Raw genomic sequence first — 57,671 nt, 5'->3', positions numbered from 1 at the left:
GGTGTAGGGGGCGGCGGCGTGCCCGCGCAGGGGCGCGTGGTGGGAGGGCCCGACCAGGACGACCCGCTTGACGCGGCCCCGGTGGGCGGCGAGCCGCGCGTACACCTGGGCCGCCACGGGCCCGGAGTAGCGGTATCCGGCGTGGGGCACGATGTAGGCTGCCGCGAGCGGTTCGCTCACGGGGCCGACCTCGTCGATGAGGCGCTGGACGTCGCGGCGCAGCCGGCCGGGGTCGGCCGGGTAGAAGCGGCCGGCGACGGCCGGGGGCCGCACGGTTTCGGATTTCGTCGAAGGCATCGCTGGTCTTCCGGTGGTGGGTCTGATGCTGAACTGGCTGCCGGTGGTGGTGGGTCAGGGCTGTCTGTGTGACGGTGCGGCGATGCGGATCGGTTGCCGCCTGGGACCCCAGTCTCCCGCCGGTCCCTCGAAAACTCCGGGAACGCGCGCACCGCAACGCACGCACTGTCCGCTATCCGACACCGCATACCGGTCAATCCGGTACCAATCACGCACTATGAGGGCTTCGCCACAGCCCTGGCAGGTCGTGGTCTGGCCTTCGGGGTCGTGCACGTTCCCGGTGTACACGAACCGCAGTCCCGCGTCGAGCGCGATCCGCCGCGCGCGCCGCAGGGTTGACGGGGGCGTGGGCGGCACGTCCCGCATCTTGAAGTCCGGGTGGAAGGCCGTGAAGTGCAGGGGCACTTCAGGACCCAGGTGCTCGGCGATCCACGCCGACTCGGCCGCGATCTCCGCGTCCGAGTCGTTGCAGCCCGGGATCAGCAGCGTCGTGATCTCGGTCCACACGTCGGTCCCGTGCACCAGGTATTCGAGTGTGTCGAGGACCGTCCTCAGTGAAGCGAGCGCGGTCTTCTCGTAGAACGTCTCGGTGAACGCCTTCAGGTCGATGTTCGCGGCGTCCATATGGGAGTACAGCTCCCGGCGGGCGGGGGCGGTGATGTACCCGGCCGACACCGCGACCGCCTTCAACCCCGCCGCTCGGGCGGCGTCGGCGCAGTCGGCCGCGTACTCCAGGAACACCGTCGGGTCATTGTAGGTGAACGCTATGGAGTTGCACCCCAGGCGCTTCGCGGTGGCGGCGAGCGTCACGGCATCCGCTTGCGAAGCGAGGGTGTCGATCTCACGCGACGTCGAGATGTCCCAGTTCTGGCAGAACCGGCACCCCAGGTTGCAGCCGGCCGTGCCGAACGACAGCACCGGCGTCCCCGGCAGGAAGTGGTTGAGCGGCTTCTTCTCGATCGGGTCGACGCAGAACCCGGAGGAGCGGCCGTAGGAGGTGAGGACGACCTGGTCGCCGTGCCGGGCCCGCACGAAGCAAAACCCGCGCTGGCCGTCGCGCAGGCGGCAGGCCCGCGGGCAGACCGTGCACTCGATCCGCCCGTCGTCCAGGGCGCGGTGGAACTCGGTGCCGACGGTGAACTCGTCGGCGCCTGCCACGCGCGGCCTACTGGGGGTGAGGGCGGCCATACGACAACCGTAGCTCTCGCTGAGTTGCCTTCGTGTTACGGGCAGAGAAAAGGGCCGCGCAGCCAGTGCGCGGCCCTCCGTTCGTCCGAACTAGTTCAGGCGCTCGCCGGTCGCGGCGTGGAACACGTGCTCGTGGCCCGGCTCGGGCACCACGTACACGGTCTCGGCCAGACGCGGCACGTTCGCCGACTCGGTGCGCACGACGAACCGCTCCGAGGAGCCGTTGTACGCGGCGTGGCCGTAGACGTAGGCCTCCGAGCCCAGCTCCTCGACGAGGTCGACCTCGATCGGGATGCCGCCGGAGCCCTCGGTGCCGAGCTTGCAGTGCTCGGGGCGGATGCCGATGGTGACCTGCTGGTCGCCGCCCTGCTGGGTGGCGGCGTCGCGGATCTCGCGCGAGAGCGGGAGGGTCACGTCGCCGAACAGGCCGCCGGCCTCGGTCAGGGACACGGTCTTGAGGTTCATCGACGGGGAGCCGATGAAGCCCGCGACGAAGGTGTTGTTCGGGCGCTCGTAGAGCTCGCGCGGGGTGTCGCACTGCTGGAGCAGGCCGTCCTTCATGACCGCGATGCGGTGGCCCATCGTCAGCGCCTCGACCTGGTCGTGGGTGACGTACACCGTCGTGATGCCCAGGCGCTTCTGGAGCGAGGCGATCTGCGAACGGGTCTGGACGCGGAGCTTGGCGTCGAGGTTCGACAGCGGCTCGTCCATGAGGAACACCTGGGGCTCGCGCACGATCGCGCGGCCCATGGCGACGCGCTGGCGCTGGCCGCCGGAGAGGGCCTTCGGCTTGCGGCCGAGGTAGTCCTGGAGGTCGAGGAGCTTGGCGGCGTCCTCCACGCGCTGCTTGATCTCGGCCTTCGGCATGCGGCGCAGCTTGAGGGCGAACGCCATGTTGTCGAAGACGGACATGTGCGGGTAGAGCGCGTAGTTCTGGAAGACCATCGCGATGTCGCGGGACTTCGGGGGGAGGTTCGACACGTCGGTGTCGTTGATGAAGATCGAGCCCTCGTCGACCTCTTCGAGGCCGGCGAGCATCCGGAGGGAGGTGGACTTCCCGCAACCGGAGGGACCGACGAGGACGAGGAACTCGCCGTCGTGGATCTCGATGTTCAGCTTGTCCACCGCGGGCTTCTCGGTGCCCGGGTAGATGCGGGTGGCGCCCGCGTACGTCACTGTGGCCATGATGTTCCCTTTCACTGGCAGGCACGTGCCAGACGATCCGTGGTAAAAGGCGGTTGTCCGTCGCGGCCCGGGAGCACCATGGGGGTCCCCGCGCCGGGACGTGCGCCGCGCGGTGCGAGCACCGCGGAGCGCAGTGTGAGCCTAGCCTCGCGGGGAAGCCTTTGCCAAGTGGCCCCCGAACGTTTGTCCGCTTTCACCGGGGGCTTTACCGAACCGTTACTCGACGCGCAGCGCCTGGAGCAGCCGCTCGTCCCCCACGACGTCGCAGATCCCGAACGGCAGCCGCCCCCACAGCGCCAGCGCGATGTCCGAGGCCGAGCCGGCCGCGCGGGCCTGGAGCTCGGTGCGCGAGTCGGGCTGGTCCAGGAGCGCGACCCGGCCGTCGCGCAGGCGCACGAACCAGGTCGAGTCCGCGTCCTGTGCGAACAGCTGCACGAGCCCGTTGGCGTCCGGGTGGGCGCCGCGGCGGGCCCCGACCGGGATGAACGCCTCGAACGCCTCCGTCACCGCCTCGGCGGCCAGCGCGACCGGGACGGGCGCGGTGGCGCCGACGGCCATCTGGAGGTCCCAGCGGGCGAGCCCGGTGGCGACCGCGACCCGGCGGTGCCAGAACTCGGCGCGCCACTCCACGGGCGCCCACGTCCACGCGGGCGATTCGGGCCCGCGGGCCTCGACGGCGTCGAGGATGGCGGCGAGCGTCTGGTCGTAGACGTCGAGGACGGCCCGGCCGGTGGCGGCGACGGGCGGGGGCTCGGGGACGTCGCGGTCCTCCGAGGGCGGGGTGAACAGGGCGTCGACGGCCCATCGGTACAGGCGGGCGAGTTCGAGGAGGATCCCGGCGACGGTGGTGTCCGGGCGCGACGGGGCCACGCGGTCGAGCGCCTCGGGCTCGCAGACCGAGCGCAGGCCCGCGGCCTCCGTCTTCAGTTCGGTGAGGTAGTCGGTGATGCGCAGCTTAGCCATGGTGACCGCCGTTCCTCGATGCCTCCGAAAAGTCTAGGCTTTCGGGCGTGACAGACGCCAGTCCAACGGCCAGCGGGACCGATCGGAATCTCCTCAGCGCGTACACGACGCTGCGCCTGGGCGGGCCCGCCCGGGAGCTCGTGGAGGCGGCCTCCTCGGAGGAGGCGGTCGCGGTGCTGCGCGCGGCGGAGGGCCCGACGCTGGTGCTCGCGGGCGGCTCGAACGTGGTGGTCGGCGACGCGGGCTTCGACGGGACGGTCGTGGTGCTGCGCGGCGGCGGCGTGGAGGATCTCGGCGCGGGGGTCGTGCGGGTGCAGGCCGGCCACGTGTGGGACGAGTTCGCGGCGTGGACCGTGGCGAACGGGCGCTCCGGGGTGGAGTGCCTCAGCGGCATCCCGGGTTCGGCGGGGGCGACCCCGATCCAGAACGTGGGGGCGTACGGCCAGGAGGTCGCGCAGACGATCGCGGCGGTGCGGGTCTGGGACCGCGAGCGGGACGAGATCCGCGACTGGACTCCGGCCGAGTGCGGGTTCGCTTACCGCCACAGCGTGTTCAAGCATTCGGACCGGTACCTGGTGATGAGCGTGGACTTCGCGCTGGAGGCGTCGGGGCTGTCGCGGCCGGTCGCGTACGCGGAGCTGGCGAAGCGCCTGGGGGTCGACGTGGGCGGCCGCGCGCCGCTCGCCGAGGTGCGCGAGGCGGTGATCGGGCTGCGCCGCGGGAAGGGCATGGTCTTGGACGAGGGCGACCACGACACGTGGAGCGCGGGCTCGTTCTTCACCAACCCGGTCGTCGATCGGGCGGTCTTTCACGAGGTGGCCGAGCGCGCGGGCGGCGAGCCGCCGCACTGGGAGACCGACGGGGGCGTGAAGGTCTCCGCGGCCTGGCTCATCGGCGCCGCGGGCTTCGAGAAGGGCTACCGCAAGGGCGGTGTCGGCCTCTCGACCAAGCACACCCTGGCCCTGACCAACCGTGGCGGCGCCACGACCGCCGAACTCCTCTCCCTCGCGGCCGAGGTCGCCGACAAGGTCGAGGCGGACTTCGGCATCCGCCTCCACCCCGAACCGGTCACGGTCAACACCGCGACCTGACAGATCATGAGCACCTTACACAAGCTGAACGCATTTCGCATTCAGTCTTGTTACAATGCACTCATGACCGATCTCAGTGTTCGCAATGTCTCCGAAGATGCGCTCGCTCGGCTCCGGGTCCGCGCTGCCGCGAAGCGGCAGTCGCTTCAGGCTTATGTTCGCGACCTGATCGAGCGAGACGCGTACACGCTCACCATCGAAGAGGCCGCACTCAAGGCCGAGCGAGTCGCGATGCGAAACAACGTCACCACCGATGACATCCTCGAAGCGATCGAAGCGGCCCGGCAGGCCCGCCAGTGATCGTCGCCGACACCTCGGCCGTCGTCGAGTTCCTCCTGGCGCGAGATGAGCTTGGCTTCCGCGCTCGCAATGTGCTTGGCGGCAAGACTGTGGCCGTCCCCATGGCCATCGACCTGGAATGCGTCGCAGTGCTCCGCGGGCTGGTCCTGGGCCGCAAGGTCACCGTAGTCGACGCGGAGGAATCACTGGAGACGCTGGGCCAGATGGACCTTCGCCGCATGGACCACTCGCTGTTCATGCCCCGCGTGTGGGAGCTCAGAGACAACATGTGGCCCTATGACGCGATATTCGTCGCCATGGCCGAGATCCTCGACGCACCACTGGTCACCACCGACAAGAAGTTCGCCGGGACCCCCGGTATCCGATGCGAGGTCCGCAACCTCCGGGACTAGCGAAGCAGCGCCGCCGCCTCCAGGGCCGTGTACGTCGCGATGATCCCGGCTCCGGCGCGCTTGATGCTCGTCAGGGACTCCAGGACGGCGGCGTCCTTGTCGATCCAGCCGCGTTCGGCGGCGGCCATGAGCTGCGCGTACTCCCCCGAGATGTGGTAGGCCGCGACGGGTACGGGCGAGCGCTCGGCGGCGGCGCGGACCACGTCGAGGTACGGGAGCGCGGGTTTGACCATGACGATGTCGGCGCCCTGCTCGATGTCGAGGTCGATCTCCAGGAGCGCCTCGGTGGCGTTCGCGGTGTCCTGCTGGTAGGTGCGGCGGTCGCCCTGGAGCTGGGACTCGACGGCGTCGCGGAAGGGCCCGTAGAAGGCGCTGGCGTACTTGGCGGCGTAGGCGAGCAGGCCGGTGTCGGTGCGGCCGGCGCGGTCGAGGGCGGCGCGGACGAAGCCGATCTGGCCGTCCATCATCCCGGAGGCGCCGAGGAGGTCGGCGCCCGATTCGGCGAGGGCGAGGCCCATCTCGGCGTAGCGGTCGAGGGTGGCGTCGTTGTCGACGGTGCCGTCGGGGCGCAGGACGCCGCAGTGGCCGTGGTCGGTGAACTCGTCGAGGCACAGGTCGGGGATGACCACGAGGTCGTCGCCGATCTCCTCGCGGATCGCGCGGGTGGTGCGGTTGAGGATGCCGTCGGGGTCGGTGGCGGCGGAGCCGACGGCGTCGCGCACGGCGGGGACGGCGAAGGGCATGAGCCCGCCGAGCCCGGCGCGGGCGGCCTCGACGGCGAGCTTGCGCGCGGAGTCGACGGTGTGCTGGTAGACGCCCGGCATGGTGGCGATCTCGACGGGCTCGTGCAGGTCCTCCTTGACGAAGAACGGGAGCACGAGGTCGCTGGGGTGCACGCGGGTCTCGGCGACCAGGCGGCGAAGGGCCGCAGTGCGGCGCAGCCTCCGGGGGCGGATGACGGGGTATTCGGAGCTGCTCGGCACTGCGGCCACTTCCCTTCGGGCTTACTGCTTTCTAGCGGAACCGGAGCGCGGTCGGGCCCTGGACCTTCTGTCCGCGGCGGGTCTTGATCGGACCCTCGGCCAGGCGCTGCTTCAGCTCCGTGGCGTACTCGGCGAGCGCTTCGATGAGGTCGGGCACCGAGGCGTTCTCGGGCTTGGCGTCCACGCGGAGGCCGAACTCGGTCGCGGTGTCCGAGGTCGCCGGGCCGATGCACGCGACGACGGTGCGCTGGTGCGGCTTGCCGGCGATGCCGACGAGGTTGCGCACGGTGGAGGAGGAGGTGAACAGGACCGCGTCGAAGCCGCCGGACTTGATGGCGTCGCGGATGTCCGCGGCGGGCGGCGAGGCGCGCACGGTGCGGTAGGCGGTGACGTCGTCGACCTCCCAGCCGCGCTCGGAGAGGCCCTGGACCAGGGTCTCGGTGGCGATGTCGGCGCGGGGCAGGAGCACGCGGCCGACCATGTCGAGGATCGGGTCGTGCGGCGGGAAGACCTCCAGGAGGCCCTCCGAGGACTGCTGCCCGGTGGGGAGGAGCTCGGGCTCGATGCCGAACTCGCGCACCGCGTTCGCGGTGGCCTCGCCGATGCAGGCGATGCGCAGGCCGCCGAAGGCGCGGGCGTCGAGGCCGTGCTCCTTGAACTTCTCCCAGATGGCCTTCACGGAGTTCTGGCTGGTGAAGACGATCCAGGCGTAGCGGCCGTCGACGAGGCCCTTGATGGCCCGCTCCATCTGGGCGGGCGTGCGGGGCGGCTCGACGGCGATGGTCGGGACCTCGCACGGGATGGCGCCGTAGGCGCGCAGGCGCTCGGACATGATGCCGGCCTGCTCCTTGGTGCGCGGGATGAGGACCTTCCAGCCGTACAGCGGGCGCCCCTCCCACCAGGCGAGCTCGTGGCGGTCGTCGACGCCGGGGCCGATCGTGAGGACGACCTGCCCGGCGTAGCCGAGCGCGGCCTCCACGAACGTGTCGACCGAGGAGGTCGTCGTGTACTCGGTCTCGCCGGTGGCGTCGCCGGTGACGGCGACGGCGGTCTCGCCGGAGACGCCGCCCGAGAGGAGGATGTCGCGCAGGCTCGAGAGGTCGGACACGTCGGCGGTGACGGTCAGGGAGCCGCGCTTGATCGCGTCGGCGATGACCAGCGGCTCGACCGAGGCGATGTCGTCGATCTCGATGACCGTGCGGATCTCCCCGGGGGGCATGCCGGCGTAAACCGCGACGGCCTGCGCGTGGCTCATGCCGGGGATGACCTCGAAGCGGGCCTGCTCGGCGGAGGCGGCCCGGATCTCGGCCCTGGCGAGGCGGTTCGGGTAGGCGTCGCCGACGATGAGGCGGACCAGGTTCTCGCCCTCGCGCGCGGCGGCGGCCATGAGCTTGCCCTGGTCGCTCGGGGACGACTCGATGAGCTTGAGCTTCGTGTCGTCGCCGTTGATCTCCTTCGCGGCCTCGATGAGCGACTGCGGGAGCGACCGGTCGTAGTAGACCCGGTCGGCCTCGCGGATCGCGTCGAGGGCGCGCTTGGTCAGCAGTCCCGGGTCGCCTGGGCCGGTCCCGACGAAACGCACGCGGCCCACGGGCTTACGGGCACTGGTCATGTTCTCTCCATCAACAATCGTCTGAGTTGGCGTCTACTTCAACAGTTGCTCGGCACCCGCGTCGAGCAGCGCCTCGGCGAGCGACCTCCCCGCGGCCGCGGCCTGCTCGGCCAGCTCGTCGCCGCCCGCATCGGAGAGCGTGGCGGTGGTCGAGAGCCGTTCGGTGACGGAACCGTCGACGGAGCCGACGGCTCCGCGCAGATACAGGTCGACTTCCCCGGGGTCGGCGCCTTCCGCGATGTCGGCGAGTGCGGCGACGGGAGCGCTGCACCCGGCTTCGAGTCGTTGCAGAAGTGCGCGTTCGGCGGCGACGGCGGCCTGCGAGTACCGGTCGTTGAGCTTACTTGAGATCAGCGCAGATGTCATGTCGGCTTTGCGGCATTCGACCGCCAATGCCCCTTGTGCCGGAGCGGGAAGCATCACCAAAGGGTCCAGGTACTCCGTCACCTCGGCCTCCCGGCCGACCCGCTTGAGGCCGGCCGCCGCGAGGATCACCCCGTCGAGGTCGGCGCCGACCCGGGCGATGCGGGTGTCGACGTTGCCGCGGATCGGCACGCACTCGAAGCCGCGCCCGAGGGCGTTCAGCTGGGCGATGCGCCGGGGCGACCCGGTGCCGATGCGGGCGCCCGGCCCCAGGTCGGCGAGGGTGCGGCCGCCCGCGGCGACCAGGACGTCGCGCGGGTCCTCGCGCGGCGGGACGCCGATCACGAGGTGCTCGGGCTGCGCCGTCGGCAGGTCCTTGTACGAGTGGACCGCGATGTCGATCTCCTCGCGGTCGAGGGCTTCGCGGAGCTGGTTGACGAAGACGCCGACCCCGAGCTCCGCCACCGGGACGGTCGTCCCGTCCCCTGTGGTCTTGATCTCCACGAGTTCGACGTGCTCCCCCGTCAGGCGTGCGATCGCGTCCGCGATCATGCCGCTCTGCGCGAGGGCGAGCTTCGATCCCCTGGTCCCGACTCGGATCACGGGCTTCGTTCCCTTCTCGAGACTGCTGTCGCGCAGTCGCTGGTAACTCGGACGGGGCGGAGGGGATCGTCCCGACGACCTCGGCCACGGGGGCCGTCGCGGGACTGATCTTCAGGGCCTCGGCGAGGTGGCCGCCCTCGGCCGCGGTGAGGACCGCGGCGTCGAGGGCGAAGAGGTCGCGCAGGGCGCGCGCGTAGTCGGGGGCGCCGGGCTGGCCGGCGAGCTCGCGGACGCGGACCGTGGGCTCGTGGAGGAGCCGCTGCACGACCCGGTGCACGGTGCGGGCGACCTCGGCGCGCTGGTCGTCGGTGAAGTCGCCGCGGCGGGCGACCCGGGACAGCTCGGCGTCGACGATGTCGGCGGCGGCCGACCGGAGGGCGGCGACGGTGGGGGTGACGGCGTCGGCGCGGAGGCTCTCGTTGTAGGCCTCGATCTCCTCGGCGAGGAGGCGCTCGACCTCGGCGAGGGTGTCGGCGGCGGCGCCCGCGGCGTCGGCCCGCTGGATCTCGGCGATGTCGACGACGGTGACGCCCGGGAGCAGGGCGACCTCCTCGGCGACGTCCTTGGGGAGGGCCAGGTCGCACACCACGAGCGGGCGGTCGCGGCCGGCGAGGTGGGCGGCGCGCAGCACCGGCTCGGGCGAGGCGGTGGCGCAGACGAGGAGGTCGACGCCCGCGGCGAGGGAGGCGAGGTCGTCGTAGTCGGCGGCGCGGGCGTCCCACACCGAGGCGAGGCGCTCGGCCTTGGCGCGGTCGCGGTTCGCGACGGCCAGGGACGCGACGCCGGAGCGCGCGAGGGTCGCGGTGGCGAGCGAGCCCATGGAGCCGGCGCCCACGACGGCGGCGCGGGCCTCGGTGAGCCCGTTCTGGAAGCCGTGCCCGGCGAGGGCGCGCTCGGCGAGGTCGAGGGCGGCGGTGACGATGGAGGGCGCGGCGGCGTCGACGTCGGTCTCGGCGTGGATCCGCTTCCCGACGCGCAGGGCCTGCTGGAACAGCTCGTGGAGGTGGCGGCCGACCTGGTCGGCCTCGCGCGCGGTGTCGTAGGCGTCGCGCAGCTGCCCGAGGATCTGCGGCTCGCCGGCGACCATCGAGTCGAGGCCGGCGGCGACGCGGAAGGCGTGGGCGACGGCGTCGGCGCCGTGGCGCACGTACCCGCAGGACGCGAAGTCGAGGTCGGCCTGGATCTCGGTGAGGCCCCAGATGCGGTGGAGCTCGTCGACGACGGCGGCGAGCCCGCCGTGGAAGCTGCTCGCGACGGCGTAGACCTCGACCCGGTTGCAGGTGGAGAGGACGACGGTCTCGCGGATCTCGCCGCCGCGCAGGAGCGCGCGCGCGAGGTCGGCGGCGGCCTCGGGGCCGACCGCGAGCCGTTCCAGGGTCTCGACCGCCGCGCTGCGGTGCGAGATGCCGACAACCAGGAGGTTCACTTCACCGTTCCCGTCTCTTGTTGATCTGGGCCTCTGACCTGCCGAGGGTCTTGTGGTGCTCGTGGAACGAGAGGATCTGCAGCTCGACGGCGAGGTCCACCTTGCGGACCGCCACTCCTTGCGGAACGGCGAGCACGCACGGCGCGAAGTTGAGAATGCTTGTGACACCAGCATCTACGAGGAGGTCGGCCACGTGTTGGGCGGCCGCGCCGGGTGTGGCGATGACCCCTATGTTGATGCCTTCGTCACGGACGGCCCGGCCGAGGAGCGCCACGTCGCGCACCGGGAGGCCGTCGAGATCCCTCCCTATGATGCCCGGGTCGGCGTCGAAGAGGCCAACGATGTCGAACCCCCGTTCGGAGAACCCGGGGTACCTGGCCAGGGCCTGCCCCAGGTGGCCGAGGCCGATGATGGCGACGCGGGAGTCCTTCGTGAGTCCGAGCACACCGGCGATGTGGGTCGCGAGGGCGGCGACGCTGTAGCCGACGCCGCGCATCCCGGAGGCGCCGAGCTGGGAGAGGTCCTTGCGGAGCATCGCCGAGTTGACGCCGGTGGCGCCGGCGAGGATCTCGGAGGAGACGGTGTCGACGCCGGACTCGGAGAGGGCGCCGAGGGCGCGGAGGTACTCGGGCAGGCGCCGGACCGTCGCCGCCGGGAGGTCGGCGGCCGTGGCAGGCGGAGCGGCCCGCTGGTCAGTGCCTTCACCGGTGGTCGTCAATGCTGGAGCTCCAGGTCCGATCCCGCGCCGTTCACCGGCGCGCCACTCAGCTTAGGACTCGTCCGGGGCGGGGGGCCGCACAGGCGGCGCTAACGTCGCGCGCCCCGGGCCGCCGGGAGGCCGCGGAGGGGTGAACGGGACTCGGCGGCTCGCGGGCGCCGCGCGGTACACCCCCGTAACACCGGGCCGAGCCCGGCTGTACCGAAATTGCGAACGTCCCGGCGAGCCGCCGTCCGCCAGAATTCTGCCCTAAAAGTCCATTGACACCCGGTATTTCAGATAATTCCCGGTGTGTCGTCGGCGGCGCGTCGCGGCGCAGGTCCCTGAGCAGGCGCGGGACGTCGACGTCCCAGTAGCCGTGCTCGCGCCCGTCGAGGAGGAGGACCGGGAGGCGGTCGCCGTACTCGCGGGCCAGCGCGGCGTCCTCGGCGACGTCGACCTCGGCCCACGGCTCGCCGGTCTCGGCCGCCACCCGGTCGAGCGCGGCGCGGGCCGCCCCGCACAGGTGGCAATCCCTTGTAGTCAGCAGCGTCAGCCTGTTCACCCTGCTCCCTCCGTCGAAATGAAAAGGCGGACGGGATCGCACAGCTTGTGCGACACCCTCCGTCATTCCTCGCTCACTATTGAGGCACAACCGGTCCGCGGCCGCGGACCACCGAACGTTTGGGGAGGTAATGGTGGGATTCCGCCCCCGCAACGAAGGGTACGCCGGCGCACCGGGCGCGCGCCGACATCAACCCCCGCACACCCGTCACCGAGCGCGACACGCCGATCGCAAATACGCGTCGCCGACCCCGCGGATTTCTAGACTCAGGCGGGTCAGTCCCTGCGGGATCCGTTCGCTCGACTCGGCCCGACGACCCCTCACACGAGGAGGCCACTAGTGCCCGGTATTGCACCGACCCTGGCTGTCATCAGCCATGACTCGGCAGTGCTCACAGCAGACATAGCCCCCATCTTCCGCTCCGGATCGATCGCGGACGCCCTGACAGGGCTCCCCGGCCCGACCTTCGAGCGCCTCAAGCAGGCCGTGTGGACGGTCCTGAGCCTGGACACCGGCACTGCCGAGCAGCACCAGGTGCGGCCCGGACGCGGCACCGGCCCGGGCGCCGGCGGCGCCGCCGAACCGCGCGGCACCGACAACGAGGACCAGGTCGACGGCGACGAGGTCGCCGACCTCGTCGCGCGCGCCCAGGACGGCGACCCGAGCGCCTTCGGGGAGATCTACGACCGGTACAGCGACACGGTCTACCGGTACATCTACTTCCGCGTGAACAACGCCCAGCTCGCCGAGGACCTCGCGTCCGAGACGTTCCTGCGCGCGCTGCGGCGGATCTCCAGCTTCAGCTGGCAGGGCAGGGCGTTCGGCGCGTGGCTGGTGACCATCGCGCGGAACCTCGTGGTCGACCACTTCAAGTCCGGCCGGTACCGGCTGGAGATCGTCAAGCCCGACGTGCTCGGCGCCGACGAGAAGGACCACGACCCGAGCACGTCCCCCGAGACCGCCGCGCTGGAGAAGCTGACGAACGCGACGCTCCTGACGGCGGTCAAGAAGCTGAACCCTGACCAGCAGGAGTGCATCGTGCTGCGGTTCCTCCAGGGCTTCACGGTCGCGGAGACGGCCCGCACGATGGGCAAGAACGAGGGCGCGGTCAAGGCGCTCCAGTACCGGGCCGTGCGCACGCTCGCCCGGCTGCTGCCCGACGGCTTCCGAGGCTGAGAGGCCGTCCGATCCCCGCAGAACCCGTCCCGGCCGCGTGCGTCGGGAACCCGACAGAACCCGTTCCCCAGGGCTTCGGCCCGCTATCCCGAAATCGACGGTCCGCCTCCTCACGGCGGACTGGAACTGCCAGGTCAGGGCGCTTTACCGGCCCGATACCGCCGCGTTACCCGACTGCGACGAGGACGATGTGGTCCGAAACGCAAGGTTCGCGGCGAACCGTAACCTCAGGGGCTACTCGTGCGTTGTTCTCAGTACAGGAGCAGGATCCATGCAGTGAGAGGGGGTGTGCCCGGTGACATTGAACCCTATGGAGCGCCGTCGCGCGGAGGAATTCGCGCGGCTGCTTGACTCCGACGGTCCCACCCTCCCTCACTCGCGCCGCAGCGCGGACGCATCGGGCGCGTCGGCAGAAGCGTTCGCCGAACTCGTCGGCGTCACCGAGCGGCTCGGCGGGCTGGGCGACCAGCTCATCAACGCGAGCAGGCCCTCGCGGGACTGGCAGGACGCCACCCGCAGGCGCCTCATGGCGGTCGCCACCGAGGAGGGCATCGGCGTCACGGCCAGGCACCGCGCCAGCGCCGCCGTCCCCGAGACCAGGCGGGCGCCCGTCCTCGACGAGATGTTCCCGCGCCGCCCCCGCGGCGGCCGGCGCATCGCGATCGTCGCCGCGCTGCTCACCGGGACCGTCGCCATCTCCGGGGTCTCCGCGGCCTCCGGCGACGCGCTCCCCGGCGAGACGCTCTACAACGTCAAGCGGTCCACCGAGCGCGCGCAGCTCGCCCTCGCGGGCAACGACCTCGGCCGCGCGCAGCTGTACCTGGAGTTCGCGCGGACCCGCATCCAGGAGGCGGCGCTCGTCGCGGACGACGACGAGGCGGCCGCGAACGCGCTCGAGGACGCGGCCTCGGAGCTGAAGAGCGCGAGCGCGCTCCTCGGCGAGCTGGCCGTCGTCAGCGACGACCCCGCCCCGCTCGACTACCTCGACCTGTTCGCCAACGAGCACCGCTGGGTGCTCGACGACCTGGTGAGCGGACTCGACGGCGAGGCGCAGGACGCCGGCGAGGAGCTCGCGTCCGTCCTCGAGGCGGCGGCGGTGCGCTCCGTGGAGCTGCGCGGCGCCCTCGACTGCACCGAGGCCGGCGGCGAGGCCGACGAGCTCGGCCCGATCCCGGGCTCGTGCGCGCAGAACGCCGTCGACGCCACCGTGCCGTCCGACCCGACCACCGGGAGCGGCACCGGCGAGGAGACCGGCGCCGAACCCGGGAGCGGGGAGCAGACGGCCGAGGGGACCGACGCGGACGCCACGTCCGGCGCCGACACCGCCGGCGACGAGGCCACCCCGCAGTCCGACCCGACGAGCGGCGGCGCCAGCAGCCCCGCCCCCGACGGCGAGACCACGCCCGAAGCGGAGGACGACGTCCTCGGCGAACTGACCGGGATCATCTCGGACCTGTTCAATTGATCACCCGCCGCGGTGGCGGCGGCGCGAACGTACGGCAAGGTGCGGAGCGGGACCGGGACGCCTCAGGGCGTCCCGGTCCTCTCGCGTCGCAGGTCGGAGCGAACGGGGCAATTCCGTCCAGGAGCGGCGTGCGGGAGCGGCGGGGACGATACATGAACAAGGCCACACTGGAAATTCACCGGGCTCGCGTCCTCGCGTTACAGGGCGTCTGCCTTGGGCTTGTAGGCTTTTAGGGTGTCAGACATCGAGGCTTCCTCCAGCGCCTCCGCCACACCCCGTCCGACAGCCGTTCGGGGAGGCGGCGCCGCCCGCACGCAGTCGAACGCGCACTCCGTCGTCGTGGAGCCCGCGGCCCCCGGCGAGGACGAGCTCGCCCACATCCCGTCCGCGGCGTTCTTCGACGTCGACAACACCCTCATGCACGGCGCGTCCACGTACTACCTGGCGCGCGCGCTGGCCCGCCACGGCGTCCTGTCCGGGCGCGACATCCTCGGCTTCGCCTGGAAGCAGGCCCGCTTCAAGTTCCAGGGCGTCGAGCACCACGGGCACATCTCGGAGATCAAGTCGTCGGCCCTCGAGCTCGTCGCCGGGTACCCGGTGGACGACATGCGGTCCCTGTGCGAGGAGGTCGTCGACCGCGACATCTCCCCGCGCATCCTCGCGCCGGTGCGCCGGCTCGCCGAGCGGCACCTCGAGACCGGCCAGGAGGTCTGGCTGGTCACCGCCAGCCCGGTCGAGCTCGCCGGGGTCCTCGCCACGCGCCTGGGCCTGACCGGCGCGCTCGGCACGATCGCCGAGATCGAGAACGGCTGCTACACCGGCCGGCTCGTCGGCGACCTCATGCACGGCCCGGCGAAGGCCGAGGGCATCGCCCAGCTCGCGGCCGAGCGCGGCCTCGACCTGGAGCAGTGCACCGCCTACTCCGACTCCGCGAACGACCTGCCGATGCTGCGCAAGGTCGGCCGCGCGATCGCCGTCAACCCGGACGCGCGCCTCGCGCGGCAGGCCCGCCACCACGGCTGGCCGGTCCTGGACTACCGGCGCGGCCGCCGCGCCGCGAAGCTCGCGCTGCCCGCGGCGACCGCCGCGGGCGTGGGCGCGGGCCTGCTCTACCTGTACAAGTCGCGCGAGCGCGACTAGCCGCCCTTTGGACACCGCGCAGCGCCTCACCCTGGCCGGGACGGCGGTGCTCGCCGTGGCCTGGCTCGTGTGGCCGTCCCCCGACCGCCCCGAGGCCGTCGCGCCGGTCGCGGCGCCGACGGTGTGGGAGACGTGGGACGCCGAGCCGGTCGACTGGCCCGGGACCGTCGACGGCCGGGCGTGGACGCCGCTGAAGATCCTCGACGACGACCAGGCGCTGGGCGCCGACGAGTCCGGTTCGCTGCTGTACGTGTCCCTCGACGAAGACGGCGACGCCGCGGTGTCGGTGGTGGCCGAGCCCGGCGGGGTGCCGGGGGTCGTCGCGGTCGCGGCGACCGACGAGCGCCTGGCGTGGCTCTCCTCGGTGCCCGATGAGCGCGGCCGGGTCGTCTCGGAGTTGTGGACGGCGCCGCGCGGGGCCGACGGTGCGCCCGGGGAGGCGTCGCTGCTGACCGCCGACACCGGCGACGTGATCGCGTCCGGCTCGGCGTACGACCTCCAGTTCGCGGCCGAGGGCCTGCACTGGCTGTCGACGGCGCGCGGCGAGGCGATGGTGACCGAGCACCGCTCGGTGCCGGTCGCAGGCGGCGAGGTCGCGGTGACCGGGCACCTGGGCGCGTGGCAGGCGGCGGCGTGGCCGTGGCTGGCGAGCGCGGGCTCGGACTCGCTGGGCGGGGCGCAGCTGGTGCGCACCGACACCGGTGCGGGCGTGAAGGTCTTCTCCGGTTCGGAGGAGCTGACGCTGTGCTCGGCGACGTGGTGCCGGCTGATCGTGAACGCCGAGGACGGCGCGCGAGTGGACCTCGTCCGTCCAGACGGGACCGGTCGGGTGACGGTCGCGGAGGGGTTCGCGTCCGCGGTGTCCCCCGATGTGGGACTGGTCGACCGGTTCGAGCCGCTGGCCGAACGCGGTACGTCCGCGGGGGACTCGACCGAGGTGACGCTGTTCGACCTGCAAGCGGGCGAGGCGTACCTGGTCGCGTCCAGTGCGGGGCGGACGGGCGCCGACGCGCGGCGGCTGTGGTGGTCCACGGGGACGGCCGAACTGCTTGTGTGGCACGTGCTCGACCTCACGGACCTGGCGTAATGCGAAGCGTTCGCGCGCCGGGCGCGGGTAACGTCGATGCCGTGACCACACCGCACAGCGCCCCGGAGGCCGGTCCGGCCCGCCCGCAGATCATGGGGGTCCTGAACATCACCCCCGACTCGTTCTCCGACGGCGGACGCTACCTGGACTTCGGCGACGCGGTCGCGCACGGCGAGCAGATGGGCGCCGAGGGCGCGGACCTGATCGACGTCGGCGGCGAGTCGACGCGGCCGGGGGCCGAGCGGGTGGACGCGGCGACCGAGACGTCCCGGGTGGTGGACGTGGTGGCGGCGCTCGTCGAACGGGGCCTTGCGGTCTCGATCGACACGACGCGGGCCGCGGTGGCGGCGGCGGCGATCGGGGCGGGCGCGAGCGTCGTCAACGACGTCTCGGGCGGCCTCGCGGACCCGGACATGGCGCGGGTCGTGGCCGACACGGGCGTGCGGTGGGTGCTCATGCACTGGCGCGGGCACTCCTCGGACATGCAGCGGCTGGCGGCGTACGAGAACGTGGTGGCCGACGTGAAGGCCGAGCTGGAGGACCGGGTCGAGGCGGCGCTGGACAGCGGCGTGGACCGCGAGAAGCTGATCCTGGACCCGGGTCTGGGGTTCGCGAAGTCCGCGGAGCACAACTGGCGGCTGTCGGCGCACCTGGACGAGTTCGTGGCGCTGGGGTACCCGGTGCTGTTCGGGTCGTCGCGGAAGTCGTATCTGGGGCGGCTGCTGGGCGACGAGAGCGGGAAGCCGCGCCCGGTGGGGCAGCGGGAGGCGGCGACGCTGGCGACGTCGGTGCTGGCGTTCGCGGCGGGGGCGTGGGGCGTGCGGGTGCACGACGTCGCCGGGACCGCCGACGCGCGCGCGGTGTGGGAGGCGACCGCCGGCGCGCGGTGAGCTGACGGATCGGCGACAGGGACCGGTTTTCCAGACGTCCGGGATTCGGCCTGGACCTGCGGTTTCGCACCGTTCCGCGCGGGGCGGCGGGAGTGCGGCGCCGTCTCGGAAGTTGGAACTGCGGTTGCCGATACGGGCGGTACGCCCGTACCATTCGGCTCGTACTTCATCCAGAGCAGCTGAGGGGTCCGGCCCTGCGAAGCTGCGGCAACCACCGACACGCCGTCACGGCGTCGCGGCAGGTGCCAAATCCGGCCCGCCACGAGCGGGAAAGATGAGGGAGGAGCCTTCTCGCATGTCCAATGCTCTCTTCGCCGACAGCCCCGCCAAGGGTCTGGTCTGCCGCAACTGCAACGCCACCTACGACCTGGTCGCCCAGCACGCCTGTTGGCAGTGCTTCGGGCCGCTGGAGGTCGACTACGACCTCGACGAGCTGGCGAAGGTGACGCGGGAGCAGATCGAGGCCGGGCCGCAGAACATCTGGCGCTACGCGCCGCTGCTGCCGGTCGGCGTCCACCCCGAGGACCGGGTCAGCCTGAACCCGGGCCTGACCCCGCTCATCGACGCCGTGCACCTGGCGAAGGCGCTGGGGATGCGCAAGCTGTGGGTCAAGGACGACAGCGCGAACCCGACCCACTCGTTCAAGGACCGGGTCGTGTCGACCGCGGTGTCGGCGGCGGTCAAGCTGGGGTTCGAGCGGTTCGCGTGCGCGTCCACCGGGAACCTGGCGAACTCGGTCGCGGCGCACGCCGCCCGGGCGGGGGTCCCGTCGATCGTGTTCATCCCCTCCGACCTGGAGCCGGGGAAGGTCGTGCAGTCGGCGATCTACGGCGGCACGCTGGTCGCGGTGGAGGGCTCGTACGACGACGTGAACCGGCTGTGCTCGGAGCTGACGGAGACCGACGACTTCGAGAAGACCGCGTTCGTCAACGTGAACATCCGCCCGTACTACGCGGAGGGGTCGAAGACCCTCGGGTACGAGGTGGCGGAGCAGCTGGGCTGGCGGCTGCCGGAGCAGGTCGTGGTCCCGATGGCCTCGGGCGAGCTGCTCACCAAGATCCACAAGGCGTTCGAGGAGGCCGCGGAGATCGGCCTGACCGAGCCGGGCAAGGTCCGGGTCTTCGGCGCGCAGTCGGCCGGGTGCAGCCCGATCGCCGACGCGTTCGACGCGGGGACCGACGTGATCACCCCGGTGAAGCCCACCGGGATCGCGAAGAGCCTGAACATCGGCGACCCGGCGGCGGGCCCGTACGCGATCGAGGCGTGCCGTTCGACGGGCGGCGGGATGGCGAAGGTCTCCGACGACGAGATCCGGGACGGCGTGAAGCTTCTCGCCGCGACCACGGGCGTGTTCGCCGAGACGGCCGGCGGCGTCGTGGTCGCTACGCTCCGTAAGCTCTTGGAGTCGGGGCAGCTCGACCCGGAGGCGGAGACCGTCATCTACAACACCGGCGAGGGCCTGAAGACGCTCGACGCCGTGTCGTCCCTGGTGGGGCCGACGCATACGGTGAAGCCGTCGCTGAAAGCGGCGAAAGAAGCCGGTTTCCTGCAGTCCTGAGTAGAGTCGGGAGTTCGGGAGCCGTTGCTGGTCAAGCGCTTTCCGAACTCCCGAAATTATCACTCTCAGTGACCGATGTGAAGTGGAGTGTCGGGTACCCGACAAAAAGAAGAGAACTTCGGGTCTTGACCGTATTCACTGAATGAGCAAGAATTCTTGGTGCGGGAGGCCGCAGATGTCCTGTCGCCACTCACCCGGTTGACTGCGAGTCCTGGGGCTAGAACGTGTCGAGCAGCGCCAGCCGGTGTCAGGAACTGCGGTCTCCCGACCACGCTGCCCCTGTTCTGTGAATTGCCGGAACCCCGCTCCCCCAAACCTTCCCGGCGTCCCGAACGCTATCCACTTGCCCGGCCCCGCGCCCTCTGACAGGCTCGGGCCATGACGCATTTCGACATCGTCCGGGTCGACCCCTCCGACGGTCCGCTCGTCCAGTCCTGGCTCGCCGCACAGGAAGCGGTGCACGCGCACGACTTCCCGGGCCTGCGGCCCTGGACCCCCTTCGGCGCCCTCGCCGGACTGGTCGTCCACGACCCCGACAACCGCCGCGAGAAGTGGGCCGCCGTCTGCGACGGCGAGGTCCTCGGCTACCTGAACCTCCACCTGTCCGACCGCGACAACTCGCACCTCGCGAACTTCGAGGCCGGCGTCGCGCCCGGCTCGCGCCGCCGCGGCATCGGCTCGGCCCTGCTGCGCCACGCCGAGGAGCGCGCCGCCGAGGACGGGCGCACCACCGTCTCGACCTGGCTCGCCGTCCCGCACGAGGACTCCCCCGACGTCCGCGGCGACGGCGGGCCGTTCCTCGTCGACAACGGGTACCAGCGGTCCCTGGAGGCCGCCGTGCGCGTGTGCGAGCTCGCCGCCGTCGACGACGAGGCCCTGGACGCGCTCCGCGACGAGGCCGAGCGGCACGCCTCCGGGTTCCGGCTCGTCGCCTTCCACGGCGTGCCGCCCGAGGACCTCATCGACGGCATGGCGTACCTGCACGCCCGCATGTACACCGACATGCCGCTGGGCGACTGGGACCTCCAGGAGGCCCGGATCACCGCCGACACCGTGCGCGACTGGGAGCGCCAGCGCACGCAGCGCGGCCAGCTCAACATCCAGACCGTCGCCGTGCACCAGGAGAGCGGCGACGTCGCCGGGTTCACCGAGATCCAGGTCCAGTCCGGCGACGAGCGGCACTGCCTGCAGGGCAACACGATCGTCGACCCGCGCTTCCGCGGGCACCGCCTCGGCACGGTCCTCAAGATCGCCAACCAGCGGCGGCTCGCGTCGATGCGCCCGTGGATGCGGTACGTGTGGACCGGGAACGCGGAGTCGAACACGCAGATGATCGCGATCAACGAGTCGGTCGGGTACCGGCTCGCGGGGCACGAGACGGTGTTCCAGAAGAAGCTGAGCTAGGCGCGACGGCCGGGGACGGCGCCGCCGGGAGCGGCCCGCCTAGCGGACGAGCCGCTCGTGGATGCGGCGGCGCTCGGCGTGCAGCTCGGCGATGCGCGCGGCGGCGGCGCCGTCCCCGCCGCGGGCGGCCTCGCGGAGGCCGTGGATCTCGTCCTCCAGGTCGAGGCCGCGCCGGTTCAGCTCGAAGAGGCTCTCGGACACCTCGGGCTCGGGGGTCTCGCGGATGATCCTGGCGCCGTCGGCGGTGATGCCGAACGGGGCCAGCCTCGCCGCGTCGAGCTTGAAGGCGCGGCGGTGCCCGGTGACCTTGTCCATGCGGTCGCTGCCCTCGCTCTGCATGTGGGACAGACCGGTGTGGGCGTAGAGCCACCACGGGGTCTCGCCGTCGAGGTGGCGCACGTTGTAGTTCCAGGGCGCGAGGACCTGCGCGAGGGTGCGGTGGTTGTTGCGGTAGACCGTGCCGGGGTCGTCGGCGCGCTCCAGCAGGCTGAGCCCGATCGAGGGGCTGTGGTGGTAGGCGCGGTGCCCGGCGCCCTTCGCGGGGACCCAGTTGCAGCCCAGCACCGGCGAGAGGATCGCCGGGGCCCGGTTGCCCCCGGCGAGGTAGGCCGCGGCCTCCTCGTGGAGGCGGCCGACCAGGCTGCGGTGGATCGCGTCGTCGTCGTCGAGGCGGGTGGTCAGGACCCAGGGCTTCCTGCGGGCCTTGGCCTCGTCGCGGGTCCAGGCGGCGAGGTCGGGCACGAAGTCGCGCTTGAGCTCGGTCTCGGCGATCCGCAGGTACGGGCGGTCCGCGGCGAGGGCGTCGAGGCGCTTGCGCGCCTGCCCGGGCATGTCCCGGTCGACCGCGACCACCCACACGAAGTCGCGGTCCTCCTGGGCGTCGAGCGAGGCGACGGTCAGGTGCTCCATCATGAGCTGGCGGTAGGCGAACCACTGCTCGTCGAACACGCCGATCCCGTGGCGGGTGGCGATGACGTGCAGGAACTCGGTGGACCGGGGGGCGGCGTCGCGCAGGCGGCGGCGCAGGGCGGCGAGAGGGTTCGGGCGCATGGGCTCGCTTCCTGTGGGCTCGGGCGTGGCTCTGATGGGAGCACGCTCCGCGCATGTGGACGGTTGCTTGCCCCGGGGTGAACGGTCCGCCAACTCCCGGCTTCACGCGAGGCGGGCGCGCCACCACTCGAGCGTCTCGGCGAGCGCGGTCTCGGTGTCGGTGGCCTTGTCGCCGAAGGTGTCCGTGAAGTCGGCGGACTCCATGACGTAGGGCCCGTCCCACTGGTGGCGGGTCTCGGCCATGCCCTTCATCGCGGGCGCGAACTGGCCGACGACGTGGATGAGGAACCACCAGGGCATCCGCGAGACGCGCACGGGGCCGCGGCCGGCGATGCGGGCGAGGGCCTGGACGAACTCGCGCTGGGTGGCCGCGGGCGCGGTGGGCACGTGCCAGGGGCGGCCCCACGCGCGGTCGTCGCCGCCGAGGCGGATGAGGGCGCGGGCGACGTCGGGGATGTAGGTGAGGGAGTGGGGCGCGTCGGGGTCGCCGAGGACGGTGACGCCGCGCCTGCCCTCGACGACGGGGCGGACCACGCGCTCGCCGAGCATGGCGTCGGCGAGGGCGCCGGGGCCGAAGTAGTCGGAGCCGCGGGCCTCGGTGAAGCGGAGGTCGCCGCTGCGGTGGAGGTCCATGGCCTGGTGCCACATCTCGATGCGGATCCGTCCCTTGTGTCCGGGGGAGGCGAGGGCGGTGCGCTCGGTCATGGGTTCGGTGACGGGGCCGTAGACGTAGAGGTTGCCGGTGTTGACCAGGCCCGCGCCGTGGGCCTTGGCGGCGGCGAGGATCGCGGCGAACATGGGCGGCCACTCGTCGGCCCACTGGTGGTAGCCGGCGGGGTTGGCGCAGTTGTAGATGACGTCGGCGCCCGCGCTGGCGGCGGTGAGCGCGGCGGCGTCGCGGGCGTCGACCTTGACGTGCTCGATGCCGGGGAGGCTGGGCCCGCCGGAGCGGCTGAGGACCCGCACGCGCTCGCCGCGCTCGGCGAGGAGGGAGGCGACGGTGGAGCCGATCTGGCCTTTGCCGAGGATGACGTGGTCGGTCATGGGGTGTCCTTCTCTCAGTGCGTTCATTTCGAGAGCACCGCTCTCTGTCGAGAACAACGATCGCACACTCCGGTCAGGAATACAAGAGCACTGCTCTCTTTTTTGAGCACCAGACCGAACTCTGTCGCCACCACCCGCAACGCCGAGTTATCCACAACCCGTCAAAAGTTATCCACAAGTAGCTTCTTCGCATTCGACACTTCGGNTCGCGAACGTCGCCATACCGAGACCCGAGCGCGGGAAGCCACCCGCGCTCGGGTCCCCGCCGAAAGCACCCGCTCCGCGCGGAGCACGCGGGCGGCCGGCCCAGACCAGGCCGGCCGCCCGCAACACCACCGTCGACCGAGCGTCAGCCCTCGCGGTTGTTCGCGTAGTTCTCCAGGTACTCGAGCTGCTCGGGGTCCAGGCTCGGGCGGACTCGCTCCATCGCCTGCTCGACGTGGGCGGCGGTCACGATGCTCGCGTCGAGCGACTCGCGCATGGCCGTCAGCGCGGCCTCCCGCACCAGCGCGGCGCAGTCGGCGGCCGAGTACAGCCACAGCTCGTCGGCGACCGCCGCGAGGTCGACGTCCTCGGCGAAGGGCACGTTCTTCGCGTTGGCGCGCAGGATGTCGGCCCGGCCGTGGGCGTCCGGCGGCGGCACGTAGACGAGGCGCTCCAGGCGGCCCGGGCGCAGCAGCGCCGGGTCGATCATGTCGGGCCGGTTGGTGGCCCCCACGACCACGACGTCGCGCAGGGCCTCGGCCCCGTCGAGTTCGGTGAGCAGGGCGGCGACCACGCGGTCGGCGGTACCGCCGTCGGTGCCGGCCCCGCGCACGGGGGCCAGGGCGTCGAGCTCGTCGAAGAACATCAGGGTCGGGCTGGCCTGGCGGGCGCGGCGGAACAGCTCGCGCACGTTCTTCTCGGACTCGCCGACCCACTTGTTCATCAGCTCGGAGCCCTTGACGCTCAGGACGTTCGCGTGGCCCTCCCCCGCGACCGCGCGGACGATGTAGGTCTTCCCGCATCCGGGAGGTCCATAGAGGAGGATGCCCCGCGGGGCCTCGATGCCCAGGCGGGTGAACGCGTCGGGGTAGGTGAGCGGCCAGAGCACGGTCTCGGTGAGGGTCTGCTTGAGGTCCTCCATGCCGCCGACGTCGGCGAGTGTGAGCCCGCCGAGCTCGACCGAGTCCCCGGCGAGGCTGGTGGGCCGCACCGACTCCAGGGCGCCGTCGAAGTCGGTCCCCTGGAGCGCCGTGGCCCCGCCCTCCTTGGCGCGCAGCGCGGCCCGCACCCCGGCCTCGCGGACCATGACGGCCAGGTCGGAGGCGACGTAGCCGGGGGCGCGGTGCGCCACCGACTCCAGCTTCACGTCCTCGGCCACCCGCATCGCGCGGGTGAAGTAGACGAGCAGGTCGCGGCGGGACTCGGCGTCTGGCATCGGGACGACGACCTCGTGCTCCAGGCGCGAGCGGAGCCCCGCGTCGACGTCCTCGACGCGCGCGGTCGTGCACACGACCGCGTGCTCGCCGGGCTCGGCCAGGACCTCCTCGACGAGGCGGGAGAACATGGTGCCCAGCGGGGTCCGGCGGTCCGCCGGGGCCAGGTGCTCGACCCCGCGGACCAGGAGCACGCCGGGGGCGGTCAGCGCGGCCACGGCCGAGCGGAGCCGGTCGGCGGCGGCGTTGGCCTCCAGGGCGGCGAGGTCGGAGCCGGAGACCTCGCTGACGCGCGCCCCGACCTCCTCGGCGACCGAGCGGACGATCGTGGCCTTCCCCGCGCCCGACGGGCCCGAGACGAGCACGCCGAGGGCCATGTCGGTGCCGACGACCTTGAGGACCTCGCGGTGGTTGAAGCCGAGGTCGAGGAGTTCGCGGAGCTCCTCGGCGGGGATCTTCGCGCCGGCGAGCTCGTCGTAGGGGATCGTCGCGACGCCCGGGACCGCTTCGGGCGCACGGGAGCCCGCGATCGGGGTGCGGGCCTCGGCGCGCGGCCGGGCGGCGCTGGCGGCGCCGCCGTAGGAGGCGGGCATGCGGGCGCCGGGGGTGCGCCCGGCGGGCAGCGGCAGGTCGGCGGGGAGGTCGACGGCGCGGACCTCGTGCTCCCACTCGACGCGGGTGTCGGCGGTGATCATCGCGCCCTGGGCGGGGCTCGACTCGACCACGTTGAGCACCATGGTGGTCCAGCCCATGCCGAGCGTGTTGTTCAGGGTCCGGCGGGTGGCCGTGACGGCGTCGCGCGCCGAGCCGAGCTCGATCGGCAGCAGGGAGACGTCGTCGCCCTCGCACACGACCTTGGAAAGGAGTGCGAGCCGCAGCGTGTCGGGGTCGACCACGGCGACGGCGGTGGCCGGGCCCGACAGGACCACCCGGTCTGCGGCGGCCAGTGCGACCGGGGCGAGGCGCACGGGGTCGCCGTCGCGGGCGCCGATGTTGCCGAGGGTGAGGTCGTCGGCGTAGAGGGCGCGGCGGGACGCGTACCGGTCGGCTTCGAGGGCGATCGCGGCGGTCGTGCGCCGTCCCGTGAGCCCGACCGGGTCGCCGGGGCGCAGGCCCAGGGCGGTGAGGGCCTCGGGGTGGAGGCGGACGATGCCGCGGCGCGCGTCGAGTGCGGCGCGGGCGCGGGTGGCGGTGAGTGTGAGGGTGCCTGTGTCGGTCACGCGGCCCAGCCTATTACGGGTGGGCGGCGGTCGGCGAGGCTCGCCGTGCGGATCACGAGGTCGGGGGTGTCCGTCCGCGGCCACCCCCGGCTTCGAGTGTGCCCGCGGGGTGCGACAGGAGGGGCCGCCGTGGCTCGGCGGTCCGGGTCGGGGCGGCGTGCTCGGAGGTCGCCGCGTGCAGTGGCACGGGTCCGGCGCGCTCGGGGGTCGCCGCCGCGGTGCGGCGGGCCGCTTCCGGACAGCGCATTCGGCGGCGGGCGTTCCAGGGTCGGGATCGACCCGCGGTCCACGGCCGACTCCGGCGGCCCCACCTTGCGCCGGTCTACTCCTCCGCGGGGTGGGGGGCATGCGGTAGAAGTCCTTGCCGTCCTCTTGGAGGATCGCGGTGGTGGCGCCCTGGTCGTCGCCGCCGCGGTGCGGCTGGCCGCTTCCGGATGGCGCGTTCGGCGTCGGGCGTTCCAGGGTCGGGATCGACCGCGATCCGCGGCCGCCCCGGCGGCCCCGCCTTGCGCCGGTCTACTCCTCCGCGGGGGTGAGGTCCATGCGGTAGACGGTCTTGCCGTCTTCGTGGAGGACCGCGGTGGTGGCGCCCTGGTCGGCGAACTCGCGCCAGCGTTCGCCCAGCCACGACTCGGCGTCGCCCTGGCTGCCCAGGTCGCTGTCGGGGGTGTCGAGGGTGTTGCCGTCGGCGTCTTCGAGCTTCCAGGTCCAAGTCATGGGGCAACAGTACGCGATCGGGTGCTACCAGTCCCAGCGGTCGTTGGCGGGGGCGGTGACGGGGGTGCGTTCGATCTGCGTGGGCGGTTCGGGGGTGCGGCGGGGGCCGAAGGCGGCGCCGAGGGCGACGAGGGTCCACAAGGGGAGGAGGCCGATCCAGAGCCAGGCGGGGGCGACGGGCATGGGGGCGAGGGTGGCGACGCCGCGGTCGACGGCGTCGAGGAGGGCGAGGGCGCCGATGGCGAGGGTGAAGCCGCCGAGGAAGCGGAGGCCGGAGCGGTACCAGGAGCGTCCGGCGAGGAGCCAGCCGAGGGCCCAGAGGGCGACGGCGAGGGCTTCGTAGTCGGCGCGGCCGGACCAGACGGCGAGGACGAAGAGGAGGGCGCCGCAGCCGGTGGCTATGGCGGAGAAGGTCATGGCGCCGGCGCGTGGGGGGTTGGGGGAGCGGGCGGCGGCGAGCCAGCCGGCGCCGGCGAGGAAGAGGAGGGCGGCGGCGAAGGCGACGGCGGTCTGGAATTCGAGGCGGTCGGTGAACTGGGCGCCGAGCCAGTCGCAGGTGGCGGAGAGGTCGTCGGTGCTCTGGAGGCCGCATTCGCGGGCTTTGAGGGTGCGGAGGGGGTCGCCGAGGATGCGGGCGGCGTCGGTGCCGTCGCAGGGCGGGAGGGCGGCGGGGGTGGTGCGGTGGGTGCCGGGTTCGTCGAAGCAGTTGGCGACGCCGGTGCCGTCCCACCAGAGGTCGAGGCGGTTGCGGTGGCGGGCGCCGTCTTCGCGTTCGCCGTAGACGTTGTCGGTGAAGGTGTTGCGGTCGCCGCCGAGGCCGGGGTCGTGTCCGGGGGTGCCCCAGGCGGTGACGGCGGCGGTCTCCTGGTTCCAGATGCGGTTGGCGGTGACGGTGGTGCCGGTGGCGTCGGCGACGAGGATGCCGACGCCGGAGGGGTAGGTGCGGTCGGGGCAGAGGACGCCGTCGGCCCAGTCGCGGGCGGCGGGGTCGTCGCCGCAGGCGGCGGTGCCGAGGCGGTGGTAGTGGTCGGTGTTGTTGCCGTAGAGGATGTTCTGGGTGGCGGTGACGGCGGCGGTGGGGCCGGTGTCGGTGATGACGAGGCCGGTGGTGTTGCCGTGGAGGCGGTTGGCGGTGGCGGTGGCGGTGGTGGCGGTGCCGCGGATCTCGAGGCCGGCGGTGTTGGCGGTGGCTTCGCAGCCGGTGACGTCGGCGCCGGAGTTCTCGATGAGGATGCCGGCGGTGTCGGCGGTGTCGGCGCGGCAGTCGGTGAGGGCGACGCCGGTGGAGTCGGCGATGTGGAGGCCGGCGCCGTCGCTTTGGAAGGCGCCGACTTCGACGAGGGCGGCGCTTTCGACGGCGGTGAGGCGGAGGGCGGCGTCGCGGGCTTGGCCGAAGGCGATGCCTTTGAGGTAGAGGCCGGAGGCGGCGTGGGCGGTGAGGACGGTGGCGGCGGTGAAGCGGGCGGTGATCTGGATGTCGTCGGGGCTGTCGCCGAGGCCTTCGATCTGGAGGTCGGGGAGGTCGACGACGATGGCGGTGTCGACGGTGTAGTGGCCGGGGAGGATCTGGATGCGGGTGCCGGGGGCGGCGTCGGCGAGGGCGGTGGGGAGGTCGCGGTAGCCGTCGGCGAGGCAGTCTTCTTGGAGGCGTTCGTTGCCGATGCGCTCGTTGTAGTTGACGCCGGCGTTGCGTTCGGTGAAGTCCTCGGTGTCGGCGGTGCAGACGAGGAGGAGGTCGCCGTCGTCGCGGTAGGCGGGGGGTTCGGCGGCGGCGGGGAGGGCGGGGAAGGGGTCGGGTTCGGCGATGCGGCCTTCGGTGGCGGTGCCGCCGACGTAGCAGGTGAAGACGAGGACGGCGAGGATGCCGGTCATGAGGGCGAGGGCGGCGAGGCGGCGGTCCGAGCGTGGGGGTGTGTGGGGCACGGTGACAGGTTAACTTGCGTCGCACACGGTGTGAAGGGCCGCGAATCGGGTGGGGCGCAGTCATTTCGGGCACGGGTGCGGCGTCGCGGCATACCGCCCGTGGTTGGGGCGGTATGCCGCTTGCGCAGCGGCTGCGCCGTCTGCACTGGCAGCCAGTACAGAGAAAGGGAGAACCTCTCACTGTACAGTGAGCGGTCCTCCCTTGCGGTACTCAGTCGGCCTGAGTAAGCAACCTTGAAGGGCTGCTTTACATCATGCCGCCCATGTCGCCCATGCCGCCGCCGGCGGCGCCGGCGCCTTCCTTCTCCGGGGCGTCGGCGACGACGGCCTCGGTGGTCAGGAACAGGGCGGCGATCGACGCGGCGTTCTGCAGCGCCGAGCGGGTGACCTTGGTCGGGTCGGGGATGCCGGCGGCCAGCATGTCGCCGTACTCGCCGGTCGCGGCGTTGAGGCCGTGGCCGGTGGGCAGGTTGCGGACCTTCTCCACCACGACGCCGCCTTCGAGGCCGGCGTTCTCGGCGATGGCGCGGAGCGGCGCGCCGAGCGAGCGGCGGACGATCTCGACGCCGGTGGCCTCGTCGCCGTCGGCCTCGATCTTGTCGAAGGCGATCGCGCCGGCCTGGGCCAGCGCGGTGCCGCCGCCGGCGAGGATGCCCTCTTCGACCGCGGCCTTGGCGTTGCGGACGGCGTCTTCGACGCGGTGCTTGCGCTCCTTGAGCTCGACCTCGGTGGCCGCGCCGACCTTGATGACGGCCACGCCGCCGGCGAGGCGGGCGAGGCGCTCCTGGAGCTTCTCGCGGTCGTAGTCGGAGTCGGAGTTCTCGATCTCGGCGCGGATCTGGTTGATCCGGCCCTGGATCGCGTCCTCGTCGCCGCCGCCGTCGACGATGATGGTGTCGTCCTTGGTGATGACGACCTTGCGGGCCTGGCCGAGCAGGGACAGGTCGGCGTTCTCGAGCTTGAGGCCGACCTCTTCGGAGATGACCTGGCCGCCGGTGAGGATGGCGATGTCGCCGAGCATGGCCTTGCGGCGGTCGCCGAAGCCGGGGGCCTTGACGGCGGCCGACTTGAAGATGCCGCGGATGCGGTTCACCACGAGGGTGGGGAGGGCCTCGCCGTCGACGTCCTCGGCGATGATGAGGAGCGGCTTGGAGGTCTGGGTGACCTTCTCGAGTGTGGGCAGGAGGTCCTTGATCGCGGAGATCTTCTGGTTCGCGATGAGGATGTAGGGCTCTTCGAGGACGGCTTCCATGCGGTCCTGGTCGGTCACGAAGTAACCGGACAGGTAGCCCTTGTCGAAGCGCATGCCCTCGGTGAGCTCGAGGTCGAGGCCGAAGGTGTTCGACTCCTCGACGGTGATGACGCCTTCCTTGCCGACCTTCTCCATCGCCTCGGCGATGATGGCGCCGACGGTGGCGTCGCCGGCGGAGATGGACGCGGTGTTGGCGATCTGCTCCTCGGTCTCGACCTCGGTGGAGGTGGACTGGAGGTGCTCGACGACGGCCGCGACGGCCTTCTCGATGCCCTTCTTGATGGCGATCGGGTTGGCGCCCGCGGCGACGGCGCGGAGGCCTTCCTTGACGAGGGCCTGCGCGAGGACGGTGGCGGTGGTGGTGCCGTCGCCGGCGACGTCGTCGGTCTTCTTGGCGACCTCCTTGACCAGTTCGGCGCCGATGCGCTCGTACGGGTCTTCGAGCTCGATCTCCTTGGCGACGGACACGCCGTCGTTGGTGATCGTGGGGGCGCCCCACTTCTTGTCGAGGACGACGTTGCGGCCCTTCGGGCCGAGGGTCACCTTGACGGCCTCCGCGAGGGTGTTCATGCCCCGCTCGAGCCCGCGGCGAGCCTCCTCGTCGAATGCGATCATCTTCGCCATGTCGGATGGCTTCCTTTCGGATAACGTTCGTGGTCGACGGTGAGGCGGTGTACCCGCGACGGTGGGCCCTGGGGGCCCGACCACCTCATCGCGCATTTAGCACTCCCCTGCGGCGAGTGCCAGTCCCAGGTATAGCACTCTCGCCCCGAGAGTGCCAATCCGGGGCGCGGAACTAGTGGTGGAGAGCGCGGACGCCGGGACGGGGGTCCCGGCGTCGGGCGGTCGTGCGGTGGGGCGCGGTCACGGGGTGGGCGAGGGCGCCCCGGGGTGGCCGGGTTCGCCGGGGCCGGTGTAGCCGCCGGGGGCGGCGGCGCCGGAGGCCTCGGCGGAGAGCGAGGTGGCGGAGACCGGTTCGGCGCGTCCGCGCAGCCAGGCGTAGGTGCAGAGGGCGGCGGAGACGGTCCAGATCATCGGCGCGAGGAGCAGGAGGGCCATGACGGCCTCGGTGACGATGGTGAGGACGGCGGCGAGCCAGCCGGCGAAGATCGCGTGCCAGAGGCCGGCGAGGAGGAGGCCGACGAGGGCGATGACGAGGTTCGCGGCGATCGCGACGAGGACGACGATGCACAGGCGGCCGAGCGCGGGCCAGAACGCGGAGTGCGTGAGCTGGATCGAGCGGGCGTAGGGGCTGCGGTGGGCTTCGAAGACGGCGGCGGGGGCCATGAGGCTGAGGGCGAAGATCGCCCACAGGCCGGGCAGGACGCACAGGACGAGGCCGGCGGCGATGGTGATCCAGGCGAGGAGCAGCCACAGGAAGAACTTCCCGCCGCGTCGGAAGCCGAACGAGAACGCCTCGCCGAGGCTGAGGAAGCCGCCGGCGGCCTCGGCGGCGGCGGTGCGGACGGCGGCGAGGACGGCGGACCCGGAGACGTACAGGACGGCGAGGGTGAGGACGAGGCCGATGAACCCGGCGAGGGCGCTCGGGGTGTACTCGCGGACGAAGGTCCCCCAGTCGGTGACGACGATGTCCTGCTCGGGCGCGCGCACGTTGTTGTTGTAGGCGCCGAGGACCCAGCGGGGCAGGACCACGCCGATGAGGAGGATGAGGCCGACGGTCCGCCAGGAGCGCTGGACGACGTCGAAGGAGGCGTGCCACCAGCCTTCGAACGTGTCGGTCACGAGGGGGTCGCCGCCGGAGAAGCGGCCCGAGGGCTCCTCGGACTGCCCGGAGTTCCAGTAAGGATCGTCGCTCATAGGCCGGATCGTAGACCAATCAAACGTGCATATCAGACAAACGATTGCAGCACCTCCGTTCGGGGACGCCCGGTTGTCCGATTCGCCCGCCGGGCGTCCGGGGACGCGTTAGCGTCGGCAGGTGTCGGCGCGCGGCGCGCCGGGTACAGGCGACCGCAGCAGCCGATCGACACGGGAGGGCCGGACATGTCCCATCGCGAATTCCCTTCAGCCGGCCGGGAGCAGACGTTCTTCGGGCATCCGCGCGGCCTGGCGGTCCTGTTCGGGACGGAGATGTGGGAGCGGTTCAGCTTCTACGGCCTCCAGGGCATCCTGCTGACGTTCCTGACCGCGAGCGTCCTGGAGAACGGCCTCGGGCTGTCGGACACGGTCGCGGTGCCGATCGCGTCGCTGTACTCGGGCGCGGTGTACCTGACGTCGCTGCCGGGCGGGTGGCTCGCCGACCGGGTGCTGGGCGCGCGGCGCGCGGTCCTCATCGGCGGCGTGATCATCATGTGCGGCCACATCTCGATGGCGATCCCGGTGAGCGGCGCCGGACTGGTGTTCTTCGGCCTGTTCCTGGTGGTCCTGGGCTCGGGCCTGCTGAAGCCGAACATCTCGGTCATGGTGGGTCGGCTGTACGACGGCGACTCGGACGCGCGGCGCGACTCCGGCTTCTCCGTGTTCTACATGGGCATCAACCTCGGCGGGTTCCTCGGCATCCTGGTGACGCCGTACCTGGCCGGGGACGACCGCTGGCACCTCGGCTTCGGCGCGGCCGCGGTCGGCATGGCGCTGGGCCTGCTCTGGTACGTGCGCGGCTGGTCGAAGCTGACGAACACCGGCATCGGGCCGTCGCGGCCCCTCGAAGGCGACGAGCGCGGCAAGGTCGTCCGCGTCATCGTGATCGCCCTCGTGATCGCCGCCGTCGCGATCGTGATCTGGGCCGCGACGGGCACGCTCACGCTCTCCACGGTGCCCACGGTGGTGACGATCCTGTCGATCGTCGCGGCGGTGTGGTACTTCGTGTACATCTTCGGGCAGGCCAAGGACGTGTCGGCGGCCGAGAAGTCGGGCCTGCGGGCCTACGTCGGCCTGTTCGTCGCCTCGGTCGTGTTCTGGATGCTGTACCTCCAGATGGGCTCGATCCTGACGGCGTTCGCCTCGAACTCCGTCGACCTCGACTCGTGGGGCTTCCACCTGCCCGCGGGCGGGGTCCAGAACTTCAACTCGATCTTCATCCTGATCTTTTCGCCGATCTTCGGCGCGATCTGGCTCAAGACCGGCGCCGGATTCGGGACCGCGTACAAGTTCGCGCTGGGCGTGGGCCTGACCGGCCTGTCGTGGGTGTTCCTGGGGTGGCTCCAGGGCCGCGCCGACAGCGGCGTCCTCGTCGCCCTCGGCTGGATGGTCGTGGTCTACCTGCTGCTGACGTGGGGCGAGCTGTGCGTCTCCCCGGTCGGCCTGTCGGTGACGACGCAACTGGCACCCTCGAACCTGAAGGGCCAGTTGATGGGCGTGTGGTTCCTCGGCCCGGCCGTGGGCACGCCGCTCGGCGGCCAGGCGTACGCGTTCCTGGTGCCCCGCGTCGGCGAGCAGGCGTTCTTCTACCTCCTCGCCGGGATCGCGATCCTCACCGCCGTGGTCCTGGCCCTGTTCAGCCCGGCCCTGCACCGGCTCATGGGGCGGGGCGGCCACGGCCCGGACGCGGTCCTGGAGACCCCGCCGGAGCCCCGGCCGCGCTAGGACCGCCGACCGTGCCGGGTCAGCGCCCGGCGAGCCAGGTCCCGGCCTGGGACATGAGGCGCCGCACCGGGTTCTGGCGGGGCAGGATCTGCTCCGGAGGCGCCGGATGCGACGCGGCGAACCCCGGCTCGATGAGCCGCGGCTCCAGCGGGTCCACCGGGACGATCCACGAATCGGTCTCGGCCCCTTCGGGGTTCGCGGCCCACCGGCGCCCGGCCCGGTCGAGGCCGATCGGGTAGACCGTGGCGCCGTCCTTGTCGATGCGGATCCGCAGGAAGCACTTCTGGTCGATCACCGACATGCCCGCGAACAACTCGTTCGCGTTGACGCCCAACCGGTTCGCGACCACCAGGTACAGGCCCACCAGCCACGTCCCGGCCAGGCCGATGATCGGCAGGTACAGCAGGTACGTGATCCAGGCGACGTCGTCGGCCTGCTTGATGAGGAGCGACCCGCCCCACGCCAGCGCGGACTGCGCGACCCCGTGGATCGCGCCGAGGATGTAGTGCCTGGTGGCGCGGCGGCCCTCGCCCGGGTGGGCGAACGCGATGCCCGCGCCGATGAGGACCGCGGTCGCGGCCACGAACGTGCCCGTGCCCTCCAGGATCGACACGGTCGCGACGAGGCCGACCACGGCCATGAGGGCCACGAAGCCCTTGTTCAGCCACGGGAGGCGCGCGAAGATCCCGAACGCGTACGACAGCGACTTCGCCTTCGACGGGTACGTCTGGGTGAGCCGGTACTCCCGTTCGGGCGCATCGGGTTCGGGCACCGAGCGGCGCGGGGCGGTGATCTCGTCGGGGAGGGTGTGGGTCGGCGAGAGGTACGCGCCGCCGCCGCCCGCGCCCACCAGGTGCCGCACACCGTCCACTTCGGCGTAGTGGGAGTAGTGGTGGCGGTCCCCGGTGAGGATGAGCGGCACGCTCGCGCCGCGCGAGGCGACGACGTCGCGGATGAAGTGGTCGATGCGGTCGAACGAGCGCGGGTCCTCGGCGGTCCACAGCCACGACGGCTGCGCCACGCACAGGATGACCTGGTCGCCGGGGCGCAGCTGCTCGGCGGCGCGGCGGAAGTAGTCGGACTGGTTCTGGTCCAGGTGGGTGTCGAACTGGGCGTCGAGGGCGAACAGCCACCAGCGGTGCGGCAGGTTGAGCGCGAAGTACGAGCGCTTCTGGTGCGTGCGGTAGCCGCCGATGGTGCGGCCCTCGGTGAACTGCCGCGAGAACGCGGTCAGCCCGTCGAACCAGTCGTGGTTGCCGGGGATCGCGTAGAGCGCCACCGGGTTCCCGGGGTTCGCGGCCTCGTACGGGCCCTTCATGCGCTGCTCGTACTCGAGCCAGTCGCCCGCGGGGTAGACCTCGTCGCCGCCCATGACGAGCATCGTGCCGCGCGGCAGGCGTTCGCCGTCGATCTCGAGTTCGTCCTGTGCCATGAGGTACGCGATCGAGTAGGTGGCGTTGAAGCCGTCGCCGATGTCGGCCACGTAGTCGAACCACAGCTCCTCGGCGCCGGAGTGGTCGTAGACCGGCTGGGCGCGGCCGCCGATGATCTCGCGCTTGTCGACGTAGCCGCCGAACACGCGGGCCAGGCCGAACCGCATGCTCGTGTCGATGAGGGTGCGCGGCGACAGCCAGCGCACGGGCGACTGCGGGACGAAGCGGAGCTGTTCGGGCGTGAGGTCCTTGGGGCGGCGGGACATAGAGCCCATGATGGCACGGTCTGGGGGCCAACGGAACCCGGTGCGGGCGTGGGGGCGGTGAACGGTGCGGGACGGGTTCGGGGGCGGGTTCAGGCGGGCGGCGGGGTTCAGGCCGGGCGCGGGAGCTTCGCGCCCCGTCTGCGGGCGGTGCGGCGGAGGCGCAGCCACAGCGCGAGGACGGCCGCGCCGAGGAGGGCGGGTGCGGCGGCCGGGCCCCACCACTCCCAGTTCGCGGCGGCGACGGCGGCCGTGGGGGCCGGGTCCGGGGCGTCGGCGCAGGGCTGGACGTCCCCGGCGGCGTCGACGTGGAAGCAGTCGGCTCCGGTGAACCCTTGGGGCGCACCGGCGCCGGCGTTCGCGATGATCCCGTAGGCGAGGACCGCGAGGAGCAGAACGGCGAGGACGAGCGCGCGCACGGGCGTCAGTCCCGCACGCTCAGAGAGGGGAGCCGGAACCAGCCGGAGGCGCCGAGCGCGAGCAGCAGCGGCACCGCGAACGCGAGCGCGGCGAGGACCAGCGCGGGCAGGGCGAACCCGATGAGGGCCACGACGGCGAGCGCGCCGATCGCGGCGACCCGCGAGAACGGGGTGCGCCCGGTGGCGGCGCGGCGGCGCACGAGGTCTCCGGCGAGGGCGAGCGCGGGCCCTCCTGCGACGGTGGCGGTGACCGCGGGTTCGGCCGTCGCGAGCGGGTCGAGGAGGACTAGGACGCAGCCGATGGCGGCGAGGGCGGCGCCGGCGACGGTGAGGGCGCGGCCGATGGGGTAGCCGGCGGTGCCGACCGCGGCGCCGTTCGTGTCGGGTTGGGGCGCACGGAGGTAGAGGCGCCACAGGACGGCGACGGTGGCGATGCCGAGGGCCGCGGCGGCGACGGCGGGCAGCCCGAAGCCGTCTCCGGTGCCGGTCGCCGCGTCCATCGGCCGATGCTATCGCGGGGAGGGCGCGCGGCGGGCGCTAAAGGAAGAGGCAGAAGGGGTGTCCGGCCGGGTCGAAGAGGACGCGGACGTCGTCTTGCGGCTGGAAGTCGGCGAGGCGGGCGCCCTGTTCGACGGCGTGGGCGACGGCGACGGGGAGGTCGTCGACGTGGACGTCGAGGTGCTGGGTGGCGTGGGGGCGGCCGGGCGCGGCGGGCCAGACGGGGGCCTGCCAGTGGCGCTCGTACTCGAAGTTGAGGGTGGGGCCGTCGGTGCGGACCTGGGCCCACCCGGCTTCGGGGGGCTCGTCGGCGCCCGGGGGTTCGCTGACGGCGACCTCGGTGCCGAGGAGGCGGGCGTAGAAGTCGGCGAGCGCCCGGGGGTCGGGTGCGGTGACGGTGATCGAGGTCAGGGAGAGTCGTGTGCCGCTCATCGGGCGAGGGTAGGCCGGAGGGCCCCGGCGCAAACGCGTTCGGGGACCTCCGGCGGGTCGCGCGGTGTCCTCAGGGGGTGTGGTGAGCCGGTGTCGCGAGGAGGTGCGGTGAGGCGGTGCTGCCGGACTGCGGCGTCGAGCGGTGTCGTCAGGCGGCGTCCAGGGCCTCGGTGATCTTGCGGGTCATCTCGGCCATGGTGGGGCTGGGCTCGCCCTTGTGGGCGCGGTTGGCGGCCTCGACGGCGACGGCGACGGTGCGGCGGAAGTTCTCGGCCTCGGCGGGGTCCTGCTCGCGCAGGAGCTTCACGGACTCGGTGAGCGCGGGGAGGACCTGGTCGGCGAGGGCGGCGGAGGACTTGGCCTGGAGCTTGAAGTCGCGCTTCTTCTCGGCGAGGACGTGGCCGACCGCGCCGGTGGCGGCGGTGAGGGCGAGGCTCCCGCCGGTGGCGACCTTGTGCGCCGAGCCGGCGATGCCCGCGTAGGACATGAGGGTGACGGCGCCGTAGGCGGCGGTGCGGATGGTGGACTTGTCCTGTGCGGTGAGTTCGACGGACATCTTCGGCTCCTTGCTGCGTGCTCGGTCTCGGTCGACGGAGAGGGCGGCCGGCCTGTTCGCCGCGCCGGCACGTTCGACGATATGCCCGCCGCGGGCGGTCCCGGTCGGGTTCCGCCGTTCGGTCCTGGCTCGCGTCGAAGCGTGGTTCTCGGTCATGGGGCAAGTGTCGGCGGGCCCGCTGACAGGGCGCTGACACGATGCTGATGGTGGAGACGCGGCAGGGCCCCGGCCGGTGGTGCGGCCGGGGCCCTGCGGTGGTTCGCGGTCACGCCTGGTCGAGGCCGCCGAAGAGCCGCAGTTCGGCGATGTCGATGAGGGCGCCGTTGGCGATCCGCAGGTAGCGGTAGCCGTCGCCGCCGTCCGCGTCGAGGCCCTGCCAGGACAGGGTCTTCACGGCCGGGCCGGTCAGGGTGGTCCAGTCCTCCAGGTCGTTCGAGCCTTCGAGGACGAGTCCGGCCATGCGGATCATGCCGTTGTTGTCCTGGCGGGCGAGGAGGTCGGCGCGGTCGAGGTCGAGCCGGGCGCCGTCGCCGAAGTCCCAGATGAGGTGGAACTCGCCGTCGACGGCGGGCACGTCGCTGAACGTCGCCGCGTTCCCGTCGAGCATGGCGGCCGCGTGGGCGGCCTTCGCGGCGTCGGGTTCGCCTGCGGCCGTGACGACGTCGACGCCGGCGAGGTCGACGAGGGTGCGCTCGTCGGAGCCGTAGAGCGCGGTGCCGTCGGTGGAGCCGTGGACGGCGGCCGCCTCCTCGCCGTCGGCCGTGGTGTGCTCGATCGCGAGGTCGAGGCGGCCGCCGCCGTCGAGGTCGGCGAGGACGCCGGTGGCGGTCCAGGTCAGGCCGTCGGCAGAGGTCGCGTCGAGCGGCTGGCCGCCGATCGCGACGGCCGCGTCGGTGATCGGGGTGGGACTCGCGAAGGCCACGTTGACGGTGTCGCCCGCGGTGACCCGGCCCGCGAGCGCGTCCGGGGAGGTCACGGTGACGGTGTCGACTGTGCCGGGGACCTCGGTGCGCTCGCCGTCGATGCGGAACTCGCCGATCGACCAGATGCCCGGGTAGGCGGGGTCGGTGGGGATGCCGGGCTCGTCGAGCTGGACCTTCAGGTACCGGTAGGCCTCGCCTGCGTGCTCGGCGGCCACGTCGACGGTCTCGGGGCGGCTGGTCTCGGTGGTGGCGTGTTCGGTGAGGAGGTCCCAGGTGAGGCCGTCGTTCGAGCCGTACACGTTGGTGCCCTGCGAGCGGTTCGGGAACAGCGAGCGGGCCTGGAACGCGAACGCGTCGGCCGCGATCCGGTACCGGGTGCCGAAGTCGAGCGTGAACGAGGCCGAGCGGAGGTCCCCGGTGTGGGTGGTGGTGTCGCCGTCGGCGAGCGCCGCCAGCGCGGCCGCGGTGATCCCGGTGGGGGCCGAGGCGTCCGTGTAGTCGAAGGTGCCGTCGGGGAGCGCCGGGTGCAGGAGTTCGAGCATGTCGATCGCGGCGCGGAGGTCGGCCAGGGCCGCCGCGAAGTCGGACTCGGAGCCGTGGCGGGCGGCGTCCTTCGCCGCGTCGAGGGCGTCCTCGTACGGTTCGCGGGTCGCCGCGGTGTAGTCGGCGCGGCGGTCGACCCCGTCGCGGACGGCGGCCTCGACGGTGCGGGTCCGGTTGGGGGAGACCACGAGTTCGACGGTGCGGGCGGCGACGGACTCGCCGTCGTCGGCGGTGATCTGGACCTCGTAGCGGCGGTTGTCGCGCTTGGCCGGCTCCCAGGCGAGGAGGCCGGTGGCGGTGTCGAACTCGGCGCCGCGCGGGAGGCCGTCCGCCGAGTACGTCACGGTCCCTTCGGTGTCGGTGGCGGCGAGGTCGATGACCGCCTCGTCGCGGGCCGTCAGATAGTAGGCGTCCTCAGTGGAGTCGAAGACGGGGGCGGTGAGGTCGGTCGCGGCCGAGAGCGTCACCGAGTCGAGGTCGACCGTGGTGCCGTCGTTGCCGGTGAGGCGGTAGAAGTTGACGTTCTGGCCGCCCGCGGGGTAGGTGACGTACCGCCATTCGCCGCCGGTGTCGGGCAGTTCGAGCGCGGCGAGGGTGCGGGCCGGCGCCTCGTCGGGGTTGCGGCCGGTCGGCTCCTCCTTGTACAGGACGTCGAGGTCCGCGGGCCCGTCGCTGCGGAACCGCAGGCCGATGCGGGCGTTCGCGCCGTACATCATGCGGGAGACGACGCTGGTGGTGCCGTCCTCGGAGAGGGTGGCGCGCGCGAAGGACGCGCCGTCCTCGGTGACGAGCGCGGTGCCGTCGTCGAGGGCCAGGCCGGCGTCGGCGAAGGTCAGCTCCGGGGTCTCGGGGAGCGGCGCGGGCGCGGTGCCGGCGAGCTCCTCGGGGAACGCGACCCAGTACTCGGGGTTCTTGTCGCCGGGGGCCCAGAAGTTCGTCTTCCCTGTGCCGTACCAGTAGTAGGGGCCGGACATGCGGCCGGCGAGCTCGGCGAGGTGCGGGGCCTCGGCGGCGACGTCGACGCCGCGTTCGAGGGCGTACTCGTAGTACAGCTCGTTGACCGGGTTGAACAGGCGGCCGCGGTAGGCCTGGGCGATGGTCACGCCCTGGCCGGTCTCGTCGACCCACGGGGTCGGCGCGCCCATCATGAAGCCGTAGAAGGCGTCGGCGCCGTCGAGGAGCCGCCGGTCGAGGAAGTCGTACGCGGACACCGCGTCCGCGCCGGTGGAGACGGTCCCGGCGACCGGGTCGACCTCGGTGCCCTGCACTTCGAGCATCCGGGCGAGGCCGGTGAAGTTGTCGATGTTGCACTCGCCGTGGGCCTGGTCGCGGCCCATCTCGCGCAGCTGCACGAAGTCCTCGCCGTAGGGGTTCAGCGGGTCGTCGGCGTCGATGAGCGGCAGGAGCGGCGCGAGGGCGCCGTTGTCGTAGGCGGTGTCGCCGGCGTTCACGGTGAACCACTCGACGCCGGTGGCGTACCCCTCGGCGTCGTCGGCGTAGATCGCGGTCGCGATCCGCCCGAACAGGCCGAAGTTGTGCTGGTTCATCCAGCGCTCGTTGGAGAAGAGGAACGTCTCCACCACCGGGTCCGCGAAGTTGGCGAGCAGGTCGGCGTCGTCCTCTTCGGACCAGACGACGTCGTAGCCGCCGTACTCGCCGGGGGTGTCGTCGTCGACCGGGTCGGTGGCGCGCACGATCTCGGCGGCCATGAGGAACTGGTACAGCGGGTGGCCGGTGTGGATGTGCGCGTCGGGGAAGTACGCGTACCGGTCCGGGTCCATGCCGCCCCAGGTGCGCAGCGCCTGGATCGCGTTGCGGCGGTACACCTCGTCGCCGGTGACCGTCCACATGAGGGCCTGGGTGAGGGCGCCGAAGGCGTCGTTGGTCTCGCGGTTGCGCATCCCGACCTGGGTGAAGGAGGGGTCGAGCGGCACGTCGGGCGCGGCGGCCGACTTCGAGTTCGAGGCCCGGTAGGCGGTGGACGCGAAGGAGGTCGCGGCCATCGCCGCGAAGTAGGAGGCCCACGGCTCCTGGCCCGCGCGGGCCATCTCCTGGGCGTTCCGCAGGTCGTCGGCGGTGAGGCCCACGCCCGGGTGCACGAACCCGGCGTCGCTCACGGTCTCGTGCACCGCCACCACGTGGTCGGTGAGGAGGTCCTCGTACCCGGCCGCCCGCGCCGGGGCCGGCACGGCGACCAGGCCGAGGCCGGTGGCCAGGGCGGCGCCGATCGCCGTGAGGCCCAGGCGCTTTCGGTGCGGGACGCGCCCCGTCGCGCGTCGTTCCAGTCGTTCCACGGCACAGCCTTCCGGATATCGGCGAGTATCTATGCGGACGATAGCGCTTGCGGACGGCCGAATCAAGACCTTGATAGATAACGTTCTCTATCCGTTGGGGGCGAGAAGTGGCGACATACTGTGGCCGAATTCAGAAATCGATATCTGGCAGCGGCGCGGTCCGTCGCCGCCGCGCCTCGGGAGACGCCCCGAGTGCCCCCGACAGTATGATTGCCCGGTGCCTACCCGTTTCGGTTTAATGCTGAAGGAACTGCGGTTGCGTGCCGGTTTGAAGCAGCAGCAGCTCGCCGACAAGTCGGGCGTCGCCGTGCGCACCATCGGCAGGTACGAGACCCGCGCGAAGTCCGTCCCGAAACCGGACACGGTGGCGCTCCTCGCCGAGGCGCTGGACCTGACGCCCCGCCAGTACGCCGAGCTGTCAGCCGCCGCCGGCTTCCCCGCGCAGGAGGCCGAGCCCCGGCCCCGCGCGTCCCGCGTCCCGCACCGCCACGGCGACCGCCTCGTCGAAGCGGCCGCGCAGCTCGCCGACGAGGTCGGCTCCCGCTGGCGGCGCGAGGAGGAGCAGCGCAAGGTCCACAGTGCCGCGCTGCCGGTGCGGTGGCGGACCTCCGAGGAGCTGTCTGACCACTGGGAGAACGTCGACCCCGCCCGCGCCGAGCCCATGGACCTCGACGCCGACCTGGAGCAGATCGTCGACGTCTACCGCGGCGTCCCCACCGGGCGCCTCGTGGTCGTCGGCCGCGCCGGCTCCGGCAAGACCGTCCTCGCCATGCGGCTCGTCCTGGGGCTCTTGGAGATCCGCGAGACCGACGGCGCCGTCCCCGTGGTCGTCGGCCTCGAGTCGTGGCACCCCGACCAGGACTTCCGCACCTGGCTCGCCGCCCGGCTGCTCCGCGACCACCCCGGGCTCGGGGAGGAGCTCCCCGACGGGACCGCCCTCGCCGCCGCGCTCGTCGAGCACGGCCTCGTCCTGCCCGTGCTCGACGGCTTCGACGAGATCGCCGCGGGCCTCCGGTCCGACGCGCTCGGCAGGCTCGACGACGCCTCCCGGATGCCGCTCGTCCTCACCAGCCGCGCCGACGAGTACCGCGAGGCCGCGACCGCCGTCAAGCCGCTCACCGGCGCGCCCTGCATCGAACTCGCCGACCTCGCCCCCGCCGACCTCGCCGGCTACCTGCGGCGCACCGCCCGCAAGACCGCCCAGGGCGTCCCGCTCTGGCAGCCCGTCATCGACGCGATGCGGGAGCCGCGCACCCCCGCCGGCGAGACCGCCGCCGCCGTCCTCGCCACCCCGCTCATGCTCGTCCTCGCACGGACCGTCTACGGCGGCACCGCGAACCGCGACCCGGCCGAACTGCTCTCCACCGCGGACCTCCCCACCCCCGAAGCGGTCGAGGCGCACCTCATGGCGCAGCTCGTGCCCGCCGCCTACCGCACCCCGATCGAGGGCCGCGGCTTCGACCCCGCGCGCGCCCGGCACTGGCTCGGCCGTCTCGCCCGCCACCTCGACCGGCTCGGCCGGCACGACCTCGCCTGGTGGGAGCTCGGCGCCTCCCTCCCGCGAGGAGTGCGGGCCCTGCTGATGGCGTTGACGATCGGCGCGCTGTTCACCGCGGTCGACCTCGCGCTGGTGGTCGTCCGCTTCGGCTTCGACCCGCTCACCGCCCTCGCCACCGTCGCCGTCGACTTCGGCGCGGGCGCGGCCTTCGGCGTCGCGCACGGCCTCCTCGCCGGCAGGAGGGACACCGCGCTCGCGCCCTCGGGGATGCGGATCAGCCTCCGCGGCCCGTGGCGCCGCAGGAACCTCAAGCGCCGCTTCATGATCGGGTTCGCCGGAGGGTTCCTGCTGGGCGCGGTGTCCATCGGCGTGCGCGACATCGTCCAAGGCATCGTCTACGGGGCCGGACCGTTCGACGTCTCGGCGCTGGTCGCCTTCGACGTGCCCGCCTTCGGCGCCGCCGTCGGCCTCGCGACCGGGATCACGTACGCCATGCTCTCCCTGTGGGAGCGGCCCCTCGACTTCCAGTCCGTGCCCTCGCCCGCCGACCTCCTCAAGGCCTCCCGGCGGACCGCCCTCGCCCAGGCGCTCGTCTTCGCGCCCGTGCTCGCGGTCGTCGTCCCCGGCACCGGCTGGGCCGTCGTCCAAGTGCTGCAACTGCTCCCGCTCGGGGAGTGGCGGTGGACCTTCGAGTTCGGCCTCACGGTCGGCTCGTACGCCGCGTTCATGGGATCGGTCGGGTACGCGATCGCCCTGACCGCGTGGGGCCGGTGGCTCGTCTTCGGCCGCCTCTGGCTCCCGCTCCTCGGGCGGCTCCCGTGGGCCGTGCCCGCGTTCCTCGACGACGCGTACCGGCGCGGCGTGCTCCGCCGGGCCGGCGTCGTCTACCAGTTCCGGCACGCCCGGCTCCAGAGCCACCTGTCAGGCACCCGCGACGACCAGGCGTGACGCCCGTCGGGCACGGCATCGGACATGAATGACCGATGAGTGACCGGCCGGGGACCGTTGCCGCGACGATGCTCCCGACCCGACGATCGAAAGGTCGCCGCCGAGATCCGGCGGGCAGCGCGGACCGGCAGGTGCCGCGGTCACGAGCAAGGAGCCGACATGACAGGGAAGTACACGCGATGGCTCGCGGCGGTCGCACTCGCGATCGCGGTGGTGCTGCCGGCCGCACCGGCGCAGGCGCAGGACCACGCGGCGACGCAGGCGCTCCTCGACGAGTACCAGCGCGAGTCCGGCGGCCCCGGCGCCGGGCTCTACGCCGGCGACGCCGCCGGCTCCTGGACGCTGAGCAGCGGCACGGCGAAGGTCTTCACGAACCGCGCGTTCACCGCCGACGACCACTTCCGCATCGCGAGCCAGACCAAGACGTTCACCGCCGCCGTGGTGCTGCAACTGGTCGACGAGGGCCTGGTGGACCTCGACGCGCCCATCGAGCAGTACCTGCCGGGCGTCGTCGGCGGCGCGCACTACGACGGGGACGACATCTCCGTGCGCCAGATCCTCCAGCACACCAGCGGGATCGCCCGCGACCCGCTGAACGCCTCCGCGGGCGCCGACGGCGTCTACTCCCCCGCCGAGCTGGTCGCGGCCGGCACGGCCCAGCCGCCGCAGTTCGCGCCCGGCGCCGGCTGGGGCTACTCGAACGTGAACTACTCCCTGGCGGCCATGCTCATCGAGGAGCGCACCGGCCAGACCGCGGCCGCGGCGATCACCGACCGCCTCATCGAGCCGCTCGGGCTGACCGAGACCTCGTACCCGGCCCCCGGCGACCGCTCGATGCCGAGCCCGTTCCTGCCCGGGTACTCCGGCGGGCGCATCGGGCCGGTCTTCTACTGGTTCGACACCACGGCCAACATGGAGATGTCCTACGCCGGCGCCGCGGGCGCCCTGACCTCCACGATGCCCGACGTCGTCGCGTTCCAGCAGGCGCTCGCCGCGGGCGAGGTGCTCTCCCCGGAGTCGCTGGAGGAGATGCGCACGACCGTGGACTCGACGGTGTACGACGCCGACTTCGGCCTGGGGCTCATGCGGTTCGACCTCTCGTGCGGCGGCGAGGCCTGGGGCCACGCCGGGAACCTCACGACCGGGCACTCCTCGATCACCCTCGTCACCGACGACGGCCGCTTCGCCTCGCTGGTGACCAACGCCTTCATCGCCGAGTCGACGCCCACCCGGGTCGACGTGCTCGACGCCGCGCTCTGCGAAGGAGCGGCGTCGTGAGGCGCGCGGTGCGCGGGCTCTGCCTCGCGGCCGCCATCGCGGCGGGCGCCCTCACCGCCCCCGCGGCCCACGCCGCCGAGGCACCGCCGCAGCTCGCGGACGCCCACGGGCTCACCGTGATCGGGCAGCCCGAGTGGGCCGACGGCTCGGACCGCACGTTCACCTTCACCGTCGCCACCGCCGAGGTCCCCGCGTACTCGGTGATGCCGGGCCAGGTGTCCGGCGAGCACGCCGTCATGGTGACGCTCCCCGAGGGCTACGACGGCGGCACCGAGTACCCCGTGCACTACACGCTCCACGGCGGCGGCGACTACCCGAACGCCGTCTGGCTCAAGAACGTCGTCGAATCGTCCACAGCGGACGAACCGGTGATCACGGTGGCGCCGAACGGCAGCGGCCGCGGCTGGTACACGGACTGGGTGTACCCGGGCGCGCTCGGACCCCAGAACTGGGAGACGTTCCACCTGGAGCAGCTCATCCCGTTCATCGACGCCAACCTCGCCACCATCGCCTCCAAGGAGGGCCGGGCGATCTCCGGCCACTCCATGGGCGGCCTCGGCGCCTTCGGGTACGCCGAGCGCAGGCCGGACCTGTTCGGGTACGTCGGCAGCTTCTCCGGCGGGCTCGACCTGCTCAACCAGGAGATGCGCGCCGCCGTGCTCGGCTCGACCCAGCTGCCGGCCTACGGGACCCCGACCGTCGCGCTCGACGCGGTCTTCGGGACCCCGATCTGGCCGTTCGACGGCGCCTGGAACCGGCTGAGCCCGGCCCAGCACGTGTCGTCCCTGCGCGGCATGGGCGTCGCGCTGTACGTCGGCGACGGCGGCGACCTCACGGTGAACCCGGTCCAGGCGGTCGTCGAGCACCGCGCCCGCGTGATGGCCGTCGTCACCTCCGACTACCTCGACGCCGCGGGCATCCCGCACGAGTTCGTCGACTACGGGGACGGGAGCGGGTGGGCGCCGGGCTGCACCGGCAAGCACGCGCAGCTCCCGTGCCTCCAGGCCGACATGGACCACTTCGTCTCGCTGATCATGGCCGATCTCGAGCACCCGTAGAGCCCGGTGCGGCACGGCGCCCGACATCGCCGTGCCGCACCGACCCCTCCCTCCCGCCGGTGGGGCGGGAGAGAATGCGAGTCCCCCATGACCGACTCCTCGACCGACACGAAACCCCCCGGCGACGCCGCCTCCCGCATGTTCGACAAGGTGGGCATGGCCGTCGTCATCGAAGTCCTCGCCGGCATCGTCATCGCCGTCTTCGGCCTGGTCTTCCAGTTCGGAGGCCACGGCGAGCCGCCGACCCCGACCCGCGACCCGACGCCGCCGTTCAGCACGCCGATCACCGACTGGCCCTCCGCCAGCCCGACCGACTGGCCCCCAACGACCGAGGCGGCCGTCACGAACCCGTACGCCGACGTCGAGGTCGGCGACTGCTTCACCAACGCGGGGTCGACCGACGCCTTCGACCTGGCGTACTCGGACTGCGACCCAGGCGCGTTCGAGGTCGTCGAGATCTACGGCGGCGACGACGGCGACGACTGCGACGGCGTCGACCGCTCCATGTTCGGCCACGCCCCCGGCTACGGCTCGGTGTTCTGCCTGAGCTACCTGCACCCCTGGGGCGACGCGTACTACGCCGAGTCCGGCGAGTGCGTCACCCGCCTCGACGACGACACCTACACGACCACCGACTGCGCCCCGGGCGACCTCCAGGTCCTGGAGACGTTCTGGGGCGAGGAGGGCTCCTACTCCTGCTCCGAGTGGGAGTACTACAACAGCTCGCTCGACTTCCCCGGCTACATCGACGACCAGGATCTGCTGCTGTGCATGCGGATCGTGTACCCCGACGACATGGGGTTCGCCGAGGTCGACGACTGCCTCTACACGAGCGGATCGGGAGACGACCGGACGTTCGAGTTCGTCGACTGCTCCCAGGCGAACGCCTACGTCACCGGCCGCACCGGCGAGTACAACGACACCGCGTTCTGCGGATCGCACGGATCGGCCTACTGGCAGAGCTACACGTTCCCCGAGCACGCCTACACGGTCTGCTGGAACTGGCTCTGACCCCGTCGACAGTGAAGGGGCCGGCCGCGATGCGGTCGGCCCTCACGGCGCGGTCGTCGTCAACACCGCCCGCGGCCGCCTCGTCGACACCGACGCACTCACCGCCGAAGTCGCGGCCGGCCGCCTCTCCGCCGTCATCGACGTGACCCACCCCGAACCCCTCCCCGCCGGGTCCCCGCTCTACGACCTCCCCAACGCGTTCCTCACCCCGCACCTCGCCGGCTCGCACGGCAACGAGCTCTCCCGCATGGGGCTCTTCATGGTCGAGGAGGCCGAACGCTGGGCCCGCGGGGCGCACCTGGCGCACCGGGTCGACCCGGCGACCCTGTGGCGGCAGGCCTGAAACGTCCGCCGCTGCGGGGGGTGCGCCGATCGGGCGGAATCGTATGATTGTCCGATGGCCTCCCCCTTCGGTTTACTGCTGCGCTCCCACCGACTGCGCCGCGACATGTCGCAGAAGCGGTTGGAGGAGGAGTCGGGAGTGGGCATCCGCACCATCCGGCGGTATGAGAACAGCGACCAGTGCAACCCCCAGGTCGAGACGATCCGACTGCTCGCCGACGCGCTGCGGCTGACGCGCTCGGAGTACGCCGAGCTGCTGACGGCGGCCGGCCTCCGCGAGCAGTCGGCCGACCGCGGGTCGCCGCGGCCCGACCCCCCGTTCCACGCCGAGCTCACGGCCGCCGCCGACGCGCTCGCGTACCGGGTGCGCGGCCAGTGGAAGCGCGAGGAGGAGCAGCGCCAGGTCCACGACCCCGCCCCGCTGCCGGTCAGATGGCGGGTCGAGGAGACGCTGAGCGACCACGGCAGGAACGTCTTCGGCGCCGGGTCGCGCGGCAGGCACGCCCGCCTCGACCTGTCCGGCGAGTTGAAGCACATCGCGGACATGTACGCCGGCGTCCCGACCGGAAGGCTGGTCGTGGTGGGCCGGACCGGCTCCGGGAAGACGATCCTCGCGGTCCGCCTCGTCATGGACCTGCTGGAGCACCGCCGGTCCGGCGACCCGGTGCCGGTGATCTTCAACCTCAGCTCCTGGAACCCCCGGGCCGACCTGCGCACCTGGCTCGCCTCGCAGCTGCTGCGCGACCACCCCGCCCTCGGGAACACGCTCCCCGACCAGACCCCGCTCGCCACCGCCCTCATCGAGAACGACCTCGTCCTGCCGGTGCTCGACGGCTTCGACGAGATCGCCCGCGACCTCGTCCGCGACCCCCTGGAGAAACTCAACCGATCGACGTCGATGCCCCTGATCCTCACCAGCCGCACCGACGAGTACCGGAAGGCCGTGGCCGAGTCCGACGTGCTCACCGCCGCGGCCTGCGTCGAACTGAGCGACCTCACCCCGGACGACCTCGCCGAATACCTGCTTCGGACCACCCGCAGGACCGGCGATGACGGCGCCTCGATCTGGGAGCCCGTCCTCGAAGCGCTGCAAGGAGACACCCGCACGGAGGCCACCGAGTCCCTCGCCGCGGCGTTCACCACGCCGCTCATGGTCTCCCTCGCCCGCACCATCTACAACGACGCCCCCGGCCACGACCCGGCCGAACTCCTCGACGTTCACCGGTTCCGCACCGTCGCGGACGTCGAGACGCACCTCCTCGGCAACCTCATCCCCACCGCCTACCGCCACCAGGACGAGCACCGCCGTTTCGATCCCGAGCGCGTCCGCCACTGGCACGGCCACCTCGCGGCGCACCTGCACCGGCTCCGAGAGCGCGACCTCGCATGGTGGCGCCTGGGCACGTCGATGCGCCGCCCCGCCCGGATGGCCGTCATGGCACTGGTGTTCGGTCTGCCCTTCACCGTCGTCGACGTCGTCGTGTTCGCGATCCTCATGGACTACCTGCCGATCCAGTACGTCAGCGCCGCCGCCATCGACCTCACGGCCGGCGCGGCCGTCGGCGTCGCCCACGGCCTCCTCGCCAAGTACCGGGGCGCGGCCCTCGAACCGTCCGGCATGCAGGTGCGCTTCCGGGGGAGACCACCCGGCCCGCCCCGAAACCTGCTCCGGCGCTTCAGGATCGGGTTCGCAGCGGGGCTCCTCATCGGCTTCTGCTACGGCGCGTCCCGGGAGCTCCTCCGAGGCGTCGTCCTCGGCACCGAGCCGGTACTGGTGCTCCAGTACATGCTCTTCAACGCGCTGCTCATCGGCCTGACCATCGGGTTCGCCACGGGCGTCACCTACATGTGCATCGCCCTGTGGGAGCGGCCCCTCGACGTGCGGTCCGTGCAGAGCCCGGACGACCTCATCCGCTCGACCCGTCGCACCGTCCTCGTGCAGGCCGTCCTGTTCTCGCCTGCCCTCGTGGTCCTCATACCGCTCACACTCTGGACGGCGGTGCAGCTGCTCGGGCTCCTCCCCCCGGAGGCCGGCACGTGGACGTTCTCCCTCAGCGAGGGTGTGGGCCTCGGCCTGTACGGCGGCTTCATCGGCGCGGTCGGGTACGCGCTGGCGATGACGGCGTGGGGGCAGTGGATCGTGTTCGGCCGGCTCTGGCTGCCGCTCACCGGGAGGCTCCCGTGGGCGGTGCCCGAGTTCCTCGACGACGCCTACCGGCGCGGGGTCCTGCGGCGCTCCGGCGTGGTCTACCAGTTCCGCCACGCACGGCTCCAAGACCATCTCGCCGCGACCCACAGGGCCGCTGCGACCCGTGAAACCCCTGGTGGTCCCGGGCGGACATAGATGGCCGCCCCGTTTCCTCTTGGCTTGGCCCACTGCCTGTCCCAGCATCGGTGGTGTCGATTCCGCCGGGCGCCGCCCGGCGGCGGGAGACGGCCGGCCCGGGAGTTCCCCGCGGCCCGCCGTCACGAGCAAAGGGCTGACACATGACTGGGAACATCAAGCGGTGGGCGGCGGCGATCACGCTCGCCGGACGCGACCGACGCGTCGAATCCGGACGTCGCCACCCCGACCTGCCGGGACCGGAGCGAGTCCGCGCCGTCCAGCGGGGTGTCGCATGAGAGCCCCCGCGATCCTGGGTGCCGCCGCGGCGGGCGTCCTCGCCGCGGGCGGCCTCGCGACCCCCTCCGCGCACGCGGCCAACGCGCTGCCGGACCTCGCGGACGCCCACGGGCTCACCGTCATCGCGCAGCCGGAGTGGGTTCCGGGCAGCGACCGCACCTTCCTGTTCACCGTGACGACCGAGGAGGTCCCGGCGTTCACCGTGCTGCCGGGCCAGGTCTCCGGCGAGCACGTGGTCATGGTGACCCTCCCCGAGGGCTACGACCCCGCGGTCGAGTACCCCGTGCACTACACGCTCCACGGCGTGGCCGACTACCCGAACTCCGTCGGCCTCCTCGACATCGTGGAGGAGTCCACAGCGGACGAACCGGTGATCACCGTGGCGCCCAACGGCGGCGGCCGCGGCTGGTACACGAACTGGGTGTACCCGGGCGGGCTGGGCCTCCAGAACTGGGAGACGTTCCACCTGGAGCAGTTGATCCCGTTCATCGACGCGAACCTGTCGACCATCGCCGCGAGGGAGGGCCGGGCGATCTCCGGACACTCCATGGGCGGCTTCGGCGCGATGGGGTACGCCGAGCGCAGGCCGGACCTGTTCAGCTACGTCGGCAGCTTCTCCGGCGGACTCGACCTGCTGAACCAGGAGATGCGCGCCGCGGTGATGGGCAGTACGCAGCTCCCGAACGCGGGCCTCCCGACGGTCTATCCCGACGCGATCTTCGGGAACCCGTTCTGGCCCTTCGACGGCAACTGGAACCGGCTGAGCCCCGCCCAGCACGTCGGGTCGCTGAGCGGCATGGGCGTCGCCCTGTACACGGGCAACGGCGGCGACCTCGCGGACAACCCGGTCCAGGCGGTCATGGAGCACCGGGCCCGCGTGATGGCCTACACGACCTCCGCCAACCTCGACGCCGCCGGCGTCCCCCACACGCTCGTCGACTACGGCGACGGCTCCTCGTGGGCGCCGGGCTGCACCGGCAAGCACGCGCAGCTCCCCTGCCTCCGCGCCGACATGCACCACTTCACTGCGCTGATCATGGCCGAGCTCCAGCACCCCTGAGTCCACCACCGAGGCGGCGCGGCGACCCACATCGCCGCGCCGCGTTTCCGGGCCCCCGACGGATCGCGAACGAAGAAAGCGAGGCCCCTCGTGGCGAGCACGCCGAACGGCGCGGACTCGGAGCACGACGACTCCGACTCCCGACTCTTCAAGAGGCTGGGCATGGCGATCGTGATCGAAGTGCTGGCCGGACTCGTGATCGGGTTCTTCGCCTTCACCTTCGACACCGAGGACAAACCGCTCTACGAACCCCCGACCGCGGCGCAGACCCCCGACGCGGCACCCAGCTCCGCCGACACGTCCTGGAGCCCTTCACCGTACGAGCCGGCGACGGACGAGCCGACCGATCCGGTCGCCACCGCCCGGGTCGGCGACTGCTTCGAGAACGCCGGCGTTGCCGACGACTTCGACCTGGAGCCCTCGGGCTGCGACCCCGGCGCCTTCGAGGTCGTGGAGGTCTTCGACGGCGGCGACGTCCACGACTGCGACGGCGTCACCGGCTCGGTCTTCGGCCACGACCCCGGGTACGGCTCCGTGCTCTGCCTGCACTACCTCCACCCATGGGGCGACGCCTACTACGCCGCTCCCGGCGACTGCGTCACCCGCGCCGACGACGACACCTACCGGGTCACCGACTGCGACCCGGGCGACTACCTGGTCCTCGAACGGTTCTGGGGCGAGCGCGAGGCCGACCGCTGCTCCGAGTGGGAGTACTACAACGGCGCGGTCGAATTCCCCGGCTACATCGCGGAGCAGGACCTGCTGCTGTGCATGCGGATGGAGTACCCCGACGACATGGCCTTCGCGCGTGTCGACGACTGCATGTACGCGAGCGGCGAGGAGGGCGACCGGACCTTCGAGTTCGCCGACTGCTCCGAGTCGAACGTGTACGTCACCGGGCACACTCCGGACTACGACGCGCAGGCGTTCTGCGACGGGTACGGCTGGGCCACATGGCGAAGCAGCGTCTTCCCGGAGTACGCGTACACGGTGTGCTGGGCATGGCTCTGAACCCCTGACCTCGGCACCGGCGGAGGTCGGACCGCCCCGCTGCACGCAACCGGCAAGTACCACATGGGCGACAAATCCACGGTAACCTCTGGTGACCTCGCAATGACGCGAACTCCTCTGTGGCTCATACGCTGCGACCCCCTGCGACACTATGGAGCTCCCCCGTGCCCGACTCCCCCGGCGAAGGCGGCCAGTTCGCCGCCGACCTCTACGAACTGTACGAAGTCGCGCAGAAAGACCTCCTCCCGCTCGCCGAGACCTACAGTTCGCTGTCGGCTCAGGTCGGCAGGTCCAGCGACTTCGACCTCGATCCGCCGCCTGTCGCCGAGACGGTGGCACGCGGCCAGAGCGCGCTCCGCTCCGGCTCGGGCCTCCAGGCGATCCGAGACGACGTGCAGTACGCCTTCGCGCGTTCGAGCCAGAACGTCGAGTCCGCCGCCAGGACGCTCATCGAGGTCACCGAGAACTACGCCGACACGGACGATGCGACCCGGTCCGACTTCGACTCCCTGGTCACCGACGGCTTCCCCTCAGGCGTGCCCACCGCGGGCCCGCACGACCCCGTCTACCCGTCGGGCACCGGCGGCCGGGGCCCGGTCGCACACGACTGACCCGCTCTCCGCACCCGATCATCCAACCGAGGAGGTTTCCCTTGGGGCTCTACAGACTCGAGGAACTCGACAGCGACATCCACGACCTCGCCGTGAAGCTCTACGACATGCAGGCGCTGCAGCAGGCGGCGGAGGCGGTGCACGTGCTGACGCCGGTCACGAGCCTGATGAATCCGTTCGACTCGTTCTGGTTCAAGTACGAGACGATCAGGTCCGAGCAGGGAGCGGTCGTCTCCGGCAACGGCTACCCCGAACTCGGCACCATTCCCGAGCGGTGCCGGACGGTCGTGGGCCTCGATCCGCAGCCGTACATCGATGCGGAGGCGGTCTTCGAATCCGCGGCCTTGAACATGTCGGACCTGGCTGGCGCGCCCGGCAACATCCTCACGAACATCGGCAACTGGTACGGCGACGCCGCGGAGGCGTTCGAGGACTACTTCAGCGGATACGAGCCCGCCCAGGCCCGCCAAGCGGAGCTCTTCGCGGTCGCGATCAACGCCTGCGCGTCCCTGCACACGGTGATCCTGCAGGTGAACGAGGCGGTTCGGGCAATGATCGCGGCCGCTCATCTGCAGGCCGACCAGATGATCCAGAAGTACAAGGACACCCAGAAGGAGCTCGACAACGCCGCGATCACGGCGGTGCTCAGCGTCGGTGCGGCGGTCCTGGGCGGCGTCGCGGCGACCGGTGCCACCGCCGCGCTCACGGTGACGGGGTCCGTGGCCGGTGGCGGTTCCTCGCTGATCCAGGCCACCTTCACGCTCTCGCAGAAGCACGCTGAGCTCAGGGCGATCAACCCGACCGAGTTCGTCGACACCCTCGCCGAGGCGGTCAGCGGCATCGAGGACGTGATCAGGAGTCTCGACGACGAGCTCTACGCGGAGATCGACGCGGCGAGGAGCCAGTGGAACATGCACCAGATCGCCGTCCCCGCGCCGCCGGGAGGGGACGAAGTGGACACTGAGAGCTTCTACCATGAGTCCAGTGCCTGATACGAACGCATCGTCCCGGCGGCCGGGCCCACCGTCGTTTCGCTCCTTCCTCCTGGTGGCGGTGCCGACCCTGCTCGTGCTCGTGGTGGCGGGCATCGGTTGGCGAGTGCTCGCGGCCCCCGACCTCAGGTACGGGTTCGCCGCCCCGGACCCCTGGGCGGAGGAGTGCTTGGGAGGCGAGTCGAACATCGTCGAGGTGCTTGGCTGGGCCGAGGCGCCGGTGTCGAGTCCGGGGATCGCCGACTTCGGGGGTGCGTTCAAGGAGTACGCCTGCGACTGGGATTGGCAGCCGGATCCCGACGAGCACCGCGGCCAGCGGCTCTCTTTGCGGATCGTGGTCTTCGAGGACACCGACTCGTCGGGCTTCGACGGCGAGCGATCCGAGTCCGCGGTGGGCGGCTGGGTGATCGAGTCGGAGCAGGTCGAAGGGTTCGAGCACGGGCTCTGCCGTCGCGCCACGTCCGAGGTCGAGTCCTGGGCCTTCGAGTGCATGGCGTCGGACGGCAACCTCGAACTGAAGGTGACCAGCCGGCCCTTGGGGAGCGAGGCCGACTTCGACAGTGCGGCGTTCGGCCCCGGGGCCGTTCCGATCGAGGATCTGACGGTCGAGCTCGGTGAACTCGTGCGGTCGGCCTTCGCCGACTAGGACCGCTCCTGCGGATCAGGGGACGGGTGATGGCGGAGTCCGCTCGCTCGCGCGCAAGACGCCTGCTCAGCATGCGAGAGGGGCCGGGCGTCTCCCACCACGGATCGCCCGGCCCCCGTTCGAGGTGCCCGGTCGGGGGTCCACCAACCCCCGACCGGGCCTTGGGGAGGGTCAGGTCTCGGGGTCGGCGATGAGGGCGCGGCACTGCTCCAGGAGCCAGGCGCACCACTGGTCGCCCTGCCAGGCGCCGGACCACTCGGGGACGTCCTCGGGGTCGTCGGTGAACCGGCAGCACTCGCGCGGGCCCGCGCCGTCGTCGACGTCGAGCAGGTACCCGATGATCCGGTTCGGCCGGCCCGGGTGATCGGCGCCCAGGCTGTACAGCGTGAACGCCGCCGGACCGCGCCGGAAGTCGCCCACGTAGCCGTCGACGCCGGGCTTGCCGTCCGAACGCAGGTTGTACGGGTCGTCGCCGGGGTTGCGCGGACTACCCATTGCAGAACCGAGTCGAGATGGGCGCGGCCCGGACGATGTGCCGGCCGCGGTAGAAGACCCGGAACGCCTGCTCTTCGAGCCAGATCTTGTCCTGTGGTTTCAGACGGGCCCAGTACTGGCCCCAGGTCGCCTTGAGGTCGCCGGAGTTCAGTCCGGTGATGATCAGGACGATGTCCTCGCGGCCTCCGGCGATCACCTGGAACGAGTCCGGCGCATCGGCGCTGGAGGCGCGGACCGAGTAGGTCCGATAGTCGTCACGGAACGAGCCCCGAGTCAATTCGGTCGTGTCAGCCATGCTCGTACTCCATTCGGGAGTGTCGGATATCCGATCGAGCGGCACCGGAAGGCCGCCACCCGCAAGGGTGTTGGCCCGGCCTTCCGGCTTACCCACCAATCGAGAGCCGCATCCGGCGACTCCCGTGACTTCACGGTAGGCGGTGTTTCCGCTGGTAGCAACACGACACGACCAGCTAGTTCTTCGCTGGGAGTGCTGTCTCAAATTTTTAGGCCAAAATTTTTGGGGTTGTTCGAGGCTCAAATTTCTTGGGGTGCAGCGCTTTATGTCAATAGCGCGAGTTTCGCAATTGGACCTCATATGTCATCATGATTGGCCAGCAGCGCACTTCCCACCAGATGCGGGGTACATCTCATGGCCAAGTTTTCGCTCTCGAACTGGTTCGGCGTTCAAGACCTCACCGACTGCATCGATGACAGCGGCGCAACCGATGCTGAAGTGGCACGGGCCCTTGATGTCAGCCCTCAGACCATTGCCAACTGGAAGTTGGGAAAGGGTCAACCTTCGGTCGGCGACGTCCGCGAGATCATCACCCGATTCGGAGGCGCAGATGAGGAGCGGATCCTGTATGTCCAGGAGGTGGTCCGCACCAAGAAGGCCGACCGACCTGGCCTGGAGTTCGATCCGCGGTTCAATGCGATCATGCTCGAGAAGGGGGAGCGGCACTACAACTACACCTTTAAGTGGGTTCCGGACACGATCCCTGGAGTCCTCCAAACGGAACCATTTCATTATCTGATCCTTCAACCGCTCGAAGGCACCAGCGACGAGGTCTCGAACTTCGGCCGAAGCTTCAAAGTTCGCCGCGGCACGGCCCTTCGCGCACGAACAAACCCCTTCACCGCCCACTTCATCATCGGAGAAGCGGCGATTTCGTGGCTGAAGGAGCTCGAAGCGGGACACCGCCGCGAACAGATCGATCTTCTGCGGGAGTGGAACTCTCTGCCCAATTTCGACATCAAGATCATGGCCGGGAATCACACCCTCGGCGGCAGTTACGAGCTATTCGTTCCCGCAGGTAGCCTCACTGCGGGGCCGAAATTTGTCTTCGCCCAGATCCGCGACCGCACCTGGTGCATCGAGGATCCTGCCCGAGTGGAGTTGTACCATGGGCCGATCGAGCCGAACTGGCGTCGTGCAACACCACTGGAGGAGTATCTCGATGCGAAGCGCGACCGCTTGGCGTAAGAGCACCCGCAGCAGCGGCACGGACTCGAACAACTGCGTCGAGTGCCGCCAGACATGGCGTAAAAGCACCCGCAGCAGCGGAACCAGCGACTCCAACTGCGTGGAAGCGCGCGCGACCGCTGGCTCGTTTGAGGTCCGTGACTCGAAGCTCGGCGGGGAGTCTCCGATCTTCGTGCTCGCCGCTGCGGACTTCACCGGCCTGATCAGCGCGGCGGGTCGCTAGACCCCCGCACCAAGCCCACGAGTGAGGGGCCCATCCCGAAAGGATGGGCCCCTTACTTTTTCACGCTGCACGCCTGGGTCCATATAAGACTTGACGACACACCGCATACGAGGGTTGACAAACTAACAGATCGCTCATCATGCTTTCATCAACACGTTCTGTGACCATGTCACGGTCGTGTCAACCGCACATGGCGCTCAGACGAAGCGCCGCCCAGTGGCTACAGCTACCAACTTTGTCCACCGGGCGGCATAACACAGAAAGAAGAATTCTGATGTCGTTGACGACGATACCGTGGCCGACGCTGCCTGAAAACCGCCTGACACCCGCCCAGGGGAACCTTTCAAGGTACGAATTCCGCACCGGGCCCTACGACGCCCAAGACCCGGGCCCCTGGCTCTGGCACCCCACTCCCGGCTACCGGCCCGACCTCCGGACCGGCCGTCATCGCCGCGACGAGTCCCCCGACCCGCTCCCCGGGTCCACCACACAAAGGCGAACTCCGAGCCCGAGCCCGACTCCAGCTCCAGCTCCAGCTCCAGGCGCGTCCCGATACCCGACCCCGAGACCGACACCAGTTCCACTGCCAGCGCTGGACTTCGGCCCACTGCGCGAACAGGCCTGGTCGCGGTTCCTGGCCTCCTCGGCGTCACTCGCGCAGGCCCACAAGGCACCGCGGCCCGTCCCCCTCCGCACCCGGTTCAATCGGGCACGCCGCACCCTCGGCGCACTCTTGTCAGGCCGCCGCCCCGGCCTCGCCGTTCATGCGCTCGGCCCAGTGCAGCACCTGGAGGTGCCCCCTCACGCCCGGCCCGTCCCCACACCCCGGCTCCAATAGCCTTGGCACATGAGAAAAGGCTGGGCTTGGGCGGTGTTCGGGGCCTTCGCGATCCACAACATCGAGGAGGCCCTGACCGCCCCGGCCTTCCTCGCCGACCTCCCACCAGGTCTCCCCATGCCCTGGCCCTCCCCCACCGCCTTCCAACTCGCGACAGCGGCAGTCACCCTCATCGGCTTCGCTCTGACGCTCTTCGCAACCCGCACCAATCGAACCTGGCCGGTCACCCTCCTCGCCACGGTCATGCTCATCAACGTCGCCGTCCCCCACCTCCCCCTCGCCCTCCTCAACAACGGCTACGCCCCCGGCGTCGCCACAGCCCTCCTCCTCAACCTCCCGACAGACCTCCTCTGGCTCACAAAATTCCGAAACCCCAAGTAACCCAACTCAATCCCCGCGGGTGCGGGGCTTCCTTGTCGACATCGTCAGGGGCGGACTGCATGATGAGCTCATCCCCGCGGGTGCGGGGCTTCCTTCGGCGGATCGTGGCTCGGAATCACTTCGTTGGGCTCATCCCCGCGGGTGCGGGGCTTCCAAGCAGGTCTTGCCGTAGGCCTTGGCGATGTCCGGCTCATCCCCGCGGGTGCGGGGCTTCCAGCTCGGACGGCCAGGACAAGCTCGGCACCTTCGGCTCATCCCCGCGGGTGCGGGGCTTCCGCGCCGCCGGGGATGTCGTCGCCGTGGATGAGGGGCTCATCCCCGCGAGTGCGGGGCTTCCCTGCGGCTGGCCATAGCGGCCGCCGCCTAGCACGGCTCATCCCCGCGGGTGCGGGGCTTCCCGAGGATCGGGAACCAGGTGCGGATCTGGGAGGGGCTCATCCCCGCGGGTGCGGGGCTTCCAGCTTCATCGCGGCGATGTAGGCGGTCGAGCGCGGCTCATCCCCGCGGGTGCGGGGCTTCCGAGATCCTCATGATCCGCCGCGGCCACTACCCAGGCTCATCCCCGCGGGTGCGGGGCTTCCTCCGTCGTGCCGTCGCCGGTCGCCACGACCGCGGGCTCATCCCCGCGGGTGCGGGGCTTCCGCATGGTTCGCGAGTCGGTCGTCCGCGTCGATGGGCTCATCCCCGCGGGTGCGGGGCTTCTACCCACAAGGTGAGAGGGGAAGTCCTTGAACGAGGCTCATCCCCGCGGGTGCGGGGCTTCCCCGATGACATCCCAGATCGAGTGCACGTCGCCGGGCTCATCCCCGCGGGTGCGGGGCTTCCGAGGTCACCTCCACCTACGAGGCCCTCGGGCGGGGCTCATCCCCGCGGGTGCGGGGCTTCCCAGCGGACCGCGACGAACCCGAGCTCCTTGTGCGGCTCATCCCCGCGGGTGCGGGGCTTCCATGACCCGCGGCCCGCCCGCGTACTTCAGCGTCGGCTCATCCCCGCGGGTGCGGGGCTTCCGACGCCCACTTCGCGAGCCTGCGCGGCGGGGGCTCATCCCAGCGGGTGCGGGGCTTCCGGCGGCTGGACGACGAACACGACGTGCCCGATGGGCTCATCCCCGCGGGTGCGGGGCTTCCAGTCCGCCGCGAAACGGGGCCGGGCGGGGCGGGGGCTCATCCCCGCGGGTGCGGGGCTTCCGGTCGAGCGCGGCTCGCGGGGCTCTGGCAAGGGGGCTCATCCCCGCGGGTGCGGGGCTTCCGACGGCGAGCA

The 57,671-nt window shown here is 71.6% G+C and carries 47 protein-coding genes, 3 pseudogenes, 1 CRISPR repeat array and 1 riboswitch (1 of these 52 running past the window's edge); of the genes and pseudogenes, 25 read left to right on the top strand and 25 right to left on the bottom strand.

Annotation, left to right across the window (positions count from 1 at the left end; genetic code table 11):
• The 4 genes from amrB to ABD419_RS20595 all read right to left on the bottom strand — a co-directional run.
• Nucleotides 1-297, bottom strand: the 5' end (the start) of a protein-coding gene (gene amrB / locus ABD419_RS20610; RefSeq protein WP_344490468.1) for an AmmeMemoRadiSam system protein B. 504 nt of this gene lie to the left of the window's left edge; only the first 297 of its 801 coding nucleotides appear in the window; its start codon is at nucleotides 295-297; its stop codon lies off the left edge, out of view.
• Nucleotides 298-351: 54 nt separating this feature from the next.
• Complete coding sequence (gene amrS, locus ABD419_RS20605; protein WP_344490465.1) at nucleotides 352-1,455, bottom strand: AmmeMemoRadiSam system radical SAM enzyme; 1,104 nt, start codon at nucleotides 1,453-1,455, stop codon at nucleotides 352-354.
• Nucleotides 1,456-1,575: 120 nt separating this feature from the next.
• Nucleotides 1,576-2,670, bottom strand: coding sequence for an ABC transporter ATP-binding protein (locus ABD419_RS20600; RefSeq protein WP_344490463.1), 1,095 nt, complete (start codon nucleotides 2,668-2,670; stop codon nucleotides 1,576-1,578).
• Nucleotides 2,671-2,886: 216 nt separating this feature from the next.
• On the bottom strand, nucleotides 2,887-3,633 hold the full coding sequence (locus ABD419_RS20595; protein ID WP_344490460.1) for a hypothetical protein: 747 nt from the start codon (nucleotides 3,631-3,633) through the stop codon (nucleotides 2,887-2,889).
• A 47-nt stretch (nucleotides 3,634-3,680) separates the two neighbouring features.
• Between ABD419_RS20595 and ABD419_RS20590 the strand changes: the two genes are divergently transcribed.
• From ABD419_RS20590 to ABD419_RS20580, 3 genes are all read left to right on the top strand, one after another.
• On the top strand, nucleotides 3,681-4,724 hold the full coding sequence (locus ABD419_RS20590) for a UDP-N-acetylmuramate dehydrogenase (RefSeq protein WP_344490456.1): 1,044 nt from the start codon (nucleotides 3,681-3,683) through the stop codon (nucleotides 4,722-4,724).
• A 63-nt stretch (nucleotides 4,725-4,787) separates the two neighbouring features.
• Nucleotides 4,788-5,024, top strand: coding sequence for a FitA-like ribbon-helix-helix domain-containing protein (locus tag ABD419_RS20585; protein ID WP_344490454.1), 237 nt, complete (start codon nucleotides 4,788-4,790; stop codon nucleotides 5,022-5,024).
• A complete protein-coding gene (locus ABD419_RS20580) occupies nucleotides 5,021-5,416 on the top strand; it encodes a type II toxin-antitoxin system VapC family toxin (protein WP_344490451.1) in 396 nt (131 codons plus the stop codon). Before ABD419_RS20585 ends, ABD419_RS20580 begins: the two co-directional genes overlap by 4 nt.
• On the opposite strand, the gene hemB is transcribed toward ABD419_RS20580, so the two are convergent.
• From hemB to ABD419_RS20550, 6 genes and pseudogenes are all read right to left on the bottom strand, one after another.
• Nucleotides 5,413-6,399 (bottom strand): porphobilinogen synthase, encoded by a 987-nt coding sequence (hemB, locus tag ABD419_RS20575; RefSeq protein ID WP_344490449.1) that lies wholly within the window; start codon nucleotides 6,397-6,399, stop codon nucleotides 5,413-5,415. The genes ABD419_RS20580 and hemB overlap by 4 nt on opposite strands.
• 31 nt (nucleotides 6,400-6,430) lie before the next feature.
• Nucleotides 6,431-8,011: a bifunctional uroporphyrinogen-III C-methyltransferase/uroporphyrinogen-III synthase gene (locus ABD419_RS20570; RefSeq protein WP_344490446.1), complete on the bottom strand. Its 1,581-nt coding sequence runs from the start codon at nucleotides 8,009-8,011 to the stop codon at nucleotides 6,431-6,433.
• Nucleotides 8,012-8,044: 33 nt separating this feature from the next.
• Nucleotides 8,045-8,926 (bottom strand): hydroxymethylbilane synthase, encoded by an 882-nt coding sequence (gene hemC, locus ABD419_RS20565; RefSeq protein WP_425556144.1) that lies wholly within the window; start codon nucleotides 8,924-8,926, stop codon nucleotides 8,045-8,047.
• Nucleotides 8,927-9,179: 253 nt separating this feature from the next.
• Nucleotides 9,180-10,403 (bottom strand): annotated as a pseudogene (locus ABD419_RS20560) (glutamyl-tRNA reductase); the annotation flags it as partial.
• A gap of 1 nt (nucleotide 10,404) precedes the next feature.
• Nucleotides 10,405-11,121, bottom strand: a complete 717-nt coding sequence (locus ABD419_RS20555; protein ID WP_344490440.1) for a redox-sensing transcriptional repressor Rex — start codon at nucleotides 11,119-11,121, stop codon at nucleotides 10,405-10,407.
• A 316-nt stretch (nucleotides 11,122-11,437) separates the two neighbouring features.
• A pseudogene (locus ABD419_RS20550) lies at nucleotides 11,438-11,665 on the bottom strand (glutaredoxin family protein); the annotation flags it as partial.
• 387 nt (nucleotides 11,666-12,052) lie between these two features.
• Here ABD419_RS20550 and ABD419_RS20545 point away from each other — a divergent pair.
• The 7 genes from ABD419_RS20545 (at nucleotide 12,053) to ABD419_RS20515 (ending at nucleotide 20,385) form a co-directional block, all read left to right on the top strand.
• Entirely contained in the window at nucleotides 12,053-12,841 is a 789-nt protein-coding gene (locus ABD419_RS20545; protein ID WP_344490437.1) for an ECF subfamily RNA polymerase sigma factor, BldN family, read from the top strand.
• Between the two features lie 310 nt (nucleotides 12,842-13,151).
• The gene (locus tag ABD419_RS20540; RefSeq protein ID WP_344490434.1) at nucleotides 13,152-14,306 is read left to right on the top strand and encodes a DUF5667 domain-containing protein; all 1,155 of its coding nucleotides are present in this window, start codon (nucleotides 13,152-13,154) and stop codon (nucleotides 14,304-14,306) included.
• 234 nt (nucleotides 14,307-14,540) lie between these two features.
• Nucleotides 14,541-15,446 (top strand): HAD family hydrolase, encoded by a 906-nt coding sequence (locus ABD419_RS20535; protein ID WP_344490431.1) that lies wholly within the window; start codon nucleotides 14,541-14,543, stop codon nucleotides 15,444-15,446.
• Nucleotides 15,447-15,453: 7 nt separating this feature from the next.
• Nucleotides 15,454-16,533, top strand: a complete 1,080-nt coding sequence (locus ABD419_RS20530) for a hypothetical protein (protein WP_344490428.1) — start codon at nucleotides 15,454-15,456, stop codon at nucleotides 16,531-16,533.
• Nucleotides 16,534-16,625: 92 nt separating this feature from the next.
• Entirely contained in the window at nucleotides 16,626-17,423 is a 798-nt protein-coding gene (gene folP, locus ABD419_RS20525; RefSeq protein WP_344490506.1) for a dihydropteroate synthase, read from the top strand.
• Between the two features lie 163 nt (nucleotides 17,424-17,586).
• Nucleotides 17,587-17,704, top strand: a riboswitch (SAM riboswitch).
• Nucleotides 17,705-17,718: 14 nt separating this feature from the next.
• Entirely contained in the window at nucleotides 17,719-18,981 is a 1,263-nt protein-coding gene (gene thrC, locus ABD419_RS20520; protein WP_344490425.1) for a threonine synthase, read from the top strand.
• Between the two features lie 378 nt (nucleotides 18,982-19,359).
• Nucleotides 19,360-20,385, top strand: a complete 1,026-nt coding sequence (locus ABD419_RS20515; RefSeq protein ID WP_344490422.1) for a GNAT family N-acetyltransferase — start codon at nucleotides 19,360-19,362, stop codon at nucleotides 20,383-20,385.
• Nucleotides 20,386-20,424: 39 nt separating this feature from the next.
• Here ABD419_RS20515 and ABD419_RS20510 read toward each other — a convergent pair whose 3' ends face one another.
• The 7 genes from ABD419_RS20510 to ABD419_RS20480 all read right to left on the bottom strand — a co-directional run bounded on the left by ABD419_RS20510 (nucleotide 20,425) and on the right by ABD419_RS20480 (nucleotide 30,827).
• Entirely contained in the window at nucleotides 20,425-21,435 is a 1,011-nt protein-coding gene (locus ABD419_RS20510) for a glycosyltransferase (RefSeq protein ID WP_344490420.1), read from the bottom strand.
• A gap of 102 nt (nucleotides 21,436-21,537) precedes the next feature.
• Nucleotides 21,538-22,479 (bottom strand): NAD-dependent epimerase/dehydratase family protein, encoded by a 942-nt coding sequence (locus ABD419_RS20505; protein ID WP_344490417.1) that lies wholly within the window; start codon nucleotides 22,477-22,479, stop codon nucleotides 21,538-21,540.
• A 349-nt stretch (nucleotides 22,480-22,828) separates the two neighbouring features.
• Entirely contained in the window at nucleotides 22,829-25,117 is a 2,289-nt protein-coding gene (locus tag ABD419_RS20500; RefSeq protein WP_344490414.1) for an AAA family ATPase, read from the bottom strand.
• 516 nt (nucleotides 25,118-25,633) lie between these two features.
• Complete coding sequence (locus tag ABD419_RS20495; protein ID WP_344490411.1) at nucleotides 25,634-25,834, bottom strand: hypothetical protein; 201 nt, start codon at nucleotides 25,832-25,834, stop codon at nucleotides 25,634-25,636.
• 24 nt (nucleotides 25,835-25,858) lie between these two features.
• Nucleotides 25,859-27,757, bottom strand: a complete 1,899-nt coding sequence (locus ABD419_RS20490) for a NosD domain-containing protein (protein WP_344490408.1) — start codon at nucleotides 27,755-27,757, stop codon at nucleotides 25,859-25,861.
• A 247-nt stretch (nucleotides 27,758-28,004) separates the two neighbouring features.
• Nucleotides 28,005-29,633, bottom strand: a complete 1,629-nt coding sequence (gene groL, locus ABD419_RS20485; protein ID WP_344490405.1) for a chaperonin GroEL — start codon at nucleotides 29,631-29,633, stop codon at nucleotides 28,005-28,007.
• A 240-nt stretch (nucleotides 29,634-29,873) separates the two neighbouring features.
• Nucleotides 29,874-30,827: a hypothetical protein gene (locus ABD419_RS20480; protein WP_344490402.1), complete on the bottom strand. Its 954-nt coding sequence runs from the start codon at nucleotides 30,825-30,827 to the stop codon at nucleotides 29,874-29,876.
• A 186-nt stretch (nucleotides 30,828-31,013) separates the two neighbouring features.
• On the opposite strand from ABD419_RS20480, the gene ABD419_RS20475 reads away from it, so the two are divergent.
• Nucleotides 31,014-32,552: a peptide MFS transporter gene (locus tag ABD419_RS20475; RefSeq protein ID WP_344490399.1), complete on the top strand. Its 1,539-nt coding sequence runs from the start codon at nucleotides 31,014-31,016 to the stop codon at nucleotides 32,550-32,552.
• Between the two features lie 19 nt (nucleotides 32,553-32,571).
• On the opposite strand, the gene ABD419_RS20470 is transcribed toward ABD419_RS20475, so the two are convergent.
• From ABD419_RS20470 to ABD419_RS20445, 6 genes are all read right to left on the bottom strand, one after another.
• Nucleotides 32,572-34,251 (bottom strand): metallophosphoesterase, encoded by a 1,680-nt coding sequence (locus ABD419_RS20470; protein WP_344490396.1) that lies wholly within the window; start codon nucleotides 34,249-34,251, stop codon nucleotides 32,572-32,574.
• Between the two features lie 107 nt (nucleotides 34,252-34,358).
• Nucleotides 34,359-34,667 (bottom strand): hypothetical protein, encoded by a 309-nt coding sequence (locus ABD419_RS20465; RefSeq protein ID WP_344490393.1) that lies wholly within the window; start codon nucleotides 34,665-34,667, stop codon nucleotides 34,359-34,361.
• 5 nt (nucleotides 34,668-34,672) lie between these two features.
• Nucleotides 34,673-35,167: a low temperature requirement protein A gene (locus ABD419_RS20460; RefSeq protein WP_344490390.1), complete on the bottom strand. Its 495-nt coding sequence runs from the start codon at nucleotides 35,165-35,167 to the stop codon at nucleotides 34,673-34,675.
• Between the two features lie 37 nt (nucleotides 35,168-35,204).
• Complete coding sequence (locus ABD419_RS20455) at nucleotides 35,205-35,597, bottom strand: VOC family protein (RefSeq protein ID WP_344490387.1); 393 nt, start codon at nucleotides 35,595-35,597, stop codon at nucleotides 35,205-35,207.
• 148 nt (nucleotides 35,598-35,745) lie between these two features.
• A complete protein-coding gene (locus ABD419_RS20450) occupies nucleotides 35,746-36,153 on the bottom strand; it encodes a hypothetical protein (RefSeq protein ID WP_344490384.1) in 408 nt (135 codons plus the stop codon).
• 265 nt (nucleotides 36,154-36,418) lie between these two features.
• Complete coding sequence (locus ABD419_RS20445; protein WP_344490381.1) at nucleotides 36,419-39,913, bottom strand: putative Ig domain-containing protein; 3,495 nt, start codon at nucleotides 39,911-39,913, stop codon at nucleotides 36,419-36,421.
• Between the two features lie 31 nt (nucleotides 39,914-39,944).
• Between ABD419_RS20445 and ABD419_RS20440 the strand changes: the two genes are divergently transcribed.
• The 11 genes and pseudogenes from ABD419_RS20440 to ABD419_RS20390 all read left to right on the top strand — a co-directional run bounded on the left by ABD419_RS20440 (nucleotide 39,945) and on the right by ABD419_RS20390 (nucleotide 52,991).
• Entirely contained in the window at nucleotides 39,945-42,359 is a 2,415-nt protein-coding gene (locus ABD419_RS20440) for a helix-turn-helix domain-containing protein (RefSeq protein WP_344490378.1), read from the top strand.
• Between the two features lie 159 nt (nucleotides 42,360-42,518).
• Entirely contained in the window at nucleotides 42,519-43,637 is a 1,119-nt protein-coding gene (locus ABD419_RS20435; RefSeq protein ID WP_344490376.1) for a serine hydrolase domain-containing protein, read from the top strand.
• A complete protein-coding gene (locus tag ABD419_RS20430) occupies nucleotides 43,634-44,695 on the top strand; it encodes an alpha/beta hydrolase (protein WP_344490374.1) in 1,062 nt (353 codons plus the stop codon). Before ABD419_RS20435 ends, ABD419_RS20430 begins: the two co-directional genes overlap by 4 nt.
• A gap of 87 nt (nucleotides 44,696-44,782) precedes the next feature.
• The gene (locus tag ABD419_RS20425; protein ID WP_344490371.1) at nucleotides 44,783-45,706 is read left to right on the top strand and encodes an LppU/SCO3897 family protein; all 924 of its coding nucleotides are present in this window, start codon (nucleotides 44,783-44,785) and stop codon (nucleotides 45,704-45,706) included.
• Nucleotides 45,707-45,737: 31 nt separating this feature from the next.
• A pseudogene (locus ABD419_RS20420) lies at nucleotides 45,738-46,049 on the top strand (NAD(P)-dependent oxidoreductase); the annotation flags it as partial.
• A 54-nt stretch (nucleotides 46,050-46,103) separates the two neighbouring features.
• Nucleotides 46,104-48,392 (top strand): NACHT domain-containing protein, encoded by a 2,289-nt coding sequence (locus tag ABD419_RS20415; RefSeq protein WP_344490368.1) that lies wholly within the window; start codon nucleotides 46,104-46,106, stop codon nucleotides 48,390-48,392.
• A 274-nt stretch (nucleotides 48,393-48,666) separates the two neighbouring features.
• Nucleotides 48,667-49,731 (top strand): alpha/beta hydrolase, encoded by a 1,065-nt coding sequence (locus ABD419_RS20410; protein ID WP_344490366.1) that lies wholly within the window; start codon nucleotides 48,667-48,669, stop codon nucleotides 49,729-49,731.
• 90 nt (nucleotides 49,732-49,821) lie between these two features.
• Nucleotides 49,822-50,742, top strand: a complete 921-nt coding sequence (locus tag ABD419_RS20405; protein ID WP_344490365.1) for an LppU/SCO3897 family protein — start codon at nucleotides 49,822-49,824, stop codon at nucleotides 50,740-50,742.
• A gap of 164 nt (nucleotides 50,743-50,906) precedes the next feature.
• Complete coding sequence (locus ABD419_RS20400) at nucleotides 50,907-51,353, top strand: hypothetical protein (RefSeq protein ID WP_344490363.1); 447 nt, start codon at nucleotides 50,907-50,909, stop codon at nucleotides 51,351-51,353.
• A gap of 41 nt (nucleotides 51,354-51,394) precedes the next feature.
• Nucleotides 51,395-52,345 carry a hypothetical protein gene (locus ABD419_RS20395; protein ID WP_344490361.1) on the top strand — a complete coding sequence of 317 codons (951 nt, stop codon included), beginning with the start codon at nucleotides 51,395-51,397 and terminating at the stop codon, nucleotides 52,343-52,345.
• A gap of 55 nt (nucleotides 52,346-52,400) precedes the next feature.
• Nucleotides 52,401-52,991 carry a hypothetical protein gene (locus ABD419_RS20390; protein WP_344490358.1) on the top strand — a complete coding sequence of 197 codons (591 nt, stop codon included), beginning with the start codon at nucleotides 52,401-52,403 and terminating at the stop codon, nucleotides 52,989-52,991.
• Nucleotides 52,992-53,162: 171 nt separating this feature from the next.
• Here the strand turns inward: ABD419_RS20390 and ABD419_RS20385 are convergent, their stop codons facing one another.
• Both ABD419_RS20385 and ABD419_RS20380 read right to left on the bottom strand, forming a co-directional pair.
• Nucleotides 53,163-53,486: a hypothetical protein gene (locus ABD419_RS20385; protein ID WP_344490356.1), complete on the bottom strand. Its 324-nt coding sequence runs from the start codon at nucleotides 53,484-53,486 to the stop codon at nucleotides 53,163-53,165.
• Complete coding sequence (locus ABD419_RS20380) at nucleotides 53,479-53,781, bottom strand: hypothetical protein (protein WP_344490354.1); 303 nt, start codon at nucleotides 53,779-53,781, stop codon at nucleotides 53,479-53,481. Before ABD419_RS20380 ends, ABD419_RS20385 begins: the two co-directional genes overlap by 8 nt.
• A 354-nt stretch (nucleotides 53,782-54,135) precedes the next feature.
• Between ABD419_RS20380 and ABD419_RS20375 the strand changes: the two genes are divergently transcribed.
• The 3 genes from ABD419_RS20375 (at nucleotide 54,136) to ABD419_RS20365 (ending at nucleotide 56,411) form a co-directional block, all read left to right on the top strand.
• Complete coding sequence (locus ABD419_RS20375) at nucleotides 54,136-54,969, top strand: Scr1 family TA system antitoxin-like transcriptional regulator (RefSeq protein WP_344490351.1); 834 nt, start codon at nucleotides 54,136-54,138, stop codon at nucleotides 54,967-54,969.
• On the top strand, nucleotides 54,944-55,192 hold the full coding sequence (locus ABD419_RS20370) for a DUF397 domain-containing protein (RefSeq protein ID WP_344490348.1): 249 nt from the start codon (nucleotides 54,944-54,946) through the stop codon (nucleotides 55,190-55,192). The genes ABD419_RS20375 and ABD419_RS20370 overlap by 26 nt, the downstream gene beginning before the upstream one ends.
• 847 nt (nucleotides 55,193-56,039) lie before the next feature.
• Nucleotides 56,040-56,411 (top strand): HXXEE domain-containing protein, encoded by a 372-nt coding sequence (locus tag ABD419_RS20365; protein WP_344490345.1) that lies wholly within the window; start codon nucleotides 56,040-56,042, stop codon nucleotides 56,409-56,411.
• A 4-nt stretch (nucleotides 56,412-56,415) separates the two neighbouring features.
• Nucleotides 56,416-57,660: direct repeats of the CRISPR family, unit length 28 nt; unit sequence GGCTCATCCCCGCGGGTGCGGGGCTTCC.
• Between the last annotated feature and the right edge of the window lie 11 nt (nucleotides 57,661-57,671).

The sequence above is a fragment of the Glycomyces endophyticus genome (genome assembly GCF_039531525.1).
Lineage (GTDB): Bacteria > Actinomycetota > Actinomycetes > Mycobacteriales > Micromonosporaceae > Glycomyces > Glycomyces endophyticus.
This window is presented reverse-complemented; position numbering and strand designations above follow the sequence as displayed.

Excerpts from the sequence above, each read along its gene's own strand:
- ABD419_RS20600 (WP_344490463.1), bottom strand. The coding sequence starts at position 2,670 with ATGGCCACAGTGACGTACGCGGGCGCCACCCGCATCTACCCGGGCACC.
- ABD419_RS20595 (WP_344490460.1), bottom strand. The coding sequence starts at position 3,633 with ATGGCTAAGCTGCGCATCACCGACTACCTCACCGAACTGAAGACGGAG.
- ABD419_RS20585 (WP_344490454.1), top strand. The coding sequence starts at position 4,788 with ATGACCGATCTCAGTGTTCGCAATGTCTCCGAAGATGCGCTCGCTCGG.
- ABD419_RS20570 (WP_344490446.1), bottom strand. The coding sequence starts at position 8,011 with ATGACCAGTGCCCGTAAGCCCGTGGGCCGCGTGCGTTTCGTCGGGACC.
- hemC (WP_425556144.1), bottom strand. The coding sequence starts at position 8,926 with ATGATCGCGGACGCGATCGCACGCCTGACGGGGGAGCACGTCGAACTC.
- ABD419_RS20540 (WP_344490434.1), top strand. The coding sequence starts at position 13,152 with ATGGAGCGCCGTCGCGCGGAGGAATTCGCGCGGCTGCTTGACTCCGAC.
- folP (WP_344490506.1), top strand. The coding sequence starts at position 16,626 with ATGGGGGTCCTGAACATCACCCCCGACTCGTTCTCCGACGGCGGACGC.
- thrC (WP_344490425.1), top strand. The coding sequence starts at position 17,719 with ATGTCCAATGCTCTCTTCGCCGACAGCCCCGCCAAGGGTCTGGTCTGC.
- ABD419_RS20515 (WP_344490422.1), top strand. The coding sequence starts at position 19,360 with ATGACGCATTTCGACATCGTCCGGGTCGACCCCTCCGACGGTCCGCTC.
- ABD419_RS20510 (WP_344490420.1), bottom strand. The coding sequence starts at position 21,435 with ATGCGCCCGAACCCTCTCGCCGCCCTGCGCCGCCGCCTGCGCGACGCC.
- ABD419_RS20505 (WP_344490417.1), bottom strand. The coding sequence starts at position 22,479 with ATGACCGACCACGTCATCCTCGGCAAAGGCCAGATCGGCTCCACCGTC.
- ABD419_RS20495 (WP_344490411.1), bottom strand. The coding sequence starts at position 25,834 with ATGACTTGGACCTGGAAGCTCGAAGACGCCGACGGCAACACCCTCGAC.
- groL (WP_344490405.1), bottom strand. The coding sequence starts at position 29,633 with ATGGCGAAGATGATCGCATTCGACGAGGAGGCTCGCCGCGGGCTCGAG.
- ABD419_RS20480 (WP_344490402.1), bottom strand. The coding sequence starts at position 30,827 with ATGAGCGACGATCCTTACTGGAACTCCGGGCAGTCCGAGGAGCCCTCG.
- ABD419_RS20475 (WP_344490399.1), top strand. The coding sequence starts at position 31,014 with ATGTCCCATCGCGAATTCCCTTCAGCCGGCCGGGAGCAGACGTTCTTC.
- ABD419_RS20470 (WP_344490396.1), bottom strand. The coding sequence starts at position 34,251 with ATGTCCCGCCGCCCCAAGGACCTCACGCCCGAACAGCTCCGCTTCGTC.
- ABD419_RS20460 (WP_344490390.1), bottom strand. The coding sequence starts at position 35,167 with ATGGACGCGGCGACCGGCACCGGAGACGGCTTCGGGCTGCCCGCCGTC.
- ABD419_RS20455 (WP_344490387.1), bottom strand. The coding sequence starts at position 35,597 with ATGAGCGGCACACGACTCTCCCTGACCTCGATCACCGTCACCGCACCC.
- ABD419_RS20450 (WP_344490384.1), bottom strand. The coding sequence starts at position 36,153 with ATGTCCGTCGAACTCACCGCACAGGACAAGTCCACCATCCGCACCGCC.
- ABD419_RS20440 (WP_344490378.1), top strand. The coding sequence starts at position 39,945 with ATGCGGACGATAGCGCTTGCGGACGGCCGAATCAAGACCTTGATAGAT.
- ABD419_RS20435 (WP_344490376.1), top strand. The coding sequence starts at position 42,519 with ATGACAGGGAAGTACACGCGATGGCTCGCGGCGGTCGCACTCGCGATC.
- ABD419_RS20425 (WP_344490371.1), top strand. The coding sequence starts at position 44,783 with ATGACCGACTCCTCGACCGACACGAAACCCCCCGGCGACGCCGCCTCC.
- ABD419_RS20415 (WP_344490368.1), top strand. The coding sequence starts at position 46,104 with ATGGCCTCCCCCTTCGGTTTACTGCTGCGCTCCCACCGACTGCGCCGC.
- ABD419_RS20410 (WP_344490366.1), top strand. The coding sequence starts at position 48,667 with ATGAGAGCCCCCGCGATCCTGGGTGCCGCCGCGGCGGGCGTCCTCGCC.
- ABD419_RS20385 (WP_344490356.1), bottom strand. The coding sequence starts at position 53,486 with ATGGGTAGTCCGCGCAACCCCGGCGACGACCCGTACAACCTGCGTTCG.
- ABD419_RS20380 (WP_344490354.1), bottom strand. The coding sequence starts at position 53,781 with ATGGCTGACACGACCGAATTGACTCGGGGCTCGTTCCGTGACGACTAT.
- ABD419_RS20375 (WP_344490351.1), top strand. The coding sequence starts at position 54,136 with ATGGCCAAGTTTTCGCTCTCGAACTGGTTCGGCGTTCAAGACCTCACC.
- ABD419_RS20370 (WP_344490348.1), top strand. The coding sequence starts at position 54,944 with ATGCGAAGCGCGACCGCTTGGCGTAAGAGCACCCGCAGCAGCGGCACG.
- ABD419_RS20365 (WP_344490345.1), top strand. The coding sequence starts at position 56,040 with ATGAGAAAAGGCTGGGCTTGGGCGGTGTTCGGGGCCTTCGCGATCCAC.